The sequence below is a fragment of the Bifidobacterium phasiani genome, assembly GCF_019331775.1.
In the GTDB taxonomy this organism is placed as follows: domain Bacteria; phylum Actinomycetota; class Actinomycetes; order Actinomycetales; family Bifidobacteriaceae; genus Bifidobacterium; species Bifidobacterium phasiani.
This window is the reverse complement of record NZ_JAHBBD010000011.1, coordinates 1-57,671: the sequence shown is the minus strand read 5'-3', so window position 1 is coordinate 57,671 and position 57,671 is coordinate 1. Positions and strand designations below refer to the sequence as shown.

The window sequence follows — 57,671 nt, the reverse complement described above, 5'->3', positions numbered from 1 at the left end:
TGGCTGACTCCAAGGTGATACCCGATGAATAACGCAAATATCGATGTCCGGCACTGGATCGTTAGCCGGTGCAAGCGATCCACATATACAGTGTTGACGATTACGGCTCTTGCCATCTCATCCATAGCATATGCAATCACTCCTCCACCACATGAAGTCGCTGCACTATTAGCGGTAATTCAGATGTTGGTCGTCTTGGTAATTACTTATCATCCAACATCTTGTCTGCTTATTACACTGTTGTTGGAGATAATAGCTTCTCATCAGGCTGGCGGAAACATACTCGCCACATATGCGACAATATCGCTAGCGCTCGGACTAATCGCATATGAAAAACACATTATTAATACCGTCATATCCTATACGGGAACATACATAGTTGGAATCGGTATGGATTGCTGGCACACCAGTATCGACAACAGTCGCTACACCTTATTTACCTTTATCATAATTACATCCCTACCGGGTATTGTCGGATACGCAGCGAGATGGCAACATCATAAAATAGAAAATATTCACACTCAAGAAAAGCTTCGGCACCAAGCACATTTACTGCAGCATGATGAAACTATCGCCAACACCATTCACGACTCTGTCACAGGAGAACTTTCTCTGATAGCCCGTACAGCACAGCGGCAAATGCGTCTAGGTTTGAATAATGATAACCAGCCATGGACCGAAATCAACGAATGGGCAACCAATGCACTAACTGATATACACCGATTGATTGATTCACTTGACGGCGATGCATCATATAAAAGGTTGAAACACAATAACAATAACTTTATATACGATATACGCTCTATTGCAAGGCAAGGCAATGATGCTCTTGTCGCCGCCGGCATAAACGGCAGAGTAAACATACAAACATTCGTAGAAGCCGCCCAGATTCACGTCGATTCGGCTACAACGACTCTTGTTATAGAATTATTACGGGAAATATTCACCAACATTACTCGACATGCATCTTGTCAGTCAGAATATGAAATATCCATATTAATTAATTCAAATAACTGCACAATTACGCAAATCAATACCACCGAAGCCAACGATTCCCATAAACGACACAAAGGGCATGGATTACGATATTTTCAGCGATTGATTGAAAAGAATGGCGGAACGATGACATACGGCATCCACATTAGTACATGGACACTTTACGCCATCGTTCCGCTACGTCCATAAGGCAATGCAACTCACACGGAATCGGGACTCCACAATCCCGAAACGGCGACATATCCACTATGCGTCACAGAATTTTGAATACATGCAGAGACTTGCACTCTCCCGTACATATCAAAAGCGTCGTTGGAAATTTTTGCATCTTTTCCGACATCAATGATACGGACCTGTGAGTGTACATCGGGATTCTGATATGTTCGCTCAATCCAAGCCCATGCGGTACCACCGTCGGACTTGCTATTGAGCTTTACATAGCTGGGTGTGTAGTCTTGCTTCTGACGCTGCCCGGTTCTTCCGATGCCATGAACAGGACTTAGACTAAACGTCCAGCCACTGTCTCCGCTATTCCCGGCATATGCGGGAATAACAAATGCAAACGACAGTATCGAAACGGCCATCGCAACAACACCCACGACTTTGCGAATTATTCCTTTCATCGTTGACCTCATTGTCATATTTGTGTGGGTAATACTGACAATAAATCCTCAACCATATCGATCGATAATGTCGGTCTACAACATTTGTGCACCGCTTTTACTGTTTTTTGCCAACGCATCATATTTGGGTTCGAATCAGTCATACAGTTGGGATAACCGTTCTTCAAGAAATGATTGAGAACTCATGACAGTAAGGGGGAATCGTGGCATTGTTACGACGACAACTCGTCTCCTGTCTGACGGGCCCCCGATGGTTGGTCATCATCGCAATCACCATCGGTGTGCTTGTCGTCCAGTACCGTACGGCGTTCCGGCCGGTGTGGGTGCTGCCGGACATCAACCCGAACTTCTTCAACTACATGCTGTTGTTCAACTATTTCGGCCAAGGGTCCGTGCTGTATCTGATGCTGCTGCCATTCCTCGCCGCGCTGGCCGGCGGCAGCGTATACGCAGGAGAGCGGCTATCGGGCCGCCTGCCGATGCTGCTGGCGCGTCAATCGCGTGCGACGGTGCTACGCTTGTGCCTGGGTTCGGGATTCGTTGCCGGCGGTCTCGGCGGGTCACTGCCACTGATGACGAGCCTGGTCATCGCCGTCATCCGGGAACCACATATGGAGTTCGTGGACGGCGTCCAGAGATCGAGCGAATACTATCCGCTCATCACGTCGGATTCATGGGTCTACGGTCTGTACTGCCGCAACCAGATCCTGCTGTTGGTGCTCACTCTCCTGTATGTGTTCGTGCTTTCCGGCCTGTGCGCCGATCTGGCGGTATGCGCGTCGTTCTTCACCCGCCGCCGCTATCTGGAAGTGCCGATCCCGTTCATCGTCTCCTATCTGGTGTGGGTCGTCTCCGACGTCCCTGGACATGCGGGCTGGAGCTTCATCACGTTCCTGGAGCTGCGCGTCGCCAACGCACCGAACTGCGTGGCCGGAGCCGCCCTTACCCTGCCGGTTCTGGCGCTGGTTGTGGGCGGCGTGTATGCATGGGAGGCGCATCGTGACGTGTCGTAACGTGTTCGCCGTCCTCGCACGCGCGCACCCCCTGGTCTGGCTGGCGCTGGCCGTGTGCGCCGCCGTGGCGACGCTGTTCTCGTCGATGGCGCTGATGTCCGACGCCACGCGTGGTCTGGAATACGAGACCCTGATCAACGTGAACCTGTTCGGCTATCAGGTGGTGCCGCCCTACCTGCTGCTGTTGTGCTTCGGCTCGGTGCGGTATACGGCGCTGGAGCGTGTCAGAGCGGACCCTTCGCGCGCGCTGGGCGTCAATCTACGTTGGATGGCGCTGAGCGCCGTGCTCGCCGTCCTGCCGTTGCTGGCGACCTATGGGGTCGTGGAGTTCGTGGTCGAGCGCCGGCCTTGCGACCGCAATGCTCTGATCGTAGCCGCCGTGGCGGCGGTGCAGATGGTCATGGAGCTGGCCCTCATCGGTCTGACGGCGAATCTCGTCGTCAACTGCGGCGTGCCCTGGGGATACGCCGCACCGCCGTTCATGGTCATGTTCGGACTGTCGGGATGGTTGTTCTCGACATGGAACCAGTGGGTGGGCGAGGCGCTGTTCTTCTTCCTCGAACCGCTGGCCGACGCCGGTTCTCTGATCCGTGACAAGGCGCCCGCGTTTCTAGGGCTCGTCGCGACGCTGACGGTCGCCAACCTGGTCGCCTGCCAGCGCACGGACCACCGGGGGAGGTAGGAACATGCGTCCGTCATCGAGCCATACGTTCCACGCACTGCCCTACCATGCGGTGCTGCTGATTCCCTACCTGTTCGTCCTGGCATGGTATTTCAACCACGAGCCGGACACCGGGACGTTCCTCGGCATGTTCCGCGCACCCCGGTTCGCCGGCGAGTCCATGCTCGCCGACAACTCGACGGCGCTGTCGTTCATGGTGTTCGGCACGGCCCTGGCGCTCGAGCGCCCCACGGAGTACCTGCGCCGCGCCGATCCGATGTCCGCCATCAGGATGGGGCGCGACCGGCGGCGTCTGCTGCGCTATGGCGCGATCGTCGTGGCGTATTCCGCGGCGTTCACGCTCCCCCAGCTTGCGGCGACCTTCCTGCTGGTCAAGGTCGACGATATGGGCGCGATGCTGGCCGGTGCGTGCTGCGCCTGGTGGTCGTTGTCGGTCGCGCTGACGGTCACGAACATCGGCTGCATGGCCGGCAATCGCGCGGCGGGATATCTCGTGCCCCTGCTGATGGCGGCGGCGTGCGCCGGCATACCGGGCGTGCAGCGCATGTTCCTCGGAGTCGTGCCGGGAACGCAAGTGCCATGCTGGGTGCCGGCGCTCGCCCTGCTGACCTGCATCTCGGCCGCCATCAATGCGGCCCTGTATCACCATCTGGACATCATCTGAAGGAGTGGACATGAACGTACGCATCCATGCGCTGACCAAGGTCATTCGTCGCAAAACCGTGCTGGACCGCGTTGAGGCGGAGTTCGAGCCGGGCGTCATCTACGGCGTCACCGGCGCCAATGGGTCGGGTAAAACCATGCTGCTGCGGGCGATCTGTGGATTCATCAGACCGACCTCGGGGTACGTCTCAATCGATGACAGGCCCGTGGAGTTCAACCGCAGACTGCCCGAGCGCATCGGCATCATCATCGAGACACCCGGGTTCGCCAACCATCGGACCGCATGGCAGAATCTGACGGACCTCGCCGAAATCAACGGGGACTTCGACGAGGCCGAGACCATCCGGCTGCTCACGTTGTTCGAGCTGGTCGAACATCGTGACGACAAGGTGCGTTCATTCTCGATGGGCATGCGGCAGAAGCTCGCCATCGTCCAGGCTTTGATGGAACACCAGCGGATCATCCTGCTCGACGAGCCGACCAACGGCCTGGACCGTTACGCCGTGCATGCCTTCATGGAAGAGATGCGGCGCCAGCGCGAACAGGGCCGGACGATACTCATCGCCTCACATCACGAGATGGAGATCACCGAGATCGTCGACCGGATGTGCGTCATGGACCAGGGAAGACTGACCATGGACGGCTGATTGTGGACAGGCGCGGACGGATGGCCGCGAACGCCCCGAGGCCGACGACGGACCAACGGGCGAACGGCCGGAACATCCGCGTGAACGAACGTCTCCGAACGTCCGGAGTCGTCGGTAACAGTCCATCTAGCGACTCGACATAGCCAGGCTCATCAGCATGACGGCGGCGCTGGTGCCGAGGTTGAGGGATTCGGCCCTGCCGTAGATCGGTATCGAGACGATGCGGTCCACGCGTGCGAGGATGTCGGCGGGCAGGCCGCGCGCCTCGTTGCCGAACAGCACGGCGCGCGCCTCTCCCCCGGCGCCCGGCCCGGCCTCGCCGGCGAGCAGCGCGGGCAGGGACTCCGGCCTGCGGCCGGGCGTGCCGTACACGTCGGCGGCGACGATGCGCAGGCCGCGCCCGGCGCACCATGCCAGGAAGCCGTCGGTGCCCATCGTCAGCACCGGCAGGTGGAACAACGAGCCGGCCGTGGAGCGGATCACCTTGGGGTTGAGCATGTCGACGCATTCGTCGACGAACACGACGGCCCGGCATCCGGCCGCGTCGGCCGCACGGATCACCGTGCCGGCGTTGCCCGGGTCGCGCACCTGCCAGAACGCGGCGACCAGGTCCGGCGCGGCGCCGCCGGTCGCGTTCCCGTCCGCGGCGTCCCCGCCCGCCGTGCCGTCGTCCGAGAGCGCGCCGAAATCGCGCCGCATCGCCGCCACGTCGCCGACGGCGAGGATGCCCTGCGCGTCGCGGCTCATCCGGTCGAGCACCAAACGGTCGCACAGGTGGACGTAGATCCCCCGCTCCAGCGCCTGCGCCACGATCGGGGCGAACGTCGCCGGGACCGGCGCGTCGTCCGCGGACCGCCGCCCGGCGAAGCGGTCGGCGTCGCAGGCGACGTAGAGGTCGCGGATGACGCCCGGGGCGTACCGCACCGCCTCGCGCACGGACTGCGGCCCCTCGATGGCGAAGCGGCCGGCGCGCTCGCGCGCCTTGCGGTTCGACAGTTCGGCGACGCGGCGGACGCGCTCGGAGCGCGGGTTGTCAAGAAAGCTGCTGTTCATCGGCATACCTGCTACCCTACCGCCTGGCCGCCGCGCGCCGGCCGCGCCGGCCGGCCGCGTGTCGGCGGCCGGGACGGTCACATGCCGAGGAACGAGAACGTGCCGGCGAGCGCGGCGGACAGCAGCGCGACCACCGGAATGGCGAGGCATCCGGCCAGGTAGGCGCGGTCGCGCGGGTGGACCTCGCTGACGCGCGCGTGGCTGCGCGGACCGGTGCCGCCGAAGCCGCGCGCCTCCATCGCGGTGGCGAGCGTGGTGGACCGTCTGATCGACAGCACCAGCAACGCGAAGGTCTGCGGCAGGAACGCCTTGACCTTGTTCTCGTCGCCCAGGCCGCGGGAGCGCCGCGACGCGGTGAGCGCGGTCCAGTCGTCGCGCAGCACCGAGAACAGGCGCATGCCGGCCAGGCCGCCGTATACGAAGCGGTCCGGCAGGTGCAGGATCTGGCTGAACGCGTCGGCCAGGTCGGTCGCGTCGATGCCGAGCACCGTGATGATGGCCGGGATGCCGATGGCGAGGATCCTCAGCCCGGTGGCCACGGCGAGCTCGGCCGAGCGGTCGGTGACGTGGATCAGCCCCCACTGCCACCAGGTGTCGCCGCCCTGCTTGCCGTACAGCAGCACGGCCAGCAGCGAGCCGGGGGCGCCGATGAACACCGGCCAGGTGGACTTCACCACGCGCCACGGGGTCAGGCCGATCGCCATGAGGATGCCGAACTCCAGGGCCAGCGCCACGGTGGCGGAGACCCAGTCCAGGCTCAGCAGCAGCGGCAGCGAGACCAGGAACGCGCCGATCAGGCGGTAGGCGGGGTTGAGCGAGGCGAGGAACGGCGAGCGGCTGGAGGGCTTGGGGTCCTCCTCGCGCTCGTTGACCGGGCTGACGGCGATGCTGACGCCGGCCGACGCCGCACCCGCGGCGGCGCGCTCTCCGGCCGGCGCCGGCCCGGCGGCGCGCCGAGTGGAACCTCGTGAACCGGAACCCTCCGCGCCGTCGGCGGCGGGCGCGCAACCGGCCTCGGCGGCGCGTTCCGGGGCCGTGTCGCGCCATTCGCCGGCGCGGCCGGCGGGTGTCAGCTCGACCAGGCGCGCGCCGAGCGCGGTGACCAGGTCGCGGTCGTGCGTGACGACGATGATGCTCACGCCGTCGCCGCGCAGCCCGTGGATGAGCCGCACGATCTGCATCCACGTGCGCCGGTCCTGTCCGAAGGTGGGTTCGTCGAGGATGAGCACGCGGGGCGCGGCCGCCAGCGAGGCGGCGACGGTCAGACGGCGCTTCTCGCCGCCGGACAGCGTGTACGGGTTCTGCCTGGCGTACTGGATCAGCCGGAACCGCGTGAGCAGGTCGCGCGCGCGGCGTTCGGCCTCGGCCTCGTCGCAGCCGGTGCGCAACGGGCCGAGCATCACCTCCTCGAGCACGCTGCCGCGGGCGAACTGGTGCTCGGGGTTCTGGAACACGTAGGAGATGCGGGAGGCCAGCTCGGTGGACTTCCATGCGATCGGCGCGTCGCCCCCGGCGCCGGCCGACAGGCCTTCGGAGGCGACGACCCGCCCGGCGACCGGCTCGAGCAGGCCGGCGAGCGTGAGCGACAGGGTGGACTTCCCCGCGCCGTTCGCGCCGACCAGCGCGGTGATCTGCCCGGGGGCGAAGTCCAGGTCGATGTGCTCGGCGATGGCGACGCCGTCGCGGCCGATGGACAGGTCGCGGGCGGACAGAATGGTCTCGCCGGTGCCGACGGACGGATCGTAGGCCGGCTCGTCGTCGGTGTGGATGCGCACGATCGCGTCGCCGGGGCGGCGGTAGCGCTCGGGCAGCCAGATGCCTAGCCCGGCGAAGTCCAGCGTCGGGTCGCCGAACACCTCGTCGGGCGTGCCGTCGGCCACGATGACGGTCCGGCGGAAGCCGCTGCGGTCCACCTCCTCGTCCATGCCCCGCCGGGCGACGCGCGCGGCCTGCTGGTCGTCGGTCTCCAGGCCGAGCACGACGACGCGGTCGATCAGGTCGATCCACGGGCCGGCGCGGTGCTCGACCAGCACCATCGTCGAATGGTGCCGGTCGAGCACGGCGCGCACGGCGCCGACCACCTGCTCGACGCCGTCGGGGTCGAGGTTGGCGGTCGGCTCGTCGAGCAGCAGCACGCCCGGGCGCATGGCCAGCGCGCCGGCGAGCGCCAGACGCTGCATCTGGCCGCCGGACAGGTGCATCGTGGAGCGGTGCAGCTGGACGCCGTCCAGCCCCACCGCCTCCAGGCTCGCGCGCACGCGATCCCAGATCTCGCCGCGCGGCACGTCGAGGTTCTCCGGGCCGAAGGCGACGTTGTCGCCCAGGCGCTGGAAGATCGCCTGCGCGTCCGGGTCCTGCAGGACCAGGCCGATGCGCCCGCGGGCCTGCGTGACCGGGACGCCGTCCACCAGCACGCGCCCCTCGGTCACGCCGCCCTCGGCGTCGGTGGCGGTCCGGGTGCCGTCCTCGCCGACCGTCTCGCGCTCGATGCGGTCCTCGCCGCCGAGCAGGCCGGCGGCGCCCTCGAGGATCGTGGATTTGCCGATGCCCGAGGCGCCGAGCAGCAGCACGCGCTGGCCGGCCTCGATGCTCAGGTCCAGCCCGCGCACGGCGAAGTGCGTGCGCGAGGCGTGGCGGTACCCCCAGCCGTCGAATCGGAGCGTCGCGTTGTCGGGTGCGGGGGTCATGTCAGTGGATTCCGTCACGGAAAGCGTCTCCTGCGGTGGTGTTCGGTCGGTCGCGCCGGCTCATCGGGCCTGGCCGCGCACCTCGCGGCCGGAGGCGAACTTGTCGAGCGCGCCGGTCCTGGCGATGGCGATGTACAGGTACCACATGAGCACGCCGGCCACGATCGCGCCGGAGGCCACGGTCGTGACGACGTAGACCACGCCGTAGGTCTGGGCCACGTCGACGGCCTGCAGGTTGGTCAGGAAGGAGTAGCCCCAGCAGGCCACGCCGGACAGCGCGCCGGAGAGCACCGTCACCGGCAGGTTCCACTTGCGGTAGGCGAAGACGAGGAACGCGATCTCGGCGAACAGGCCCTGCACCAGGGCGATCAGGAAGGTCTCCACGCCTCCCCACATGTTGCCCATCAGGGCCTCCAGCACGCCGGCCACGACCTCGGCGTACAGCGCCGCGCCCGGCTTGCGCACGATGACGGCGGCCAGCGGGCCGGCGAACAGCCACAGCCCGTTGAAGACGCCGGCCAGGCCCGGGACGATCGCCTCGAGCGCGCCCCACGGCGCGCTGGTGACCAGGGCGACGACCCAGTAGATCAGGGCGCTCGCCACGCCGACGACCGAGGCGACGGCGATGTCGACGACGCGCCACTTGAGCATGGGCTTGGATTCGGAGATGGTAGCAGACATTGATGTGCCTTTCTCTGTCTCGCGCACCGACCTTCGGTGCCGCGTACTTCAAGGCACGGGAATAGAGCGACGTCCGTGCGCCGGCATTACCCGGTATACGTTCAATCGGTCGAGGAAACCCTCATCTCAGCCCCGTGGCCGCCCGGACGGCGCCACGGAGCCCCCGTGTCGGTTCCCGAGTGTAGGGCATGCCCCGGTCAACGGCCGCACGACGGCGCCGCCGCCCTCCGGCGGGGAGGGACGGCGGCGGCGAGTCGGAGGACCGGCGCCGGAGCCGCTTCGGGGCATGCGCCCGCGGGCGGGTGCGCGCCGCGGCGATCCGGCGGCCCGGGTCAGCGGGCGAGTTTGGCCAGCAGCAGCGCCTCGGTGACGATGTTCTTCCTCAGCCCCGGCAGCGAGATCGACTCGTTCGGGCTGTGCGCGTTGGCCTTCGGGTCCTCCGGGCCGGTGACCAGCACCTGCGCGTCCGGGAAGATGCGCTGCAGCTCGGGAATGAACGGGATCGACCCGCCCTCGCCCTTGTTCACCGGGGCGCAGCCGAAGGCCTCCTCCATCGCCTCGAGCGCGTCGCGCGTGGCCTCGGCGTTCGGGTCCATGGCCCAGCCCATGCCGTTCTCGCCCGGGGTGACGCTGACCTCGCAGCCGAACGGCGCGTGGGCGACCAGGTAGTCGGCGAGCGCCCGCTGCGCCCGCTCCGGCTCCTGGTTCGGCGCGGTGCGCAGCGACAGGCGGAACGTCGTCTCGTGGGCGATCACGTTGAACGACCCCTCGACCGGGTGGGCGTCGAAGCCGATGACGGTGACGCTCGGCTTGGTCCACATGCGCGCGGCGATCGAGCCGGTGCCGGCCAGGCGGTAGGAGGGCACGATGCCGGCGTCCTCGCGCACGGTGGCCTCGTCGAGGTCGCGCTGCAGGCCGCCCACCGGCTCCTCGGCGTCCACGCCCGGGACCCGCATGTCGCCGTTCTCGTCGTACATCGAGGCGATCAGCATCGCGGCGAGCGTGTTGGCGTCGAGGATCGGGCCGCCGTACTGGCCGGAGTGCACCGGGTGCTCCAGCACCTTGACGTGCACGTCGAGCGTGGTGTTGCCGCGCAGCGACGTGGTCAGCGAGGGGATGTCGGCGGACCAGTTGCCCGAATCCGCCACGACGATCACGTCGGCGGCGAACTCGTCGCGGTGCTCCTCGATGAACGGGATGAAGCTCGGCGAGCCCATCTCCTCCTCGCCCTCGATGAACACCTTGACGTTCACGCCCAGATCGTCGCCGAGCGCCTTGAGCGCGCCGGAGTGGATGGCGATGCCGCCGCCGTCGTCGGCGACGCCGCGGCCGAACATGCGCTCGCCGACCTCGGTGGCCACGAACGGCTCGGTGTCCCACACGGACGGGTCGGGCACCGGCTGCACGTCGTGGTGCGCGTACAGCAGCACGGTCGGGGCCTCGGGGTCGACGACGCGCGAGCCGATCACCTCCCAGGCGCCCGGCGTGCCGTCGGCGTTGTGCGCCTGGGCGACCTTCGCGTCGATGCCGACCAGGCGCAGCTCCTCGGCGACGAACTCGGCGGAGCGACGCATCCGCTCGCCGGTGATGCCCTCGGCGGAAATCGACTGCAGCGCGGTCTTGCGCACGAGCAGGTCGACGATGCGCTGCCAGTCCTCGTCCACGCGCGCACGAATCTCATCCACGTTCACGGCTGTCATGACACTCCTTGTCCATCCGATTTGCCTTGATATTGCAGGGTACCGCTGGCCCCCGGCGCGGCGCCGCGCGGCGTTGCGCGCCGCGGCCCGCCGGCCCGCCAGTGTCTTAACGTCACCGTAACCTGCAAGCATGACATGGAACCCGTTCAAGAAAGAAGAACAGGCCCAGGAGCCGGTCGAGCCGGCCAAGCCCGAGCAGAGCGTCGGCAAGGGCCATGCCACGCCGAAGCGCAAGGTCGCGCAGGCGCAGAACCTGCGCCCCCTGGTGCCCAAGGACCGCAAGGCCAGCGCCAAGGCCGCCAAGGAGCGCCAGCGCGAGAGGGAGAACGCCGAGTACGAGGCGATGCGCACCGGCGACATCAACCGCATGCCGAAGGCCGAGCGCCTTCCGTGGCGCATCTACATCCGCGACTACGTGGACGCCCGCTTCAACCTCGGCGAGTTCTTCATCCCGGTGGCCTTCATCGTGCTGATCCTGTCGATGGTGGTCACGATGGTGTACCCGCTGCTCTCGCTGCCGATGATGATCCTGCTGTACGTGTACCTGTTCGCGGTCATCATCGACGTCGTGGTGATGTGGCGCAAGCTCAAGAAGAAGCTGGTCGCCAAGTACGGCGAGCGCGCGGTGGCCAAGGGCTCGCGCTCGGCGACGTACGCGTGGAGCCGCGCCATCCAGCTGCGCCGCTGGCGCCTGCCCAAGCCGCGCTACCCCAAGCGCGGCCACTGGCCGGAGTGACGTCCGGCGCCGCCGTCGCCCGAGGGGTCGTCCATGCCGGCCGGCGCGCCGTCGTTCGGCGCTGGCCCGGCGGCCACGGGGGACGGCCGGCGGATCATCGCTGTCGTCGCGCCCGCGGACGGAACCGACCGTCCGCGGGCGCGATTTCGTATATTTAAGGAAAGACACACCCGCATTCCCGTGCGCTCGGGACGCGCGGGCACGGGCCGCGGGTGGGCGGACCGTGACATACAACCCAGGGAGGCAACGATGCCGGAAGCATTCGATATCGTCATCATCGGCGCGGGCCCGGGCGGCTACGCGACCGCGCTGCGAGCCGCGGAGCTCGGCAGATCCGTCGCGCTGGTGGAGCGCGACGCAACGCTCGGCGGCACCTGCCTGAACCGCGGGTGCATCCCGTCGAAGGCCCTGCTCGACGCCGCCCACGCGATCGACGGGGCGCGCCGCGCCGCCGGCTGCGGGGTCGGGGTCCGCTTCGAGGGCATCGACTACGGCGCCCTGCGCGAGCACCGCCGGCGAGCGGTGGGCACGATGGTGCAGGGGCTGGCGGCGCTGGTGGCGCACCGCGGCATCACGGTGTTCCGCGGCGAGGCCGCGCTTGCGGCGGACCGCACCGTCCATGTGGCGCCCTCCCCCGGTCTCGGCGCCGTGGAGCGCTACGTCAGGGCGGAGGTCGCCGAGCCGGCCGGCCCCGGCGTCGACCTGACCGCCGGCGACGTCGTCCTGGCCACCGGCTCGCGGCCGCGGCCGCTGCCCGGCGAGCCGTTCCGCGGCGCGCTCATCGACTCGACGCAGGCGCTGGAGCAGGACGTGTTCCCCGCCAGCGCCGTCATCGTCGGCTCCGGCGCGGTCGCGCTGGAGTTCGCCTCGCTGTGGAACCGGGCCGGCTGCCGTACGACGCTGCTGATCCGCCGGGACCGCGTGCTCTCCGGCTGGGACCGGCGCACGGCCGCCGCCCTGACGCGCGAGCTGCGGCGCGCGGGCGTCGAGATCGTGACGCGCAGCCATGTCGTGGCGGTCGAGACCGGCGAGAACCTCGGCGCGAACGTGCGCTACACCCGTGACGGCGACGAGGCCGAGCACACGGCGTCGGCGCAGCTGGTGCTGGCGGCCGTCGGCCGCGATCCGGTCACCGACGCCGGTTGGATCCGCGATGCGGGCGTCGAGGTGGACGACCGCGGTTTCGTGGCCGTCGACGCGTTCGGCCGCACCTCCGCGCCCGGGGTGTGGGCGGTGGGCGACATCACCGCGGGCCACGCGCTGGCGCACCGCGCGTTCGGGCAGGGCATCGTCGTCGCGGAGTCCATCGCCGGACTGGCGCCCCGGCCCGTCGACGAGGCGAGCGTGCCGCGGATCGTGTTCTCGCTGCCGCAGGCCGCCGCCGTGGGTCTGACGCTCGAGCAGGCCAGGGCGCGCGACGACGTGGCGGAGGCGCACGAGACCGTCTACCCGATGATGGGCAACGCCCGCATGCAGATGAGCGGGCAGGCCGGGTCGCTGACGGTGGTCTCCGGCGCGATGGCCGACCGCCCCGACGTGGAGCTGGTGCTGGGCGTGCACATGGTGGCGCCCGACGCCAGCGACCTGATCGCCGAGGCGCAGCAGCTGGTCGGCAACCGCGTGCCGTTGTCCGACGCGGCGCGGCTGATCCACCCGCATCCCACGTTCAGCGAGGTGCTGGGCGAGGCGCTGCTCAAGGCGGACGGCCGGCCGTTGCACACCCGGTGAGGCCGGCGCGCCGCGCACGATGTGCGTGACGCATCTCAACGTCCGGTCCGTCCCCGCGACGGGCCGGTGCATCGCCGCTGGGGCCGGCGCACCGCCACGGACGCGCACAATGTGCGCCGTGCATGCGCGCCGCCCTGGTCGCGCGCAACGTGCGCGGCGCATCATCCGCCGCCCTACACGCGCCGCCCGGCGCGGTCATGGGGCTGCTAGACTATTGGTCTTAGTGTGTCAACCCGTCAACTAGAAGCGAGGAGTCCGATGCCATCCAAGGATGAGAAGGCGCAGAAGAAGCCGGGCCTGATCCAGCAGGTCATCAAGATTTTCAAGTACACCTACGCCGACGACAAGGTGCTGCCCTGGCTGCTGGCCGGCGCGTGGCTGGCGCCGGTCGTGGTGTTCGTCGTCCTCGGCCTGGTGTTCCGCTGGTCCTGGCTGATGTGGATCCTCATGGTCGTGCTGGCCGTGATGCTCGGCGCGCTGTTCGCCACGATGGTGCTGACCAACCGCGCCGACCGCGTCGGCTACCAGCATCTCGAGGGCAAGCCGGGCGCCGCGGTGAGCGTGCTGAGCAACATGAACAAGGCCGGGTTCACGTTCCCCGAGGAGCCGGTGTGGTTCGACGCCAAGACCAAGGACGCGATCTGGCGCGGCACCGGGTTCAACGGCATCTACCTGCTCGGCGAGGGCGACTACGGCCGGGTGATGCGCGCGATGGACCGCCAGGAGCAGAGCATCAAGGGCGTCACCGCCGGCTCGTCGATCCCGGTGTACCGCATCTGCGTGGGCACCGGCCCCAAGCAGGTGCGTCTGAAGAACCTGCGCAACACCATCGTCAAGAAGAAGACGTACGAGCCCACCAACCACAAGAACGTCCTGATGGCCAGGATCCACCCGCGCCGCCGCTTCCTGCTCACCCAGCAGGAGCTGGACACCCTGAACGACCGCCTGCGCACGCTGCAGCGCAAGCAGGGCTTCGGCATCCCCAAGAGCATCGATCCGACGCATCCGCAGAAGATCAGCCGTCGCGCCATGCGCGGCCGCTGATCCCGCGGGTCGCAGGTCCCGTACGGCCGCATGGGCGCGGTCGTATACGGGCCGTCGCGCATACCGCATACATGGAAGGGCCGTGCATTCCGGAATCCCGGGATGCACGGCCCTTTACGTTCGTCGCATGCCGCTTCCGCCCGGCGAGCCGGACGGGGACCGCGACGGGCTCGGCGGGGTCAGTCGGAGACGCCGTCGTCCGCGGTGAAGCCTTCCAGCGAGCCTTCCCTGACCTGCACGCAGATGAAGGTGAGCGGCTCGTCGTCCGCGGCGAAGAAGCGGCGGCGGCCGGCCGGGGCGATGCGGATCCAGTCGCCGGCGGCGAGGTCCACGCTTTCGCCGTCGATCTCCAGCCTGCCCTTGCCCGCGAGGATGCCGTAGATCTCCTCGTTCTTCCGGTGATGGTGCACGAACGGGACGCTCGCGCCGGCCGGCAGGTTGTTGACGCTGATCTCCGCGCCGGTCAGGCCGAGCGTGTCGTGCAGCTCGGTGCGGGGCGCCGCGGCGACGCTGGTCTTGCTGTAATTGGCCATGATGAGCAACTCCTTCCTTTGTTGTATCAACCAATACAACATCATATATCATAAAACCCGCTGCATCGCATCAATAACGATATATCAGCAGGTCTTATTTGTATCACCGGATGTATCATCCGATTCAGGCGACCGAGACGTCCTCGTAGCCCTCGTCGGCGATTGCGGTGGTGATCTGCTCGTCGGTCACGGTCTCGGGGACGGTGACGACGGCGCGCTTGTCATCGAGGCTCACCGACACGTCGGTCGCGCCGGGCAGGTTCTCGAGCGCGCGGGTGACATGCTTGACGCAGTTGTTGCAGGTCATGCCCTCGACGCCGATGGTCTTCTTGATCATGGTTCCTCCTTGGTTGGTGGTTGGTTGGACAGTCAATGCCGGGGTCCCGGGCGCCGGCTCGAACTCGACGACCGGCACGTCCCGCTCCCCGTCGCGGCCGTTCTCCGCGGCGCGGTCGGCCTCCAGGGCCTCCTGCGTATGCTTCGGACGGAACAGGCGCAGGCGCAGCGCGTTGCCGACGACGAACACCGAGCTGAAGCTCATCGCGAGCGCCGCGACCATCGGGTTCATGCGCAGGCCGAACGAGGCGTACCAGCAGCCCGCGGCGATCGGGATGCCGATGACGTTGTAGAAGAACGCCCAGAACAGGTTCTGCTTGATGTTGCGGATCGTCGCCTTGCTCAGCTCGATGGCGGTGGCCACGTCGAGCAGGCTGCTGCGCATCAGCACGATGTCGGCGGACTCCATCGCCACGTCGGTGCCGGCGCCGATGGCCATCCCGACGTCCGCGCGCGCCAGCGCGGGCGCGTCGTTGATGCCGTCGCCCACCATCGCGACCTTGCCGCCGCGCTCCTGGATCGCACGCACCTCGGATTCCTTGTCCTGCGGCGGCACGCCCGCGACGACGCGGTCGACGCCGACCTGGCGGCCGATCGCCTCGGCGGTGCGCCGGTTGTCGCCGGTGAGCATGACGACCTCGAGGCCCATGCCCTTGAGTTCGTCGATGGCCGCGCGGCTGGTCGGCTTGACCGTGTCGGCCACGGCGACGACGCCGATCAGGCGGCCGTCCGCGGCGAAGAACAGCGGGGTCTTGCCCTGCGTGGCCAGTTCATCGCGCAGCGACGCCACGGCGTCGTCGGTGATGCCGGACTCCCGCATCATCGCCTCGTTGCCGGCGAGGCAGTCCATGCCGTCGACGGTGGCACGCACGCCACGGCCGGCGATCTGGGTGAAGCCGGTGACCGGCACGGTCGTAACCCCGCGCCGTTCGGCCTCCTCGACGATCGCGCGGGCCAGCGGATGCTCGGAGGGGCGCTCGACGGACGCGGCGATGCGCAGCAGCGTGTCGACGTCGACGTCGGCGCTATGGGCGATGTCGGTGACGCGCGGCTTGCCGGTCGTGATGGTGCCGGTCTTGTCGAGTACCACGGTGGTGACGCCGTGCGCGGTCTCCAACGCCTCGGCGGACTTGATGAGGATGCCGTTGGCGGCGCCGCGGCCGGTGCCCACCATGATGGCGGTCGGCGTGGCCAGACCCAGCGCGCACGGGCAGGACACGACGAGCACGGAGACGGCGATGGTCAGCGCGAATTCGACCGACTGGCCCACCAGCAGCCAGACCACGGCCGCGATGACGGCGATGGCGATGACCACGGGCACGAACACGCCCGCCACCTTGTCCGCGAGCTTGGCGATCGGCGCCTTGGAGCTGGTGGCCTCGTCGACCAAGCGGATGATCTGCGCGAGCGCGGTGTCGTCGCCGACCTTGTCGGCGCGCATCGTGAAGTAGCCGCTGCGGCTGGTCGTGGCGCCGACGACCGTGTCGCCGGCGTGCTTGTCGACGGGCACGGACTCGCCGGTGATCGCCGATTCGTCCACCGAGGCATCGCCGGAGAGCACCACGCCGTCGACGGGGATCGACTCGCCGGTGCGCACGACGAGCACGTCGCCCGGCTGCACCTGGTCGGCGGGGATGACGCTCTCCACGCCGTCGCGCAGAAGCGTGGCCTGCTTGGGCGCCAGGTCGAGCAGCCTGTCGATCGCCTCGGAGGTGCGGCCCTTGGCGCGCGCCTCGAAGAACTTGCCGAGGGTGATGAGCGTGAGGATCGTGCCGGCGCCCTCGAAGTACATGTCATGGGCGGCCTGCGAGGCGGCGGCCAGATCGCCGGCGCCGAGCGCGATCGCGATCTTGTACAGCGCGTAGACGCCGTAGACGACCGAGGCGCCCGCGCCGAGCGCGACCAGCGCGTCCATGTTCGGCGCGCCGTGCAGCAGGCTGCGCAAGCCGCCGATGAAGTACTGGCGGTTGAGGAACAGGATCGGCAGCAGCAACAGGACCTGCGTGAGCGCGTACACCATCGAGTTGCCGTCGCCGAGGAAGCATGCTGGCAGCGGCCAGCCCATCATGTGGCCCATCGCCAGGTAGAACAGCGGCACGGCGAACACGAACGACCATACGACGCGCCGGAGCATCGCGCGGTATTCGCGCCGCGCGCGCTCGGACGGCGTCTGCGCGGCGGGGCGCGCGGCGCCGGCGGACGCGGCGCGCGGCGTCTCGGGCGTCGCGCCGTATCCGGCCTTCTCGACCGCGTCGACGATTTGTCCACCGGTCACGGCCGCGTCGTCGTATTCGACGACCATGTCGTTCTTCAGCAGGTTGACCGTCACCCGGCTCACGCCCGGCAGGGCGCCCACCGCCTTCTCGACATGCGTCTGGCATGCCGCGCAGGTCATGCCCGTCACCTCATAGCGCTCCCGCGTCGCCATCATGCCCTCCCGTCCGCCGGGGTCTCACCGGCCGGTGTCATCATCGTGGTTGTGTTCGTCCCGTCCGCCACGTCTGGACTCGCCGCGTCCATCATGTCCGCCGCATCCGCAGCAGCCGTCCCGTCCGCCGCATCCGGCGGGTCCGCCGTGTCCGGCCCGCCTTGCCTGCCGGCCGTGCGCGCCGCGCCCGCGCAGCCCGTCGCATCCGCCGCGCCGCAACACGATGCCGGCGCCGCATGCCCGGCGGCTCCCCCGCCGGCGGGCGCGCCGCATGTCGGCGAGCCGCAGCGTCCGCCGCACGGACAGCGTCGCGGGTCGCAGTGGCATTCGCCTTCGCAACGGAACCGCGTCATGACGTCCTCCAGCGAGATCGAGGCCATCGCACGCTCCGCCGCCTCCTGGATCTCGTCGAAGCAGCTGCGCACCGCCGTCTGGATGCACATCCCCATGCTGCATTCCGGGTTGGTGTCCGCATCACGGTGCAGCAGCGGCCGCCCTCCCTCCACCGCGCGGTAGACGTCGAGCAGACTGATATCGCCGACCGGGCGCGTCAGCGTCGGCGTGGCCTGCCCGCGCGAGCAGTCCAGCAACCCCCCCTTGCGCAGCGCCGACATCAGCTGGCGGACGTAGGAGGGATGGGTGCTGACGCTGTCGGCGATCGCCGCGCTGGACAGATCGTCGCCCGCGTTGACGTGCACATACAGCAGGATATGGATGGCGTCGCTGAGCCGCGTGGGGTATGCCATCGACGATTCCTCCTCCCGTCCGTCGGATCGGACGGTTGTTATTCTATCACTAACAAGTCGTGCCGCAAGCCCCACCCGCCGGTTTGCCGCCTCCGCCGGCCACCAACCGGACCGTCGGCCGCCGCCGCGGTGCCCCGCCGTCCGACGCCTCCCGCCGCATCGTCATCGCCTCCCGCCGCGACGCCGCCATGTCGCCATCACGTCACCGCCGCGACGCCGCAGCCTCCCACCGCCCCGCCGGTTCGCCGGCACGAAACATTCTCGTAACCGAATCGGCGAACGGACGAAACCAGACCTTTTACACTTAGAACCCGTAACCATTTCATGAAAGGAGCGGTCCAGTGACTGCAATCAAGACCAAGGCCGATGCCGAGGCGCTGATCAACCAGGAGGGCGTGGAGTACGTCTCCGTGCGCTTCACCGACCTCATCGGCGTCCAGCAGCACTTCACGGTGCCCGCAAGCGAGTTCCTCAAGGATGCTTTCGACGAAGGCATGCCGTTCGACGGCTCCTCGGTCGAGGGCTTCCAGGCCATCAACGAGTCCGACATGAAGCTCATCCCGGACGTCGAGACCGCCTACATCGACCCGTTCCGCAAGCACAAGACCCTGAACGTCGCGTTCTCCATCGTCGACCCGCTGACCGACGAGCCGTACTCGCGCGACCCGCGCCAGGTCGCCGGCAAGGCCGAGGCCTACCTGAAGTCCACCGGCATCGCCGACGTCGCGTACTTCGCGCCGGAGGCCGAGTTCTTCATCTTCGACAAGGTGCGTTTCGAGAACTCGATGCAGCGCTCCTTCTACGAGGTCGACTCCGTCGAGGCGCCGTGGAACACCGGCACCGACGTCGAGGAGGACGGCACCCCGAACATCGGCTTCAAGAACCGCATCAAGCGCGGCTACTTCCCGGTCCCGCCGTGCGACCACACCCAGGACCTGCGCGACGACATGGTCGCCAACCTGCAGAAGGTCGGCCTGGTCCTCGAGCGCGCCCACCACGAGGTCGCGGGCGCCGGCCAGCAGGAGATCAACTACCGTTTCAACTCGCTGCAGCACGCCGGCGACGACCTGATGAAGTACAAGTACGTGGTGCACGAGACCGCGTTCCTCGCCGGCAAGGCCGCGACGTTCATGCCCAAGCCGATCGCGGGCGACAACGGCACCGGCATGCACTGCCACCAGTCGCTGTGGAAGGACGGCAAGCCGCTGTTCTACGACGAGAAGGGCTACGGCGGCCTGTCCGACCTCGCCCGCTGGTACATCGGCGGCCTGATCAAGCACTCCTCGTCGGTGCTGGCGTTCACCAACCCGTCGCTGAACTCCTACCACCGCCTGGTCCCGGGCTTCGAGGCGCCGGTCAACCTGGTGTACTCGGCCCGCAACCGCTCGGCCGCGATCCGCATCCCGCTCGCCGGCTCCTCGCCGGCCGCCAAGCGCATCGAGTTCCGCGCGCCGGATCCCTCGTCGAACCCGTTCCTCGCGTTCTCCGCGCAGCTCATGGCCGGCCTGGACGGCATCCTCAACCACATCGAGCCGCCGGAGCCGGTCGACAAGGACCTCTACGAGCTGCCGCCGGAGGAGCACGCCGGCATCAAGCAGGTTCCGGGCTCGCTCGCCGAGGCGCTCGACGCCCTTGAGGAGGACCACGACTTCCTGACCGCCGGCGACGTGTTCACCGACGACCTCATCGAGACGTGGGTCGACATCAAGCGCGGCGAGATCGACCAGGCCCGCCTGGTCCCGACCCCGCTGGAGTACGAGCTGTACTTCCACATCTGACCGTCCGGTTCGGCCTCGAACCATCGGCGTCATGCGCGGGAGCCCCGGTCCATTGGCCGGGGCTCCCGCCTTTTCGTATCACGGCTCCCGCCTTTCGCGTCACGATGGCGGACGGTTGGACCGCGCAGCCGCATGGCCGCCGTCGCCCCACCTCCGCCGAGCCGTGCCGTTTGATGGAGGCCCGCCGCCCCAGCCGACTTCGCCGCCCTCCGACAAGCGCAGACCCGAGCCGCACGGAATGGCCCTGGAGGGCTGCGACCTCACGCGCGCGACGTTCGCACAGACCCGAACCGCACAGGATGGCCGTCATCTATAGAGCCGTTTCAAATCCATATTCGTGAAAGACAAGATCGGCGTCTATGACCTCGTCATAGACGCCGGGCCGTCGGACGAAACCGCTTCTGCCATACAGGCGGATGGCCGGTTCGTTGGCATCCACGACGAACAACCGCAAATATTCCGCCCCGCGCCTCCGGGCGAGCGTCTTGGCGTGCCCGAGAGCCAGACCGCCGACTCCCAATCCGCGATAGCCCACGTCGACGCCCAACCGGTCCACGTACAGCGCCTTGCCCCGACCGTCCCGCCATTGCACGAATCCTTCGCCCGGATGCGAATCGCACAACGCGAAGGCGGCGGCGACATCCGCCCCGGCCGTCACGACGTACAGGCGTTCGTTCGCGATATCGTCCTCGAAGAACTCACGGGGATAGACATCGTCCCAAATGCGGATGCCCGTCTCGTCCATGTGGTCGACAATGCGCCCATAGACGTCCTTGATTCGGGGCAGGTCTTGCATCGCCGCCAACCGCAGGCTCATCGGTTCCCTCATCCGAACCAGCATATCGTCTGCCTGCAACCCACCGCCCGGCCCGGCCGATGCCGCCGAACCGCCCGGCATCATCCGGGCATGAGGAACATCGCTGTTGCGGCGGTTCGGCGAGCCAGTCCGTCGATCCGCCGCCCCGCCGACCGACATCCGGCGATACGACCGTCATAACGGTCAACCGTCCAGCCTCGGTTCCGTAGGCACTTGCGGCGGCATCCTGGACGCTCCAGTAGCCGCCGGACGCCATGGAGTCGGTTCCGTAGCACTTGCGGAGGCAGCGATGCCACGGAACCGACGCTGAGCCATCCCCAGCGTCGGGTAGAACGCAGGGCGCACGCTGTTTATCAACCAAACCCGACGCCGGGCATGATACCCGCCGTGCGACATCCGCCGCATATCGGACGCCAGACCGCCCGGCCGCGCGCTCACGCCGCCGCCGTCACCTGCTCCACGAACCAGCGCTCGTGCGAGACGACGACCAACGCGCCCGGATAGCCGGCGAGCACGCGGGCGAGCGCCTGCTTGGAGCCCAGGTCGAGATGGTTGGTCGGCTCGTCCATGACGATGAGCTGCGGCCGGTCGAGCAGCCCCAGGCACAGCAGCAACTTGCGCAGCTCGCCGGGCGACGGCGACTCCCCCGCCAGCAGCCGCTCCGGGTCGGCGTTGAGCTGGGCGAAGGCGCCGAGCACGCGGGCCCGCTGCCCGGGCTCCAGCCTACGCAGCCGGCTCAGCGCGCGCCGGGCGTCCCGGGGTCCGGTGTCCTGCGCGACGACCAGCGTCGGCACGTCGGCCGCGGCCCTGAGCAGCGCGCACACGACGGTCGACTTGCCCAGCCCGTTCGGCCCGACCAGGCCGACATGGTCGCGCGGGCCGAGGCTCAGCAGCGGGATCGCGACGCCGGGTTCGGCGACGCCGCCGGCCGGGATCGCCGCCGCCTCGACGCGCCACAGCGACCCGTCGGCATGCAGCGCCGACGCAGGGCACATGGTGCGGCACGGCGCCGCGGCCTCCTCGACCGCCCCGTCGCCGCCGAACCGGATGAGCCCCGGTCCGATGCGCACCAGCTCGCGGCGGTGGCTGGGCCCCGCGTCCAGCCAGATGTCGCCGTCGTAGCGCTTCGCGGCCACGCTCAGCGACGCGGCCTTCCGCTCGGCGGCGGCGACCCGTCCGTCGAGCTGCGCGTAGGCGCGGCTGACGCCGGAGTCCAGGCTCGTCGCCTTGGCCAGGTGCAGCCTGTAGCGCGCGTCGTTGTCCTTGGCGCCGATGCGCCGCCCGCCGCGCTCGCGCATCGCGTCGGCGCGCTGTACCTTGGCCAGGCGCGCCGACTGCGCCTCACGCAGGCGGGCGGCCTCGCGGCGCGCGGCGTTCAGCCGGTCCACGTCGCGCGCGTCGTTGGCGTCGCGCTGCGCCGCCGCCTGCGTGTAGCCGCCCTGGTAGGTGGTCACGACGCTGACGTTGCGGCCGTCGACGTGTCGGCGTTCGAACATCACGCATCGCCCGCAGGTCGCGTCGATGAGCTCGACGTCGTGCGAGATGAGCACGCCGATGCCGCGGAACCGCCGCATGGCCGCGACGATGGCCGCGCGCGTCGGCTCGTCGACGTGGTTGCTCGGCTCGTCGAGCACCAGCACGTCCGGCCGCGCGGCCATCGCGCACGCGATCTGCACGCGCTTGGCCTCGCCGCCGGACAGCGTATCGTAGCGGTACAGCCAGCCCTCGTCGATGCCGAGCGCCTGGCGGACGGCCATCGCCTCGGGCGACCAGTCGGCGGCCACGTCGTCGAGGTTGCCGGGGCGTTCGTCGGTGGACTGCGGGCAGTACGCCACGGCCAGCCCGTCGGGCGCCGGCGCGACGACGCCCCGGTCCGGGCGCAGCAGGCCCGCCGCCACGCGGGCCAGCGTCGATTTGCCGATGCCGTTGTCGCCCAGCACGGCGGTCCAGCCACGCGAAAGGCTCACGGAGACGTCCTCGAACAGCGGTTCGGGGGCGGAGGGGTAGGTGTAGGCGATATGGGACAGCGTCAGCATCGTGGGTTGCGTCATGGATGGTCCTTTCCGGCGCGCCGCTGCGAACGAATCGGTGGCATGCTGATGCCACGCCTATGGCGATATCATTACGGGGACTGTCATCGGGAGGATGCGGCGCCCGATGATGACGGGCATGGCCGATGATGATGTGCGGCGGCGCGCCACTATGCGCACGACCTCATGGCGGCACGCCGCCATGCTCCGCGACAGTCATCTATCGGCTGAGCAACTCCCGGAATCCTTTCACCCGACCTCCTTGGCATATGGGGAGGCCATCCGAATCTGTCGGCATCCATCCTACCAGCCACTGGGGGGCACGCCGTACGCGTCGGTCTTCCGCGCGTCGGTTTTGAGTCTCGGCATCCCAATCGCCCCGCACGCCCCTGTTGACTTTCGTCCTTCCGCAAGTGCGAAAAACGACGAGGCGCAATGTTCGCGGAAAAACGACGCCCGAAAGCGGGAATTCGACGGCGATTGACGGAACAGACGGTTGCGGCCACGAATCAACGTGGCCCGGAAACCGCCGCACGGCGATCAACGTCGATATCGATGCGGATCAGAGCACATGCTGCAAGAAGTCGCGGAAGCGAGGCTCGGTCGGATGGTCGACGATCTGCGGCCCTCCGTGTTCCACCACCACGCCCCCGTCCATGAACACGATCTGGTCGGCGACCTCTCGGGCGAATCCGATTTCGTGGGTCACGACGATCATCGTCATGCCGTCGGCCGCAAGCGACCGCATCACGTTCAGCACCTCGCCGACGAGCTCGGGGTCGAGCGCGGAAGTCGGCTCGTCGAACAGCATGATCTCCGGCTTCATCGCCAAGGCGCGGGCGATGGCCACACGCTGCTGCTGGCCACCGGAGAGCTGCGACGGATAGTAATCGAGCCGGTCGCCCATACCGACGCGTTCCAGTTCCGCGACGGCGAGCTCACGAGCCTGACGCCGATCCACATGACCGACGTGGATGGGAGCCTCCATCACATTCTCCAACGCGGTCATATGCGGGAACAGGTTGAACCGCTGGAACACCATGCCGAGCTTGGACCGCTGCACGGCCTTCTCCTTCTCGGTCAGCGTCTGCAGCATATCCCGGCCATGATGGTTCACATGACGGAATCCGACCAGCTCGCCATCCACCAGGATGGACCCGCCGGTCAATGTCTCCAGCTGGTTGATCAACCGCAGGAACGTGGACTTACCGGAGCCCGAAGGCCCGAGGATTACCGTCACCGTGCCGGGCATCACGGTCATGTCCACGCCTTTGAGCACGTGCAGTCCGCCGAACGCCTTATGCACCTGCCTCGCCTCAACGGCGGGGACCGGCATTCCGGCATCCGCATCATTCCCGCTCATCGTCACTCCCTCGCTCATGCGTTCAAACCCACCATCTTCGCCTCGTGCGCGGCTTGCGCGACGCGCGCCGCACCGGCGTCGTCCGCTCCTGCGACGGTTGCCGGACCACCCGCGTCGGGACGCACGGCAACGGCCGCCCGCGACTCGAATCCCTTGCCGAAATGCCGTTCCAGCCGCGATTGGATGATCATCAGAATCGAAGTGATGACCAGATACCAGATGCACGCCACGATAAGCAGCGGAATCGGCTTGTAGATACGGTTGGCGATGGCGTTGGTGGCGAACTGGAGTTCCAGCGTGAACGGTACGGCGAGCACCAGCGACGTGGTTTTGAGCATACCGATGGTCTCGTTGCCGGTGGGCGGGATGATGATGCGCATCGCCTGCGGCAGGATGATGCGCCGCATGATCAGCGCGCGGCTCATACCCAACGCTTTGGCGGCCTCCTCCTGTCCGGGGTCGACGGCCTCCAATCCGGCACGGACGATCTCGGACAGATATGCGGCCTCGTTGAGCGCCAGTCCCAGCCACGCGGCATTGAACGCGGTGATGACCGTGGATGTGTCGATATTCCAGAATTCGACCGAGGTGAATGGTATGCCCAGTGTGATCTTCGGGAACAGCACCGCGATCAGTCCCCAGAATACCAGCTGCGTATACACCGGGGTGCCGCGGAAGAACCAGATGAAGAACCAGCTGACGCCGCGTAGCACCGGATTCACGGATTTGCGCATGATGGCTAGGACGATCGACAGGATGATCGCCGCCACCATCGAGATGGCGGTGAGCAACAGCGTGTAGCCGATGCCTTCGATCACGTTCGGGCTGAACAGGTACTTCCAGACGATGGGCCAGTCGAACCGCGGGTTGGTGACCAGCGCCTGAACGACCATCGCGGCGATCAGCGCCACGATGACGCCGGCCACGACAGGCCCCGTTCTTCTGACCGGCAACGCATCGATGCGATTGGGTATGTTCGGCTGTCCGTCTGCGTCATGTCGTCTCACCGTCGAAGCTCCTCTCCTTGTCGCCGCAATACGTCACGGCTTCCGCGGTTCGCCGCGGCGCCGCCGCGATCCGCCGCATGCCGAACGGCCGGCACGGGACCGCCCCGGTTTCGGGACGGTCCCGTGCGCCGCGGATGCGACACCGTCGTCAGTTCAGATCGGTCGGATTGATCTCCGCCATGTCGACGGCGCCGGATTCCACACCCCAGTACTTGAGGATCTTCATGTAGGTGCCGTCGTCGATGAGCTTCTGAAACGCCTGCTGCAGCGCCTGATCGGTGGCGGTGTCGCCCTTCTTGACGACCGCCCCCTCCTTGGTCACGCCCTCATCGCTGCCGAGGGTCTGCAACTCGCCGTCGGTCTGGGAGACCGCATAGCCGGCGACCGGTGAATCGGCGTAGAACACCGCGGCCTTGCCGGTCACCACGTTGGTGGTCACATCGGTCTGCAGCTTGGAGGAGAGCACGTCGATCTCCTTCTTGCCGTCGGCCTTGCACTGCTCGTTCATCTCGGAGATGGCCTCCTCCTGGCTGGTGCCGGTCTGCACGGCGACCTTCACGCCGCACAGGTCGGAGGTGTCCACGCCGTCGGGATTGCCGTCGCGGGTCACCCAGGTGGAACCGGCCTTGTAGAAGGTCACGAAATCGACCGCGTCCAGACGTTCCGGGGTGACGGTGAACGACGAGACGCCGATGTCGTACTTGCTGCCCACGGACGGGATGATCGTGTCGAAGTTCGCGGTCTGTGGATCGGCCTCGAGTCCGAACACGTTGGCGAGCGCCTTGACAAGGTCCACATCGTAGCCGATCGGCGTCTTGCCGTCCTCGGCGAGGAATTCGGCGGGCGCGTACGAGGTGTCCATGCCGACGGTCAATTTGCCGTCCTTGGTCACGGATTCGGGCAGCAGGGCCGCAATCGCGTCGTCTTTTTCGACGCCGCTGACATCGTAGCCGGTCAGTTCCGCCGTGTCATCCGTCGGTGCGCCGTCGGAACCGGATTCGGCGGCGTTGCCGCAGGCGGCGAGCGGGATGATCATCGCCGCACCGAGGATCAGCACGGCGACGGGTTTGAGTGAGGTGTTTGCGGGCATGATTGCTCCTTCATGGTTGGTATGGCGGACATGTCGGGGGGTCGCACGCTCCAATGGCTCAGCCCCCGCGCCCGCACATGGTCTCGATATGGTGCCGGACCGCGTCGGTCGGATGTGCGTCAACGGATGGACGGTGCCGTCTCCGCTGGGGAAGACGGCACCACTTGGTGGGGGGGATCGTCGCGCGGCACGCCGAGCGACGACGTGTATTGCGCGCGAATCAGTCGGTGGGCACGTCGCCCGACTGGGTGTGGTCGAACTGCGGCTTGTTGTCGCCGTCGAAGACGTACACGCCGATGTTCGCGCTGCTCGGATCGTTGTTCTTGTTGAACGGTCCGATGCCGGTCACGCCCTGGTACTGGATGTCCTTGCCGTCCTTGAGCAGGGCGAGGCAGGCCTTGTAGGAGTCGCAGGCCTCGCCGCCGTCGGCGCCGGAGACCGCGGCCATGTTCTTCTGGATGGTCTCGCCGTCGGCGCTGCCGCCCTTCTGCGCGGCGAGCGCGGCCAGGATGATGCCGTCGTAGGTCTCGGCCGCGTAGGTGGTGGTGCCGCCCAGGTCGACGCCGGTGGATTCGAGCCTGGAGACGAAGTCGTCGGTCGGGCTGACGCCCGGGATGGTGCCCTTGGAGCCTTCGAGCAGGCCGGCGTCGAAGTCGCCGGAGTAGTCGGAGGTGTTGCCGTCGACGAGGTACAGCTTGTGGGTGTCCACGCCGGCGGAGGCCAGCGACTTGATCAGCGGGACGGTCTGGTCGAACGCGATGACGAGCACCGCGTCGGGGTTCGTGGCCTTGATGGCGGTGGCGATCGACGAGAAGTTCGTCTCGGTCGGGTCGAAGGCGTCGGAGCTTTCGCCGTAGACGACGTTCACGCCGGCGGCCTCGACGGTCTTGACGATCACGTCGCGCAGACCGGTGCCGTACTCGTCGTTGAACACCGCGATGGCGAGGTTCTGCACGCCGTCCTGGGCGATGAGGTTGCCCATGACCGCGCCCTGCACGCTGTCGGGCGCGACGGTGCGGAAGAAGTACGGGTCGAGGCCCGAGAAGTCGGTGGACGTGGCGCCCATCGACAGCATCGGGATCTTCTGCGAGGTGATGGTCTTGTACACGTTCTTGACGACCGAGCTCGAGGCGGGGCCGATGACGAACGAGGGGTCCTTCGACAGCACGGACTGGGTGGCGGAGCTGTTCTGGTCGGCGTGGTCGGCGTCGGAGGTGTCGGCGTCCACCGTGGTCACGTCCTTGCCGAGCACACCGCCGGCGTCGTTGATGTCCTGCACCGCGAGCTTGCCCGCGGCGATCTCCGGCGGCGCGAGGTACGCCAGGGAGCCGGTCTCCGGCCACAGCTCGCCGAGGACGAACTGGTCGGTCTTCGCGGACGTGCCGGCATCCCCCTTGTCGTCCGAGGCGCCGGACGAGCCGCAACCCGCCAGGGCGAGGACCGCGGCGGCGGTGAGGGCCGTCGCCATCGTGGTCATTCTCCTGATGTTCATGGTGTTTCTCCTTTCCACGGGGTTGCGCTCCCCGCAGGTCCCCTCTCGTCTCGGTCCTGAGGCCGCGCCGCCGGTGCGGCGCGCGGCCGGCGTCTAGCGTCCTTCCTCCTTCACCCGCTCCTCCAGGTCCCCCAGGTACAGGCTGATGACCTTCGGGTCGTCGAGCAGGTCGCGGCCGCGTCCGGAGTAGGCGTTGCGCCCCTGGTCGAGCACGTAGCCGCGGTCGCAGATCTGCAGGCACCGCCGCGCGTTCTGCTCGACGATGACGACCGACACCCCGGCCCGGTTGATCTGCCTGACCCGGATGAAGGTCTCGTCCTGCAGCTTCGGCGACAGGCCGGCGGACGGCTCGTCGAGCAGCAGCACGGAGGGCTGCATCATCAGCGCACGGCCCATCGCCACCATCTGGCGTTCGCCGCCCGACAGGGAGCCGGCCATCTGGTTGCGTCGCTCCCCCAGTCTGGGGAAGATCGAGCAGACGTAGTCGAAGCGTTCGGCGAATTTGCGCGGCTCCTGGTAGGCGCCCATATGCATGTTCTCCGCGATGGTCAGGCCGGGGAACACGTTCTCGGTCTGCGGCACGAAGCCGACACCGCGCGAGACGAGCCGGTCGGCGCGCAGGTTGGTGACGTCGTCGCCGTGAAGGACGAGCCTGCCCGAATGGATGCGCACCAGTCCGAACAGCGCCTTGAGCAGCGTGGATTTGCCGGCGCCGTTGGGGCCGATGATGCCGACGATCTCACCCTGGTGCAGGGTCAGCGAGGCGCCGTTGAGGATGTTGACGCCGGGCAGGTAGCCGGCCACGAGGTCCACGGCGTCGAGCAACGGCTCGCCCTCGGGCTCGCCCACATGAATCTCGGCGCGGGTGGGCGCATGGGGTTCGCCCGTGACGGGCGGCGCCGGGGGTTCGGTCATGGCCGCAGCGGCGGGCGGCGCCGGGGGGCTGCCCACGGTCGCCGCGTCCGGCGTGGTCTTGTTCCTCTCGCTCATCGCGCCTCCCTTCCGGCGGACGCGCCGCCCGTCTCCGTCATGCCGTCCGTCGCGGCGGCGCCATCCGCCGCCTCCAGACGGCCGAGCGCCGCGTCGTCGCCGAGGTCGATGTCGGCGCGGGCGCCGAGATAGGCGTCGATGACGGACGGATCCCGCATGACCTCCTTGGGCCGGCCCTCGGCGACGATGCGCCCCTCGGCCATCACGACGACCCAGTCGGCGATGTGGCGCACCATGGTGATGTCGTGCTCGACGAACAGCACGGTGGTGCCCTCCTCGCGCAGGGCGAGGATGTGGTCGAGCAGCGACTGCTTGAGCGCGGGGTTCACGCCGGCCATCGGCTCGTCGAGCATGACGAGCTGGGGGTCGCGCATCAGGGCGCGGGCCATCTCCAGCAGTTTGCGCTGGCCGCCGGAGAGGGAGCCGGCGAGGTCGTCCTTCTTCTTGATGAGCAGGAAGCGTTCGAGCAGCGCCTCGGCCTTCTCGATGTTGGCCTTCTCCCGGCGCCGCCAGGTGAACGGGAACAGGGCCCGGAACATCCCCTCGCCGGGCTGGTCCGGCGCGCCGAGCAGCATGTTGTCGAGCACGCTGAGCCGGCTCATCACCTTGGTCAGCTGGAAGGTGCGGACCATGCCCATGCGGGCCACCTGCTCGGGCCGCACGCGGCCCAGGTCGTGCCCGTCGAAGCGCCAGGTGCCGGTGTTAGGGGCGTCGAAGCCGGTGAGCAGGTTGAAGAACGTGGTCTTGCCGGCGCCGTTCGGCCCGATGAGCGCGGTGACGCCGTGGCGCTCGAGCTCGAAATGCCTCACGTCGACCGCGGTCATGCCGCCGAAGCGGCGGGTCACGCCGTCGGCGACGAGGATCGGGTCGGGTTTGGGCACGCCGGGGACGTTCTCGACGAACTTCAGGTCCTCCTCCACCTTGTCCCGATAGGCGGTGGAGATGAGCGTGCGCTCCTCCTGCGGGACCTTGGTGGCCCACCGGCTCAGCTCGTAGAACGGCTTGTCGTCCGGGCGGGCGCCCCGCCCCGCCGCGGTCCCGCCGCCGGCGCCGCCGTTCGCTCGTCCGTCGGTCCTGTGCATGTCACGCATGGAACGCCAGCTCCTTTCTGTCGCCGAGGATGCCCTGCGGCCGGAAGACGACCAGGCACATCAGCGCGACGCCGACGATGACCCAGCCGAGCGCCTCGATCTGATTGGACGAGACGAGCGTCTCGGGGATGGCGACGCGCATGGTCTCCTTGACGCCCGTCAGCAGCACCCACAGCACGCAGGAGCCGACGATCGGGCCGAGCACGGTGGCGGCGCCGCCGAGCAGCAGAATCGTCCACGCGTAGAACGTGACCTGACGGCCGAGCGAATCGGGTTGCACGGAGCGCGGCAGCACGAACAGGATGCCGGCGAGCGCGCCGAACACGCCGCCGAGGATCAGCGACTGCATCTTGCAGCGCATCACCGATTTGCCCAGCGAGCGGATCGCGTTCTCGTCCTCGCGGATGCCTTTGAGCATGCGGCCCCACGGCGAGTGGAACCAGCGCCAGCACAGCAGGGCGGCGATGAGCACGACGATCCAGGCGACGATGCGCAGCCACCACGAGTCGGCGATGTTGTCGCTGTATGTCCACAGCAGGAACGTGCTCGACTTGTCGGGCAACGGCGACAGCGATTCGAACTGCGTGGTGAAGTCCTGCGGGGAGATGCCCGCGGAGCCGCCGGTGACGTCGGTCATCGAGGTGGATCGTCCGATGATGCGGATGATCTCGGCGGCCGCCAGCGTGACCATCGACAGGTAGTCGGGGCTGAGTTTGAGTGTGGGGATGCCGAGCAGCACCGCGTAGACGACGGCGAGCAGGATCGCCATGAGCACGGAGCCGATCAGGTTCCAGCCCATCGACTGCGTGATGGCGAAGCCGTAGGCGCCGAGCAGCATGAAGCCCGCCTGTCCCATGTTGAACATGCCGGTCATGCCGAAGTGGATGTTCAGTCCCATCGCGGCGAGGGCGTAGGCCGCGGTGGTGGGGGCGATGAGTTCGCCCAGCGTGTTGGTGATGATGGTGAGGATATCCATGTCAGCCCACCCTTTGCTGCTTGCCGAAGATGCCCTGCGGCCGAATCAGCAGGACGATGATGAGGATGGCCAGCGCGCTGGCGTAGCGCATGTCGTCGGGGATGACCAGCGTGCTCATGTCGGCCATGACGCCGATGACCAGCGAGCCGACGAGCGCGCCGTTGGCGGTGCCGAGGCCGCCGAGCGTGACCGAGGAGAACATCAGCAGCAGCAGTGTGGCGCCGGTGTTCCACGAGATGCCGTTGAGGTAGATGCCCAGCAGCACGCCGGACAGCGCGGCGAGCGCGCAGGACAGGATCCAGACGATGCGTACGACCTGTTCGACATCGATGCCGGAGACCGCGGCGAGCGCGGCGTTGTCGGAGACCGCACGGGTGGCGCGGCCGAACCGGGTGTGGTAGAGGAACATGCTGACGCCGACGATCACGACGATGGCGATGAGCGCGGAGATGACGGTGGGCCAGTCGGTGGTGATCGGGCCGATGTCGAACGTGTCCGGGATCGAACGGGTGATGCCTTTGATGTCGCCGCCGAAGAGGAACTGGAAGATGTACTGCATGGCCATCGACAGGCCGATGGTCACGATCATCTGCTGCATGGTGCCGACGTGCCGGCGGCGCAGCGGCGCCCACAGCACCTCGTTCTGCAGCAGGCCGGTGAACGCGCCGACGGCGACGGCGAACACGGCGGACACGGGCAGCGGCCAGTGGAGCAGCTGCGTGCCGACGTAGCACGCCAGGCCACCGAGAGTGACCTGCTCGCCGTGCGAGAACGAACTCAGGCCGGTGGTGCCGTACACCAGGTTCATGCCGACGGACATCAGCCCCAGCATCAGGCCGAAGATGACGCCGGAGTACAGCTGCTGCCAGAATCTGGCGCCGATCGTGGAGCCGAACCCGGCGGCGGAGGAATCCGACGCGGCCTTCGAATCGGAATCGGCGCCGGTCGAGTTCGTTCCGTCGCCCTGCATGTCGGTTCCGGAGGCCGCGTCGTTCGTCGTCCGGTCGAATCGGACGACGGCCCGCTGCTTGTCGAAGCTGTTCTTTTCGATGGTCACGTCCATGCTGGATGCGGTCAGACCGTACTGTTCGGCCACGGATTCGTCGATGGCGACCGTGTACTCGCCGTCGGATTCCACCGCGAACGCCCATGTGCCGTCGTCGGCGGTGGTGGTCTGCGCCGATTCGGCGCCCGACAGCGTGACCGTGGCCCCGGCCACGGGTTGTTTGCCGGCGTCCTGCAGGATGCCGTTGACGCAGCCGTTCTGCGCCGTCGGATTGCAGACGGCCACGGCTTCGGCGGCCTGAGCCTGTACCGGAACAGCCATCGCGGCGATGCCCACGGCGACAATCATCAGGCATGGCATACGGCGCAGGAAACGCCATCTCGCGCGTGGGAATGACGCGGTTTGCTTCTCCATGTGAACACCTCCCCTCGTGTTGGGGCAATAACGTAGAAGGCGATCACACTGTTTCGGTTACGCTCGGATTTCTCTCAGATTTCTCCGGTAACGGCCATGTTACGGGGGTTCCGCCGAAGGAGTCGGAGCGTATCGAGCCGGTCCGGCCACGGACGGAAGGGTGTGCCGTCCACATGGGGACGCGTGGGTTGAATCGTGAAAACCATTACGGCGGCAGGCATCATCCACGGTCGACACGGTCCGTTGACATTGATGCGACGCCGCGGTTCGCGCCACCGGTTTCCCGAGGTCGAAGGAGTCCGGCGAGGGGCCGGGATTCGTGTCGGAAAATCCTGCGCATCCCGAACGTCCTCGTCGGCGTGTCCTCTCGCATCGGGGTCTCAGCGCATCAGCCGCTCGGCCAGCTCCCTGAACGTGGCGCCGAACCCGTCGTCGCGCAGCGCGCCGGAGGCGTCCAGCACCGCCGGCCGCCCGGCCTCGCCGGTCTCGCGCACCTCGGGGATCAGCGGCAGCTGCGCCAGCAGCGGCACATCGTGCCCCAGGGCGCGCGTCAGCTGCTCGGAGACCCGCGCGCCGCCGCCCGCGCCGAAGATCTCCAGACGCTCGCCGCGATGCTCGAACCAGCTCATGTTCTCGACCACGCCGCGCACCCTCATCGGCACCTGCAGCGCGACCAGCCCGGAGCGCACGGCCACGTCGGAGGCGCTGGGCTGCGGGGTGGTGACCACGACCATCTCGGCGTTCGGCAGCGCCTGGGCCACCGAGATCGCCATGTCGCCGGTGCCGGGCGCCAGGTCGAGCAGCAGCACGTCCGGCTCTCCCCACCACACGTCGGACAGGAACTGCTCCAGCGAGCGCTGCAGGCGCGGCCCGCGCCACAGGATCGCCCGGTCGGCACCGGCGAACATGCCGATCGAGATCAGCTTGACCCCCCAGGCGGTCACCGGCATCAGCATGCCGTTGAGGTTGGTGGGCTGGGTGTCGACGCCGAACAGCCCGGGCAGCGAGAACCCGTAGATGTCGGCGTCGATGGCGGCCGTGTCGTAGCCGAGCGCGGCGAACGTGGCGGCGAGGTTGGCCGTGACCGAGGACTTGCCGACGCCGCCCTTGCCCGAGGCGATCGCGAAGATGCGCGTTTTGACGTCCGGCTTGTTGAACGGGTTCCGCCGGCGTTCGGCCTTGAGCCCGGCGACCAGCTCGGCGAGCTTGTCGTCGTCCATCGTCGAAACCTCGATGTGCGGGACGAGCCGCGCGTCGGGGTAGGAGGCGACGGCCGCGTTGATCTTGCGGGTGATCGCCTCGGACAGCGGGCACCCCTCGACGGTGAGCTCGACGTGCACGGTCACGTCATACGCGCCCTCGCCGACGGGGACGGCCTCGATCGCGGGGATCATGCCCAGTTCGGTGACCGAGCGCCCGAGCTCGGGGTCGATGACCTTGCCCAGCCGTTCGTAGATCTCGGCTTCGATCCGTTCCATCGCTCCTCCTTGTTGTCGCACGCGTCCCACCCTAGCGGGTTATCGCACGCCATGCCAGAGCGCCGCGGCGGCGCCCCGGACGCGCGCGGGCCCGCACGGCGCGCCGCCGGTCAGTCGAACACGTAGCCGGTGACGATCGGCTCGCGCCCCTGCGTCACGTCCGTGAAGTACTCGTGCAGGCTGACGCCGAGCATGCTGCCGGCCACGTTGGCCACGTTCGTGAAGCCGTGCCCCTGCAGCACGCGGACCGCGTTGTAGCTGGTCTGCGCCGAGCGGCAGTTGAGGTAGACCGGCCGGTCGCGCGGCACCTCGTCGAGCCGGTCGCGCAGCTGGGTGAGCGGGATGTTGACGGCGCCCTTGAGGTGCGCCCTCGCGTAGGCGCCCGGCTCGCGCACGTCGATGATCGCGGCGCCGGACTCGACCAGCCCGCGCACCTGGTCGACGTGCACCTGCCGGTAGTCGCCGTTGAGCAGGTTGCCGGCCACCATCGCGGCGAGGTTCACCGGGTCCTTGGCGTTCGAGAACGGCGGCGCGTAGCACAGCTCGAGGTCGCGCAGGTCGTCGACGCTCGCGCCGAACTTGATGGCGGTGGCGACCACGTCGACGCGCTTGGCGGCGTCGCCGCGGCCGATGGCCTGGGCGCCGAGCACGCGCCCGGTCGGCACCTCGTAGATCAGCTTGAGGTGCAGCGGGCTGGCGTCGGGCATCAGGGAGACCTTGTCCATCGGGATCACGTAGGCGTAGTCGTACCGCAGCCCCTCGCGCTCGCACATCGCGGCGGTCATGCCGGTGCCCGCGGCGTTCAGGTCGAACACCCTGATGCAGTTCGAGCCGATGTAGCCGGTGTTGCGCACCGTGCGGCCGGCGATGCTGTCGGCGGCCTGGCGCGCCTGCTTCTGCGCGGGACCGGCCAGCTGCAGCGACATCGGCCGGTGGGTCAGCGCGTTCGTCACCTCGACGGCGTCGCCGATGGCGTAGATGTCCGGGTCGGTGGTGCGGTGGCTCGCGTCGGTGCGGATCGCGCCGCGCCCGCCGAGCTCCAGGCCGGCCTCGGCCGCGATCGCGGTGTTCGGGCGGATGCCGACCGCCATGACGACGGCCTCGCCCTCCACGACGCGCCCCGAGGCGAGGGTCATGGCGTTGCCGTCGAAGCGGGCCACCTGGTCGCCGACGATGAGCTCGACGCCGTGGTCGAGCATCTCCTTGTGCAGGATCTGCACCATGTCGCGGTCGAAGGTGGACAGGATCTGCGGCGCCGCCTCGACCAGCGCGACCCGGTAGCCGCCCTCGACCAGGTTCACGGCGACCTCGACGCCGATGAACCCGCCGCCGACCACCGACACGCGCCGCACGCCGCGTTCGGTCAGGAAGGTCTGCAGCCGGTCGATGTCGACGACGTTCTTGACGGTGAACACGTCCGCGCCCTCGATGCCGGGGATCGACGGCACGACGGCGTCGGCGCCCGGCGACAGGATCAGCCTGTCGTACGGCTCGTCGTACTCGCGGCCGGCGGCCAGGTCGCGCACACGCACGCGGTGGGCGGCGCGGTCGATGGCGACGACCTCGCTGTTGACGCGGGCGTCGACGCGGTAGCGCGCGGCGAAGGACCGCGGGGTCATCAGCAGCAGCCGGTCGGTGTCGTCGACCGTGCCGCTCAGGCGGAACGGCAGACTGCAGTTCGAGAACGAGACGTGCGGCCCGCGCTCCAGCATGACGATCTCGGCCCGCTCGTCGAGCCGGCGCAGCCGCGTCGCCGCGCTCGCGCCGCCGGCCACGCCGCCAACGATCACTATCTTCATCGCAACCTCCTTGGTAGCACCGGCATCGGTTACCGGTCATGGTGTCGGCCGCCGCGTCGCCCCGGGCTTCCGGCCCGGCACGGCGGCCGTCGTGCGAGGCCGGCCGGGCCGCGCTCTACAGGGCGGCGTCGGCGGCATCGGCGGCGTCAGGGTGTTCGGTCCCCTCCGTCGCACCGGCGTCGGGGCCGTCCACGGCCCCGCCCGCAGGACCGCCCGCGGCGTCGCCGTCGGCCTCCTCCGCAGACCCGCCCGCGGGGCCGTCCGCCGGATCGCCGTCGGGGCGGCCCGTCTCCAGCAGCCGGACGAACCCGGCCTCGTCGAGCATCGGCACGCCGAGCTGCTCGGCCTTGGCGGCCTTGGAGCCGGCGTTCGCGCCGACGACGACGTAGTCGGTCTTCCTGCTCACCGACCCCGCGGCCTTGCCGCCGCGAGCGAGGATCGCCTCCTTGGCCGAATCGCGGGAGTAGCCCTCCAGCGAACCGGTGACGACGACCGTCAGCCCCTCCAGGGTCTGCGGCAGGTCGTTGGTCTCGACCGTGGTGCCCACGCCGGCGGCGCGCCACGCCTCGAGGATCTCGCCGCGCCAGTCGCCGGGCTCGCGCGCCGCGGCGAACCAGCCGACCACCGATTCGGCGATCTCGGGCCCGATGCCGTCGATCTGCGAGAGCGCCTCGGCGTCGGCGTGCGCGATGGCCTCCAGCGAGCCGAAGGCGTTGGCGATCAGCCGCGCGGTGGGCGGGCCGAGCCGCCTGATCGACAGCGCGACCAGCACGCGCCACAGGTCGGCGTGCCGCGCCTTGTCGATCTCCTCGAGCATCTTGCGCGTGTTCTCCATCGGGCGGATGATGATCGGCTGCGCGCCCGTCTCTCCCGACCGCGAGCCCTTCGTCTCCGTGCGCACGACCACCGCGTCGGCGGGCACGTCGTACCCCGGGTACGCCGGGGCGTCCGGCCGCGCGGCGCCGGTCCGCGCGGCCGCATCCCCGCCGGCCGCCGCGGCGGACTCCCCCGCCGCGGCATCGCCCCGGCCGTCCGTGGTCCCCCCGGCCGCGAGCCGCTTCGCCGGCGCCGGCGCGGTCCAGAACGCCTCGGTCTGGTACCACAGCCCGGTGCCGCCGATGCGCTTGCGCGTCCTCTTGCGCCGGCCGTCCGCTCCCACGCTCTCGCGCACCTCGATGATCGGGATCTCGCGCCAGACGCGCACGTCGCGCAGCCGGTCCACGTCCAGCGAGAACAGCCCGGCCTCGCTGTCGAGCACGGGCGTCTGGACCGGCGGCAGTTCGAGCCCGGGCGCCGGCTCGTACGGCTCCGGCTCGCCGCCGGGCTCCACGACGACCTCGTGACGGGTGCCGCCGAGGTGCGGCGCGTACTGCTCGACCGAATCCGGCCGGTTCTCCTCGGGGTTGGTCAGCGCGATGGCGCTCTGTTCGCCGAGGTGCTCGATGTCGAAGGCCTTGCGCGAGGCGAGGTTGATGATCCGTTCGGTCAGCTGCGCCGGGCAGCGCTCCACATTCGGGCAGCGGATGTCCTTGTCGCCCTCCTTGGCGGGGGCCAGCCCGGCGCCGCACGACGGGCAGCGCTCCGGCATGACGAACTCGCGCAGCGTCCCCTCGCGGCCCTTGCGGCGCTCCAGGACCGGGCCGACCAGCTCGGGGATCACGTCGCCGGCCTTGCGCACCACGACCGTGTCGCCGATGAGGATGCCCTTGCGCTTGACCTCGAAGGGGTTGTGCAGCGTGGTGCGCGCCACCGTCGAGCCGGCCACGTGCACGGGCTTGAGGATCGCGACCGGCGTGACGCGGCCGGTGCGCCCGACCTGCACGGTGATGTCGAGCAGCTCGGTGTTCGCCTCCTCCGGCGGGTACTTGTAGGCCACGGCCCAGCGCGGCGCGCGCGACGTGGCGCCGAGCGAGCGCTGCAGCGCCAGGTCGTCGACCTTGACGACGATGCCGTCGAGCGCGTGCTCGATGTCGCCGCGGTGCTCGCCGTAGTAGTCGATCATCGCCAGGATCCCGTCGAAGTCGTCGACGGTGCGGTTGTGCGGCGAGACCGGCACGCCCCATTTGGCGTACAGCCCGTACGCCTGCGACTGGTCGGCGACCTCGTCGTGGGTGCCGGCCGGGTGCCCGGCCCCCCAGTCGAGCCGGCCGATGCCGTGCGCATAGAAGCTCAGCCGCCGGGTGGCGGTGATGCGCGGGTCCTTCTGGCGCAGCGACCCGGCGGCCGCGTTGCGCGGGTTGGCGAACGGCGCGCGGCCGGCGTCCTCGTTCTCGGCGTTGAGCGTCGCGAAGTCGTCCCAGCGCATGAACACCTCGCCGCGGATCTCGACGAACTCGGGGACGTCGCCGGCGTCGCCGCCCAGGTTGCGCGGGATCGAGGCGATCGTGCGCACGTTGAGCGTGATGTCCTCGCCGGTCACGCCGTCGCCGCGGGTCAGGCCCTGCTCGAGCACGCCGTTGCGGTAGATCAGGTTGAGCGCCAGGCCGTCGATCTTGACCTCGCAGCTCATCGGCAGCGGCCGGCCCTCGGGCCAGTCCAGGTCGCGGCGCACGCCGTCGTACCAGTCGCGCAGCTCCTCGATCGAGAACACGTCGTCCAGGCTCATCATCCGCGAGGGGTGGCGCACCGATGCGAACTCGTTGGAGAACGTGCCGCCGACGCGGTGCGTGGGCGACTGCGGGGTGTCCAGCGCGGGGAACGCGGCCTCCAGCGCCTCCAGGCAGCGCATGCGCGCGTCGTAGGCGGCGTCCGAGGAGACGGGCGCGTCGTCGATGTAGTAGGCGATCTGGTCCGACTCGACCCATGCGGCGACCTTGGCCCACAGCCGGGCCGCGCGTTCGGCGTCCAGCAGGTCCATGTCCAGGGTCCGCAGGCGCATCGCGTCGGCATCGGTGGGCTGCAGCGTGGCGATCCACTCGACCGTGCCGGGCGGCAGCGCGGCCGCCCCGGTCGGCACGGCCGCACGGGCGGGGCCGGCGCCCGCGTCGGCGGGGCCGGCGGCGTCGAAGTCCCAGGCAAGCTGCTGCGGTTCGGACGCGGATGCTGCTGACGCGCTGATGCTCATGTTCCTCACTCCCGGCGGGTTGGTGTCGTGGTCGTCTTTCGATTGTAGGGCCCGCGGGGCGCGGGGCCGGCGGCGCGCCGTCAGGAGTTCAGCGAGCGCAGGAACTGGGCCTGGATGACGTCGATGCCGTCGCCGTGGTCCTCGTCCATGCGCGCCGAGGCGACCGACAGCGTGCGCGCTGGCACGAACATGCCCTCGTCGACGCACACGCGGGCGGCCTTGCGCACGATGCCGGCGACCTCGGTGTGCGGCCAGACCGGCAGGCCGTGCTCGGCCAGCACCCGCTTGGCCCCGTCCACGTCGTCGGGCACGGCGATGCACTGCGACTCGGCGCGCGCGACGAGCTCGCGCAGCTCGGAGCCCAGCGCGCCGATCTGGCCGGGGGCGATGTGCTCGCTCATGATGTAGGAGGCGACGGCCACGTCGAACTCGTCGCGCATCCACTCCGCGTAGGCGAACCGGTAGTAGGCGAACGCGGCGTCGTCGCGGTCGAGGGCGACGCGCAGCGCGTTCAGGCAGGCCGCGCGCGCCGAGTCCCAGTCCTCGTTGCGCGCGAGCTGGACGGCGAGCTTCATGTGCGACAGCGGGTACGCCGGCGCGTAGGCGACCATCGCGTTGAGGTGCGGCAGCGCGGCGTCGACGCCCCTGAGCTGCGCGAGCACGTCGGCGAGCTCCATGTGGGCGTAGAACAGGTTGTCGGGGATCAGGGTCGTGCGCTCCCCCGGCGTGGCGAACAGCCGGTTGTACACCACGCGCTCGGCGTAGGAGTTGAAGTAGCGCGGCACGCCGTCGGATGCGCGGAACAGCCGCTCCACCTGCGCGATGGCCGCCTCGGCCGTGGCGATCGCCTGGTCGGCGCGCCCGGAGAACAGCAGGTCGCGCGCCTTGAGCCGCTCGGCGTCGAGGTCCCGGGACACGCCGAACTCGAAGTCGGGCGTGTCCTCGCCGTCGATCAGCGCGCTGGTGACCTGCGGGGCCAGCGCGGTCAGCTCCGGGTCGGCGATGCGTTCGACGATCGCCATCGCCTGCTGCGCCTTGGCCACGGTGGGCAGCGTCGCGTCGGCGGCGAGCCGGTGGAAGTCGGCGACGCCGCGCTGCAGCAGGTCGACGCGCTGGATCGACAGGTCGGCGGCGGCGTCCGCGCCGAGGATGCGCCGCACCGGGGCGTCGAACTCCTGGTCGGACAGTTCGGGCTCCTCCTGCGAGCCGCGCGGCGAGAAGCGGTCGTCGCGCAGGTCGAACTGGGCGTCGACGGGCCGCAGGCCGCCGTCGCCGTCGATGTCCAGCACCGCGTCGAACATCCGGTAGGTCTCCAGCGGGTGGTTGAGCCCGTCCTCGCGCAGCCGGGCGAGGAACTCGTCCCGGGTGAACGTGACCGTGACCATGTTGCGCACGGTCGGGTTGCGCCGCAGCGCCTCCATCGGGTCGTCGCCGGCGGCCCCGCCGCCCTGTGCGCCGATGCCGGCGGGTTCGGCGGCGCCGGCGGTCTCCTGGCCTTCGGGCTGCCCGGCGAACATCATCTCGTCGATGTCGATGCCGCGCATCAGGTCCGCGAACTGCTCGTCCACGCTCGCCCCGGCCGCACCCGTGCCGTCGCCGTCCCCGGCCGCCTCGCCGGCGTCGGCGGCGCGCGCGGCGTCGGCCGCGCCGTCCGCCGCGGCCGCGGCCATGTCGGCGGCGTCCTCGGACTGCAGCACGGGGCTGCGCGAGGGGTCGCCGTGGTAGTCGCCGTCCTTGGGGTCGGCCTTGGAGCCGCCCAGGCCGCCGTCGGCGTTGCGGATGCGTTCGAACACGTGCAGCGCCTGGCTCATCAGCTCGGCGATCGCCGAATCCTGCTCGGCGACGGCCTCCTCGAGGCCGATCGAGTCGATGTGCAGCGACACGCGGCGCACCCGGGCGTCGGCGCCGAAGCTCATCGCGGCCATCATCATGCCGACGCGCAGGTTGTAGTCGGCGCTCATCGCGGCGCGCTCGTGCTCGTCGAGCGCCGTCCAGCCGTGACGCTTCTCGTCGTAGCGGCTCGACGGCATCATCGCGGCGCCGGCCGTGGTGAACGCGATCGCCACGTTGCCCTGGTCCAGGTTCGAGCGGAACTCCGCGTCGAAGCGGTACGGCAGCCGCAGGCTGCGTATCAGCCGGGCCATCGCCTGGCGGTACACCCATTCGGAGCCGCCGGCGTCCGCGGCCGCGGACGGGCCGGCGCCGGGCGCGTGCGCGACGAGCGCCGGGTCGGGGTGCCGCTCGCCGATCGCGGCGGCGCAGCGGCGCGCCTTGTCGACCAGGCCGAGCACCGCGCCCACGCCGTCGTCGTGCAGCGGGTCGAACGCCTCGCGCGAGGGGGCGCCGTCGTGCTCGTCGCGCAGCGCGATGATGGCCGGGTCGTGCAGCAGCGCCATGTCGATCTGCGCCGCCTGCGCGCGCGTCACCGTGTCCTCGGTCGGCTGCAGGCCGAGCGCCGCGTTGTGCTCCAGGCAGGCGCTGACCGCGGCGAATCGGTTGAGGTTGCCCTCGATGCGCAGCGACTTGAGCGCCGAGGAGAACGCCAGCGAGGAGTCCCACGTGAAGAAGAAGCAGCCGGAGTACGTCGAGGTGTACAGGTGCAGCGGCTCGGCGCCGTGCACGGCCTCCAGCCCGGGGATCTGGTCGAGCGCGCCCGCCTCGCGCATCAGGTCGGCGAAGTGGTCCTCCAGCCCGGAGGCGCGCATGCCGTGGGCGCGGGCCTCCAGCGTGTCGCGGATGCTGCGGCGGATCGCGCCCATCGGCGCCTCGCGGTTGAGCCGGCGGAAGATGTTGCCCGAGCCGAACCCGATCAGCAGGCCGTGCATCTCGGGCAGCATGTAGGTGGCGAAGAACGCGATGGCCACCGCGTCGCGGTACTCCAGGTCGTAGCGCATCGATTCGGGCAGCGGCGCGCGCGTCTGCTCCAGCGTGTAGCGGTTGCCGGACTTGAGCCACGAGGCCAGCCAGGTCATGCGCCCGTTGCGGTCGCGGCCGACGACCCCGCCCTGGATGGCGCGCCGGCCCGCGGCACGCGCCGCGCCACGGCCTCCGGCGAGCGCCGCCGCCCGGACAGCCCACGCCCCCGGACGCGCGCCGAAGCGCTGGCCGTCGGGCAGCGCGACCTCGCCCTCCTTGGTGAACATGAACCGCGGCTCCTTGCCGTGGGTGTCGGCGCCGGCGTCGGTGTCGACGAACACGCGGCCCTTGCCGTCGGCGAGCGCGATCTGGCAGAAGCGGTGGCGGCCGACGAACACGCCCAGCGAGAACATGCCGCGTCCGGTGTCCGGCAGCTGCGCCCACCCGAGCCGCAGCCCCTCCGGCACCCCGTCGAGCCCCTCGATGATGCGCCGCTTGACGATCGGGCCGAGCACCATGGCGTTGCGCGACAGTTCGGCGACCATGTCGCCGTCGGACTCCAGCGCGGCGGCGAACGGATTGCCCGACTGCGCACGGGGCGCGGACCCGCCGCGCAATGCGCGCATCAGGTCGGCCAACGCTGCGATCCCGCGGCGCATCCGGCCGCGGTCTTCCGGTCGTGAGGTGAAGTCAGGCATGGTTGCCATTGTCCCAATCCAGCCCGACATGGGGCCGGCGATGAAGCCTATAGAATAATGGGATGACCTCTTCCGCACGCCATCGCCGCCGCCGCGTGGCCGCCGCCGCGGCCGTGGCGCTCGTCGTCGTGCTCCTTGAATGCGTGGCGTTCAACCTGCCGTTCTGGACCACGCTCGCCGCCAGCACCGACACCGCCTCCCGCTCGAACTCGCTGGGTCCGGGCCTCGAGCGACGCGAGGACGGCATGCTCGTGGTCGTCGACCCGACGCAGGCGTATCTCGACGTGCCGGCGGACGGCACGTCCTCGTACGCGCGGATCGACCCGGCGCCGCCCGAGGCGATCGAGCGGGCCGAGCGGGAGGCCGCGGATCCGGGCGGCGACGCGTCGGTGCTGCGCACCGTGCTGGTGCGCGCCGACGGCGACGGCGAGGCCGGACGCTCGACGTCGGTGTGCGTGGACGCGCCGCGTTCGCTGTACCTGCGGGTGGCGCGCGGCTCGGACGTGCGCCTGTGGATCGAGGAGCCGGCCGGGTCGGTGGTCCCGTTCGCGGCGGTGCGCGCGAACGTGCGGGTGCCCTTTCGCATCGACCCGGTCCGCGTGGCCGTCATGCTGGCCGTCGTGGCGCTGGTGGCGCTGTGGCGGCCGGGATCGCGTCTGTGGCGCATCACGCTGGACACCTCCAGCCGCAGGCAACGGCTGGCGTTCGCGGCGCTGCTGGCGCCGTTCGCCGTGGCCACCATCGCCGTCGCGGTCTGGCAGGCCACGACGGCGGGCGGTCCGCTGACGTTCCACAAGGACGGCGCCTACACCTACGACTTCGAGCAGTACGGGCGGATCGCCGACGCGCTGATCCACGGCCGCGTCTGGGTGGACCTGCCGGTCGACGAGGCGCTGGCGCAGGCCGCGGACCCGTACGACGTCGACGTGCGCAACCGCCTGCTGGCCGACGGGGTGACGCTGTACTGGGACTACGCGTACCACGACGGCCACTGGTACTCGTACTTCGGCGTGCTGCCGGCGGTCGTGCTGTTCGTGCCCTACCAGCTGCTCACCGGCAGGATGCTGCCGTCCGCCGCCGCCGAGTACCTGCTGATGTTCGGGTTCCTGGTGTCCATGAGCCTGCTGGTCATCCGGCTGGTGCGCCGGATGGCCCCGCGCGCCTCGCTGGCGGCGACCTCGATGGCCGTCGTCTTCGCGCTGCTGGCGTCGAACGCCCCGTACCTGTGGTTCCGCACCAACTTCTACTCCGTGCCCTGCGCCGCGTCGCTGCTGCTGACCTCGCTGGGGCTGTGGCTGTGGCTCGGCGCCTCGATGCCGCGGCGGCGGCCCGCGCCCGCGCACGCCGCGCCGCTCAAGCTCGGACATCTGGCCGGGGGCGCGCTGTGCATCGCCGCGAACTTCGGGTGCCGCCCGGCGTTCTGCCTGGTCGCGCTGCTGGCGGTCCCGCTGTTCCGGACACAGATCGCGGCGCTGTGCCGGGGCGTGGCCCGGCGGTCCGTCGGCGTGCGCGAGGCGCTGCGCATGCCGTTGGCGGTAATCCTGCCGGCCGTGGCGATCGTGCTGCCGCTGATGGCGTACAACGCGGCGCGCTTCGGCTCGCCGTTCGACTTCGGCAACCGCTACCAGTTCACGGTGACCGACATGACGGCGTTCGCCCCCTCGTGGCCGACGTTCCTGCAGCTCATCGGCTACTACCTGTTCCTGCCGCTGCGATTCACCGCCGAGTTCCCTTTCCTGGGGCTGTCGCCCACGCCGCTGCACGACTGGGCGTACGCCGAGGAGATGATCGGCGGGTTCTTCATGCTCTGCCCGCCGGCGCTGGCCGCGCTGGCGCTGCCGTTCCTGCGCCGGCGGATGCGCGCCTGCGGCTGCTGGCCGACGCTGATGGCCGGGTTGGCGCTGGCGCTGGCGCTGGTCGCCTTCGACGCATGGGCCGGCGGCCTGGGCTGGCGCTACATGATCGACTTCGGATGGCTGATCGCCCTGGCCGCGCTGCCGGCGCTGCTCATGTTCGTCGGCGACTGGTCGCGCGTCCCCCGGACCGGCGCCGCACGCGCCCATGCCTGGGCCGTCCTGGCGGCCGCCGCGGTCGCCCGGGTGACCGGGCTGGCGCCGAAGCGCCACGCCGCGCTGATCTGGTGCCGGCGCGCGCTGGCGCTCGCGCTGCTCGGCTTCGCCCTCGCCGTCACGGTGCTCGGCTTCTTCGTGCCGGGGCGCGACGACGCGCTGCTGAGCGGGAACGCGGCGCTGTACCACACCGTCGCCGCCTGGTTCCTGTGACCGGCGGACGAAACACCCCGGGAAATCCCCAGCATCCGGTGCTATGGTGCTACGCGAACCAGCGTCACCGCCGCATCCGCGCGGTGCCGGACCCCGCGGATTGGAGCGTGCGCCATGACCCCGAACCCCACCCCCGCCACCGCCAGGCTGCGTCTGCTGCGCTGGGGCGCGGCCGTCGTCTCCGTACTCGTCGTGGCGGCCTGCTGCGCGGCGATGCGCCCCGACGTCGCCGCGACGATCAGGTCCACCCGCGTCGAGCAGGTGAACGCGCAGATCGAGAACGTCTACACGGCCGACTACCAGGCGATGATGGACGAGCGGCTCGCCGCCGAGCGCGACGCCGGGGACCACGGTCTCGACGACATCTTCGTCAAGGAGAACCCGTACGGCACGAACACGACCTCGCTGTACGTGTACTTCACCACGGACGAACCGGCCGCCGTCAGCTACACGGTCGCCTCCGAGGGCTATCCGGACTTCCGGGCCGACGCCTGCCAGGGCGATGCCGCCGACGCCGACGGCTACGCCACCGCGCACGAGTTCCTCGTCCTGGGACTGATCCCCGACCAGGCCAACACGATCACGCTCACCGTCACCGGCAGGGACGGCACGCTCGAGGAGCGCGTCGTCGAACATGACGGCCCCTCGCTGCTGGGCACCGAGGAGGTCCGGCTCGACCGGCCCGTCACCGCGTCCGACGGCACCGACCTGGGCGGCGGCCTGTACGCGATCCTCGGCAACGACAGCGACGACCAGGACTTCATGTTCTACTACGACGCCGAGGGCGTGCTGCGCGGCGAGATCCCGATCCTGTTCTACCGCAGCCACCGCCTGCTGTTCGACGACGACGGGCTGATGTGGTTCTCCGCGTCCACCGAGACGATGGTGGGCATGAACCGGCTGGGCAGGCTCGAGAAGATCCTCGACCTGGGCGACCGGTTCATCCTGCACCACGACTACGCCTTCGACGCCGACCAGAACCTCGTGCTGCTGGCGACCGAGCTCGACCGCGAGGACTCCTGCGTGCAGGACCAGGTCATCAAGCTCGACACCGACACCGGCGAGGTCACGCGGCTGCTCGACCTGGGCGAGATGTTCCCCGACTACAAGATGTCCACCGACCATGCGGGCATCGACGAATCCGACCTGACCGCCACCGGGCGCTGGGACTGGATCCACCTCAACACGATCCAGATGCTGCCCGACGGCTCGGCGATCTTCTCGGCCCGCGAGACCTCCACCATCATCAAGGTCGACGACCTCGAGGGCACGCCGAGCCTGGAGTGGATGATCGGCGAGCCGAGCGTGTGGGACGGCACCGAGTACCAGGCCACGTTCCTGGACAAGGATGGCGACTTCCCCGACACCGGCGGCCAGCATTCGGTCACGTACGCGCCCGACGACTCGCTGCCCGACGGCCGGTACTACCTGTACATGTTCGACAACAACTATGGCTCGGCGCAGACCCGGCCCGACTTCGACTGGACCGTCATCGACGGCGTCTGCACGAAGTACAACGTCCATACCGAGGGCGCGGCCTCGCAGTTCCGCCGCTACCTGGTCGACGAGAACGCGGGCACCTACACCGAGGTCGCCTCCTTCGACGTGCCGTACTCCCCGCTGGTCAGCTCCGCGCAGCAGCTGGACGACGGGCGGATCCTCATCGATTCGGGCATGCAGGGCCTGTTCGGCGTCTACGACGGGGACGGCACGCTGGTGGCGCAGTACCGCATGGCGCTGAACACGAGCTACATCTACCGCGTCTACCGGTACGACTTCGAGGGGTTCTACTTCGCCTAGGCCGGCATCTGCACATACCGGCAACCTACGCTCGTTACAATGACGCCTATGGGTTTGTTTGATTCGTTGCTGGGCCGCAAGACGGCCGCCCCCGCGCCGTCCGCGCTGACCTTCACGCTCGCCGGGGCCGGCCATGTCTACGACGACGGCGACGTCGGGCTCGAGCCGACGTCGCTGACGATCGCCGAACGCCGCGTCGCCGTCATCGGGCTGAACGGCTCGGGCAAGACCACGCTGCTCAAGCTGCTGGACGGCGCGCTCGCCGCGACCGCCGGCACCGTGACCGTCTCGGGCGGCGACGAGACGCTGGATCCGTCGGACAGGCGCCAGCTCAAGCGCGTCGAACAGATCATCGGCCGCGTGCGCCGCGAGGAGATCCCCAACGGCTTCTACCAGGCGGAGACGATCGCCGCCGCCGTCGAGGCGCCGATGAGGAAACGCCGCGTGCCCGAATCGGAGCGCCAGGCGATCATCGGCAACCTGTTCGCGCATTTCGGGCTGTCCGGGGTCTCCCGGCAGCCGGCGTCGGCGCTGGATTCCGAGAAGCGGCACCTGCTGGCCGTGGTCGCGGCGCTGAGCCTGTCCCCCGCCGCGATCGTGGCCGACGAGCCGACCAAGGGGCTCGACGAGATCGGCACCGCGCACGTCGCCCAGGCGCTGTTCAGCTACAACAAGCAGGTGGTGTTCGCCACGCACGACACCGACATGATCGTGCGGCCCGAATATGCGATCGACCGCACGATCGTGCTGGACGACCACCGCGTCGTGTTCGACGGGTCGCCGGCCGACGCCGTGACGTTCTACGCCGAGCTGATCCGGCGCAAGTGCCAGGCCGCCAAGGGCGACTGAACGGCGAACGGCACGCCCATATGCGGATACGGGGACGGCATCGGGGAACGAGACCCCGCCGACGTCCTTCAGTAGGCACTTTCGGGCTTCGGTAGGCACCGTTATCGCGGTATGCGGAAGACCACGATGGCGCCATTCCGCCGTTCCGCCGCGGGCCGACCGCCGCCGAGGCGCCTACCGAAGCGATAATGTGCCTACCGGACGCCGACCGGGCGCAATATACGGCAAGCTACTGCGCGCAACCGGGCGGCGCATGGCGCGGGATGCGGCGTCACGCCTCCAGCATGTCGTCGACGGCGGCGAGCACGGCGCGCACGCCGCGTTCGAACTCCTCCGGCTCGGGCAGCAGCGACACCGCCAGATACCCGCTCGTCGGCATGTCGAAGAAATAGCCGGGCTGGCCGGTGAACCGGTAGGCGTCGATCAGCCGCAGCGTCAGCGCGTTCTCGTCGACGACCGACGGCACGCGCAGCAGCACGTTCCATCCGCCCTCGGCGCGCAGCACCGTGACCAGACCGGCGGGGTCGGCGTCGAGGATGCGTCGCAGGAGCGCGAGGTTGCCGCGCACGCGGTCGCGCACCCGCGCGGTCTGCGCCGGGGCGGCCTCCAGGAGCTCGGGGATGCGGTCGGCGATGATGTCGCCCATCGGCAGATAGTCGTCGGCGATGACGTCCAGCCGGCGCATCGCCTCGGCCACGTCGCCGTCCGGGCCGGACACCTGGATCCATCCGACCTTGGCGTGCGGGGCGGCGAGCATCTTCGAGAAGCCGTCCAGCGCGAAGGTGAGCACGCCCGGCTCGCCTGCCAGTCGCGCGTTGCCGTCGAACGGCTCGAGGGCATAGTCGTAGAACACCTCGTCGGCGATCAGCGCGACGCCGTGGTCGCGGCACATCGCCACGATTCGCTCGCGTTCGGAGGGCTTGACGTACGAACCGCTGGGATTGTTCGGGTTGATGAGCACCAGCGCGCGGATGCGCCCGCCGTCCGGGCCGTCGAGCAGTTCGCGCAGTTCGGCGGTGTCGATGTACCAGGAGCCGTCGTAGCGCAGCCGGTATTCGATCGTGTCCACGCATTCCAGCCGCGCGATCGATTCGATGAGCGGATAGCCGGGCTTCGGCGCGAGCACCGCATCGCCCGGGTCGCACAGCAGCTTCATCAGCCACGAATACGCCTGCGATGTGGAGCTGAGCAGATACAGGTCCGCCGGGTCGACGGGCTTCGGCGTCGGCCGGGATCCCGCGGCCGCCGGAGCCGCTTCGGACACGGCGATATCGGATGCGGCAGCTCCGGACGTGGCCGCTTCGTACATGACCGCTTCGGGTGCGGCCGCTCCGGATGCGGCCGCCTCGGATACGACGATATCGGATGCGACTGCTTCGGATGCGGCCGTCGTCGATGCGACCGCCGTATCCGAAGCGATTGCCCCCTCTCCGGCCGGGGCCGCGTGGGATTCATCGGCCGAGGGGACGCACCGCCCGCGCCCGCGCGCCGTCAGGAACGCGGCCAGCGCCTCGCGCGCGGCCCGCGGCCCGCGCGGATCGGCGGCGTATACGCCCGGCACCTGCGCCGGGGCAAGTCCATGGCGCGTGGGATTGGAGTCGTTGAGCCTGCCGAGGGCCACGCCCAGCTCGCGGGCGCGGGCCTCGGCCTGCGCGATCGGATTGGGTTCGCTGATGTCGACGCGGGATGAAAAACGCACGCTCCCATCATACCGACGCCCTGCGCGCGGACATATGCACGGGCCGCCGGATGCGCGGAGACCGTGCACCCCGGCTATCGGGATGCACGGCCCCTATGGCGGGCACGTCCCGCGCATACACGCGATGACCGTGAGACGTTCGGCGGCGACCATGCCATCGGTCGGCACGCCCCGCGCCTACGCGCTATGACGTCGGTCGCTCACTGCTTGGTGCTGGCGTAGTAGGCGGCGCCCACGATGCCGGCCTCGTTGCGCAGCTTGGCGGGGACGATCGGCGTCTTGATGTCGATGAACGGCAGGAACTTGTCGCTGTGACGGCTCACGCCGCCGCCGACGACGAACAGATCCGGGTTGAAGTACTTCTCCATCAGACCGTAGTACTTGGTCAGGCGCTTCGCCCACTTCTTGTAGCCCAGCTCCTCGCGCTCGCGCACCGAGGAGGCCGCGTACTTCTCCGCGTCGCCCTTGCCCTTGGGCAGTTCGATGTGGCCGAGCTCGCTGTTGGGGATGAGCACGCCGTTGTAGATCAGCGCGGTGCCGATGCCGGTGCCCAGCGTGGTGGCGATGACCAGGCCGTTCTGGCCCTGCGCGGCGCCGTACTGCTGCTCGGCCAGGCCGGCGGCGTCGGCGTCGTTCACGACGACGACCGGGCGGCCGCACGCCTCGGAGAACACGGCGGTCACGTCGACGCCGATCCAGGACTGGTCGAGGTTGGCCATGAAGTCCAGCGCCTTGCCCGGCTTGATCGGCGCCGGGAACGCGATGCCGACCGGGACGGTCTCGGGCACCTCGAAGTGCTCGAGCTCCTGGCGGACGATGTCGGCGACGGCCTGCGGGGTGGAGACCTCGGGGGTAAGAATCTTCAGACGCGGTTCAGCGAATTCGCCCTTTTCAAGATTGACAGGCGCGGCCTTGATGCCCGAGCCGCCGATATCAACGCCAAAAGCCTGTGCTGTTTCAATCATCTTTGACCTCTCTCAATAAGGTTGTTGGTTTTTGAACCGGTATTCGGCATTGTATCGCGGAATGCCCCCGATGCGCGCCCGAACACGCATATTCGGTGCGAACGTATGCATGATCAGTCGCGCCGAGCGCCCCCGGCGCGGCCGGTCGGCGCCCCGATACCAGGATGCTGCGCGATAATCGGAGTATGGCAGAACACACCCAACTCATCGACGCAATCAACATCCGCACCGCCGTACGCGCCTACGACCCCGATCCGATCGACGACGACACGGCCCGCCAGCTGGACATGACCATCGACGCGGTCAACACGCTCGCCGGCATCCGCATCCAGCTGGTGCGCGACCAGCCGGCCGTGTTCGCCGGGGCGAACGCCTCCGGGCATCTGAAGAACGCGGCCAACTACCTGGCGATCGTCGGTCCGAAGCAGGACGACGAGGCCCGGGAGCGCGCCGGGTTCTACGCCGAGCGCGTCGTGCTCGCCGCGACGCTGCGCGGCCTGGGCACCTGCTGGGTCGGCGGCAGCTGGGACGCGGCCGAGGCCGCGCGGCACTGCCGTGTGCCCCACGGCGACGAGCTGTACCTGGGCGTGGTGATCGGCCACCCGGAGAACCATCTGTCGCGCATGGCCGCCCCGTACGAGCAGCTCGTCGAGATCCAGCGCACGCACCGCGACGGCAAGACGTACGAGCAGTTCACCCGCGACATGGACGACGCGGCGCGCCAGGCGGCGCCCGCATGGTTCAGGGCCGGCGTCGAGGCCGCGATGAAGGCGCCGAGCGCGCTGAACCGCCAGCCGGTGCTGTTCTCCTACAACGCCGACGACGACACCGCGGCGGCGCGTCTCGACCCGCAGGTCGAGACGGGCTGCGGGCCGAACGACCTGGGCATCGCCAAGCTGCACTTCCAGATCGGCGCCGGTTCGGGCACCTGGGCGTGGGGCGACGGCGGCCTGTTCATCCATCGGTAGCCACCGGTGGCGCCACGGGCGCCCGGCCGCATATCGCAGGGCCGTGATGCCGCCGGAATCGCGATTCCGGCGGTTCCTCACCGGCTTCTCACTTCAACGGCGGCATCGGCGCCCAGTCGGGGTCGTGCAGCAGCCTGCGCGAATCCCACCAGCCCTTGGCGATCTGCACCAGGCCGGTGCGCACGTGCCCGCGGTCCACGGCCACCAGGCGGATGACCTCCTTGGCGGCGGTCGCCAGCGTGCCCAGCGCGAACGGCAGCGGCCGGTAGTCGCCGTGGACCATGAAGTAGCGCGCCATGTACCCGCGGTTGCGCATGATGTGGTACCGGTTCATGTCCGAGGTCGAGTTGAGCTGGCGCAGGCCGCCGATGTCCCAGTTGCCGATCTCGCGCGTGCGGCGCAGGATCACGTCGGGCACCACGATCGGGTTCGTCACCTTGCTGGCGAGGTAGCCGTACATCGTGTCGTCCCAGTAGATGAAGAACCTCGGGTCGGGCAGGCCGATCCGCTCGACGATGCGGCGGCTGAACAGCCCGCCCTCGAAGCACAGCGTGTTCATCACGCGGTAGCCGGCCGAGCCGAACGCGGCCGGGGCGATCGGGTTCGGGATGCCCAGCGGCACGATGAAGTGGTACTGCCAGTAGAACGGGCCGCCGTCGTAGTCGTAGCGGCTGCCCTGGATGACCTCGTGGCGTCCGGTCCACTTGGCGAGCTTGTCGATCGCGTCCGGGATGACCGCGACATCGTCGTCCATGACCCAGAACCACGCCGCGCCGAGGTCGTAGGCCACCTTGACGCCTGCGGAGAAGCCGCCCGCGCCGCCGAGGTTGTCGGACTGCGGCGCGTAGACGACGCGGCTCTCGTTGCCCAAGCGGTCGGCGACGGTCGTCCCCCACTGCCGCGTGACGTTCGCCTCGAACCCCTCGACCATGCCGCGGGTCTCGTCGCTGTGCTCGTTGTCGACGACGACGATGCGCCACGGCGCCTGCGTCAGGTGCAGGATCGAGTCGAACAGCGTGGCCAGCAGCTCCTGACGCCTGTAGGTGACGATGACGATGGCCAGCTTGTCGATGCCGGGGCGCGCGGGCGCCGCCTTGGCGGCCTTGGCGGCGTGCCGCGCCTGTCCGCGCTTCGCGGAGGTCTTCTTGTTCGCAGTCATAGGCTCCATTGTTGCACCTGCCCTCGCCACCGACGGGGGATGCGCCGGCGCGTCCGTCCGCACGTTGCGCTACGAATGGGAGACGCAAGTTTCAGGGAAGGTGCGATTCCTTACTGGCGGTGACGGCGGAGCCGGGATTCATAACGGCGGCCACCGAAGCCCGCGACCCGCCCACGGCGGCTGATCCGGTGCGAATCCGGGGCCAACGGTTACAGTCCGGATGGAAGAAACGAGGTGCTCGCATGAGCGTGTCTTCGCATGCCAACAACCACTCGACGTCGTCGTCCCATGCCACGGGCGTGGCCGATTCGGGCCGCTGGTCGACCCGGCGCATCGCCGTCTACGCGCTGTTCGTCGCCCTGTCGATGGCGGTGAGCTTCATCGAGTTCCCGCTGATCCCCGGCGTGCCGTGGCTCAAGTACGATCCGTCCGGCATCGTCAGCCTGGTGGCCGGCTTCGCCTACGGCCCCGCCGCCGCGGTCATCGTCAGCATGCTCGGCTTCGTGCCGCATCTGTTCGCCGACCCGTGGGGCACGCTGATGGCCGTGGGCGTCGCGCTGGCGATGAGCGTGCCCGCCGCGCTGGTCTACCGCCGGATGCGCACGCGCAAGGGCGCGCTGATCGGCATCGTCGTGGGCGCGGTCGTGGCGCTGGCGGTGGCGATCGTCGGCAACCTGCTGATTACGCCGATCTACGCCGCCATGAGCGTGCAGGAGGTCGCCGCGCTCATCGTGCCGGCCCTGCTGCCGTTCAACCTGGTGAAATTCGTCATCCACGGCGTGGTCACGTTCCTGATCTACAAGCCGATCTCGAACCTGCTGCACCGATGAGTCTGCCGGGTCCCCGCATAAGCGTCGCCGCGCTCGCCCATGTGCGCTTCAGCTACGACGGCGGCGCCTCGTGGGCGCTGGACGGCGTCGATCTGCGCGTCGCCGAGGGTGAGCGCGTATGCGTCGTCGGGGCCAACGGTTCGGGCAAATCGACGCTGGCCCGCATTCTCGCGGGTCTTGCGGCCCCGGACCGCGGATCGGTGACGCTGCTCGGCGAGCATGTGTTCGACGAGCGCTCGGGCGCCGATCCCGATGCCTACCGTCGCGCGCGGCGCGGCATCGGCGCGGTGTTCCAGAATCCGGAAGACCAGATCGTCACGACCGTGGTCGAGGACGACGTCGCGTTCGGTCCGGAGAACCTCGGCATCGCGCGCGACGGCATCGGCCGGCGCATCGCCGGGGCGCTGCACGCGGTCGGCATGGCGGGGTTCCGCGACGCCGATCCCACCGTGATGAGCGGCGGGCAGCAGCAGCGCGTCGCCATCGCCGGCACGCTGGCCATGGCGCCGTCGATGATCGTGCTCGACGAGCCGACCGCGATGCTCGACGCCGCGGCCCGCGGCGAGGTCATGCGCATCCTGGATGCGCTGCAGTCACGCGGCGTCGCGATCGTGCTGATCACCCACCACGACGACGAGACCGCGCACGCCGACCGCGTCATCCATATGGCCGACGGACGGATCATGGCCGTGGAAGACGCGGCCGGGTCGGCGCGCCCGAAGCCTGCGGCGCGCGGCAAGGCCGGCGCGGCGCCGGATGCCTCGGGACCGGCGGAACCGGCGGAATCGACGCGGTCCACGGACTCGGCGGAATCGGCGGATCCGGCAAGATCGACGACGCCGGAGAAGCCCGAGGTGCCGACCCGATCGGCGGCACCGATGGATCCGCCAGCCCCGACCGCATCGACGGCACCGATGACGCATGCGAAACCGGCGGCGTCATCGACATCGGCGGATGCAGCGGGCACGACCGACCAGGGCGCGGAGAGGCTGCCGGTGTCCGCGGCACCGGCGACATCGGGCGGCCCGACGGAACCGATGCGCGCGGATGCGGCCGCCGTCAAGGCGTTGTCCGACGCCGGACCGGCGGTCACGGCACCGGCGGCATCGGAGTCCGGCTCGGACTCGCCGGACGGACGGACGGCGCAGGAGCGGCCGGGGCCGGCCGTCGCGGTCGACCACGTGTCGTTCTCGTATCCCGGCGCGGCGGCCCCGGTGCTCGACGACGTCTCGTTCACGGTCCGGCGGGGCGAGACCGTCGCGATCATGGGGCGCAACGGCGCCGGCAAGTCGACGCTGGCCCGCCTGCTGTGCGCGCTGGAGCGGCCCGATGCCGGGTCGATCGCGATCTGCGGCGTCCCGACGGGCGGAAGGCGGCGCGAACGCCGCGAGCTGCGCCGTCATATCGGCTACGTGATGCAGCATCCCGAGCGGCAGCTGTTCGCCGACACCGTGGCGCAGGACGTCGCCTACGGCCCCACGAACCAGGGACTGCCGGCCGGGGAGGTGCGCGCGCGGGTCGATGAGGCGCTGCGTCTGCTGCGCATCGAGCACATCGCCGACCGCTCGCCGTTCGCGCTGTCGGGCGGACAGCAGCGGCTCGCCGCGATCGCCGGCGTGATCGCCTGCCACCCGGACGTGCTGGTGCTGGACGAGCCCACCGCCAGCCTCGACGCGGCGGCCACCGCGCGCATCCATGAGCTGATCCGCGCGCTGCGCCGCCGCGGCGTCACCGTGCTGATCATCACGCATGCGCCGGCGGAGGCCGAGGCCCTGGCCGACCGCGTGATCGCCGTCGGAGCTCCGGGCGATGCGCCGTACGGAAACGGCGTGTCGGCAACCGAACCGCTCGACGCCGACGATTCCGCGCCCGAGCCGTTCGATGCCGGCGGGTCGGCGGACGGTTCCCCCGACGCTGCGGTCGGCGATCCATCGGACGATGACGCGGTGGCTGCCCACTCCCCTCGTGCCGGCGAATCCGTGTCCGGCTCCCGTGATGCCGGCGGGTCGGCGGACGGTTCCCGCGGTGCCGCGGACGGCGCCCGCCGGCGCAGCCCGCTGTCGTCGCTCGATCCGCGCGTCACGATGGTGACGTTCCTGGCCCTGATGTTCACCGCCTTCGCGATCTCCAACGCCTGGCAGCTCGGGCTGGCGACGCTGCTGACCGTGGGCGTCGTCGCCGCCGGGCGGATCGACCCGCTGCGGCTGCTGGCGTCGGTCAGGCTGATTCTGGGCATGCTGGTCGTCATGGGGGCGCTCAACGTCTTCTTCGCGCGCGGCGGCGCGACGCTGGCCGAACTCGGGCCGATCGCGATCACGACGGGAGGGCTGGCGACGGCGGCGCTCTATATGCTGCGCTTCGCGCTGGTCATCCTGCTCGGTGCGGTGCTGCTGGCCACGACCACGCCCACCGCGCTGACCGACGCGGTCGGCTCGCTGCTCTCCCCGCTCAGGCGTCTGGGCGTGCATACGCAGGAGATCGCCCTGGTGCTCAGCCTGGCGATGCGGTTCCTGCCCACGCTGTCTCGCGAGGCCCATGCGATCATCGACGCGCAGGCCGCACGCGGCGGCGACGTCGAGACCGGGTCGCCGGCCAGGCGGATCCGCGCGCTGACGGCCATCGTGGTGCCGGTGTTCGCGGGGACACTGCGGCATGCCGACAACCTCGCGCTGGCGCTCGACGCGCGATGTTACGAGGAGGGCGCGCATCGCACCCACTGGCGCGAGATGCGCGTGCGGGGCCGCGATGCGATGCTGGTGGCGGTGACCGCGGCGTATCTGGCCATGCTGATCGCCCTCGCCTAGGTCCCCATCCCATCCCTCATCCTCATCCCCATTTCCCGCCTCGCTCCCACCCTGCGCACAATGTGCAATTGTTTACGCTGAGGAGCCGTTTCGGCCGCCTCAGCGTAAACAATTGCACATTGTGCGCAGGGATAAATTGGGAGGGATAACGGGCGAGGATGATGGGACGGGATGATAGATGGATAGATAAGGGATAGATGGATGGATAGATAGACAGACAGATGGAGGATGGGAGGCCGGATTATCCGATACGGGCTCATCCGGGCAGATTCAGCATAATCCGATTGACCCGGGTTCATCCGGGCCAATCCAGCTCGATCCGGCCGAGCCAGACCGATTCAGCTTAATCCAGCCAATCCAATCCAGCTCGATCCAGCTCGTTTCAGCCCGATTCAGCCCGTTTCAGCCCGATTCGGCTTAATTGGCCGATTCGATCCAGCCCAATCCACTCGGTCCAGCCCGATCCATCCCAATCCGACCAATCGGACCTATCCGCCCCAATCCCCCGGCTCCCTAGGGCAGAGCCCATGTCGCGAATCCGGTGACGACCGTGAAATCCAATCCCCCCGGCTCCCTAGGGCGGGGGTCAGGGCATTCCCCGATGGCGATGAAGGTAGCCCTGCCGTAGTCTGAAACCATGAGACTACTGGGCAACATCCTATGGATCATCCTCGGCGGCCTGGCCATCGCGATCGGCTGGGCGCTGGTCGGGCTGGTGCTGTGCATCACGGTCATCGGCATCCCGCTCGGCGCGCAGTGCTTCAAGATGGCGACGCTCACGCTCACGCCGTTCGGCAAGACCGTGACCTATGGCGGCGGCATCGGCTCCATGCTGGTCAACGTCGTCTGGGTGATTCTGGTCGGCTGGTGGATGGCGCTCGGCTACGTCGTCGCCGGCGTGCTCAACTGCATCACGGTCATCGGCATCCCGTTCGGCCTGCAGTCGTTCAAGATGGCCAAGCTCGCGCTGTGGCCGTTCGGCGCGCAGATCACCAACCTGTAGACGGCTCCACGGAACGGCGAACCCGCATCCTCGCAGATTCCGCCCGTGCCATGCCTGGCACCGATACGCCAAGGCGCAGCGGCGGATGCGTTCGCCGCCCGACCGCCCACCACCGCGCTTTGGCTGCGATGCACCGGTCGGATTGATGGCACCGCTGGTCACGTCTTCGCTATCGCCCACTTCCGCGCTTTGGCGGCGACGCGCCCGCGCGTATCCGGTTAGACCGGAATCCAGGACCGCATGTTCGGACCGGCCTTGCGATACGCCGCTCGTATCCGGACAGGCCGTCCTATTCGTTGTCCAAGCCGCCTGATCGCCCATACACTGGATTCATGAACAAGACACTGCGTAGCATAGCCGCTGCGTCGTGCCTGGCAGCCGCCCTATCGTTCGGCGGCTGCGCCAACGGCAACGCAGCCACGAATGAGATCCTCGACCGCCTCGACACCATGCAGCAGGAGCTCGACGAGCTGAAGACCGACATCAACGGCTCGTCTTCCGGCTCCGCCGATGCGGGCGGTTCCCCGTCGGACACCGGCACCGGCTCGGACACCGGCACCGGCTCGGATACCGGCACCGACCCCGCCACCGTCCCGACCGACGCGTCGGGCTTCGATACGGCGATCGCCGACCTGGAGACCCGGGTCGCCGAGGCCGTCGCCACCGCGGACGCCGTGGCGGTGCCGGCCAACGCGGCCGATCGCCCGCAGGCGTACTTCGACGCGACCAGACCGCTGGAAGCGCTGGACGACGAGGTCGACCGGCTGGACGACCAGGTCGAGAACGCGCATCGCGCCCACACGATCGACCGTGGCACCATGTGGTCGTTGGAGGACCGGCTCGACGCGGTGGACGACCAGCTCGACCATGCCAAGGACTCGCTCGAACGCCGCATGGGCGTCGACGACTAAGCCCGGAAACACCGCAAGGGTCGTCGCTAACTGAACCGCACCCCGATTGTTGGACTGGAGAAATTCAGATTCGATGATCGGAGGTGCGGTTCTTGCGTATGCGGGAGGATCGGAGGAAGCGTTATGATGACGGGTTTCGGCGAGAGGCGTTGAGGC

General features: G+C 68.9%; 43 protein-coding genes, 1 pseudogene and 2 riboswitches (1 of these 46 running past the window's edge). Of the genes and pseudogenes, 19 read left to right on the top strand and 25 right to left on the bottom strand.

The features are described 5' to 3' along the window. Together KIH73_RS06035 and KIH73_RS06030 are read left to right on the top strand one after the other, a co-directional pair. On the top strand, positions 1–18 hold the final stretch of the coding sequence (locus tag KIH73_RS06035; protein WP_219081565.1) for a response regulator. It extends 687 nt beyond the left edge of the window; 18 of the gene's 705 nt are visible here — the last part of the coding sequence; the start codon falls outside the window, past its left edge; its stop codon occupies positions 16–18. Between the two features lie 6 nt (positions 19–24). After that, positions 25–1,185 (top strand): sensor histidine kinase, encoded by a 1,161-nt coding sequence (locus tag KIH73_RS06030; RefSeq protein WP_219081563.1) that lies wholly within the window; start codon positions 25–27, stop codon positions 1,183–1,185. Positions 1,186–1,196: 11 nt separating this feature from the next. On the opposite strand, the gene KIH73_RS06025 is transcribed toward KIH73_RS06030, so the two are convergent. Next, positions 1,197–1,619 (bottom strand): cytochrome c family protein, encoded by a 423-nt coding sequence (locus KIH73_RS06025; protein WP_219081561.1) that lies wholly within the window; start codon positions 1,617–1,619, stop codon positions 1,197–1,199. A gap of 203 nt (positions 1,620–1,822) precedes the next feature. On the opposite strand from KIH73_RS06025, the gene KIH73_RS06020 reads away from it, so the two are divergent. The 4 genes from KIH73_RS06020 to KIH73_RS06005 are packed head-to-tail and all read left to right on the top strand — an operon-like array spanning position 1,823 to position 4,624. Further along, positions 1,823–2,632 (top strand): hypothetical protein, encoded by an 810-nt coding sequence (locus KIH73_RS06020; protein ID WP_219081560.1) that lies wholly within the window; start codon positions 1,823–1,825, stop codon positions 2,630–2,632. After that, positions 2,619–3,314, top strand: coding sequence for a hypothetical protein (locus KIH73_RS06015; protein WP_219081558.1), 696 nt, complete (start codon positions 2,619–2,621; stop codon positions 3,312–3,314). Before KIH73_RS06020 ends, KIH73_RS06015 begins: the two co-directional genes overlap by 14 nt. 4 nt (positions 3,315–3,318) lie before the next feature. Next, a complete protein-coding gene (locus tag KIH73_RS06010) occupies positions 3,319–3,978 on the top strand; it encodes a hypothetical protein (protein WP_219081556.1) in 660 nt (219 codons plus the stop codon). A 10-nt stretch (positions 3,979–3,988) separates the two neighbouring features. After that, complete coding sequence (locus KIH73_RS06005; RefSeq protein ID WP_219081554.1) at positions 3,989–4,624, top strand: ABC transporter ATP-binding protein; 636 nt, start codon at positions 3,989–3,991, stop codon at positions 4,622–4,624. 126 nt (positions 4,625–4,750) lie between these two features. Here the strand turns inward: KIH73_RS06005 and KIH73_RS06000 are convergent, their stop codons facing one another. The 4 genes from KIH73_RS06000 to KIH73_RS05985 all read right to left on the bottom strand — a co-directional run bounded on the left by KIH73_RS06000 (position 4,751) and on the right by KIH73_RS05985 (position 10,745). Next, the gene (locus KIH73_RS06000; protein WP_219081552.1) at positions 4,751–5,683 is read right to left on the bottom strand and encodes a TrmH family RNA methyltransferase; all 933 of its coding nucleotides are present in this window, start codon (positions 5,681–5,683) and stop codon (positions 4,751–4,753) included. A gap of 71 nt (positions 5,684–5,754) precedes the next feature. Next, complete coding sequence (locus tag KIH73_RS05995; RefSeq protein ID WP_219081607.1) at positions 5,755–8,364, bottom strand: ATP-binding cassette domain-containing protein; 2,610 nt, start codon at positions 8,362–8,364, stop codon at positions 5,755–5,757. A gap of 60 nt (positions 8,365–8,424) precedes the next feature. Next, positions 8,425–9,045 carry an ECF transporter S component gene (locus tag KIH73_RS05990; protein ID WP_219081550.1) on the bottom strand — a complete coding sequence of 207 codons (621 nt, stop codon included), beginning with the start codon at positions 9,043–9,045 and terminating at the stop codon, positions 8,425–8,427. A 54-nt stretch (positions 9,046–9,099) separates the two neighbouring features. Beyond that, positions 9,100–9,222, bottom strand: a riboswitch (TPP riboswitch). A 155-nt stretch (positions 9,223–9,377) separates the two neighbouring features. Then, complete coding sequence (locus KIH73_RS05985; RefSeq protein WP_219081549.1) at positions 9,378–10,745, bottom strand: dipeptidase; 1,368 nt, start codon at positions 10,743–10,745, stop codon at positions 9,378–9,380. Between the two features lie 130 nt (positions 10,746–10,875). Here KIH73_RS05985 and KIH73_RS05980 point away from each other — a divergent pair, with 130 nt between their 5' ends. From KIH73_RS05980 to KIH73_RS05970, 3 genes are all read left to right on the top strand, one after another. After that, positions 10,876–11,481 (top strand): DUF3043 domain-containing protein, encoded by a 606-nt coding sequence (locus tag KIH73_RS05980; protein WP_219081547.1) that lies wholly within the window; start codon positions 10,876–10,878, stop codon positions 11,479–11,481. Between the two features lie 249 nt (positions 11,482–11,730). Continuing rightward, the gene (locus KIH73_RS05975) at positions 11,731–13,209 is read left to right on the top strand and encodes an FAD-dependent oxidoreductase (protein ID WP_219081545.1); all 1,479 of its coding nucleotides are present in this window, start codon (positions 11,731–11,733) and stop codon (positions 13,207–13,209) included. Between the two features lie 258 nt (positions 13,210–13,467). Continuing rightward, entirely contained in the window at positions 13,468–14,253 is a 786-nt protein-coding gene (locus KIH73_RS05970) for a DUF4191 domain-containing protein (RefSeq protein ID WP_219081543.1), read from the top strand. Positions 14,254–14,432: 179 nt separating this feature from the next. Here KIH73_RS05970 and KIH73_RS05965 read toward each other — a convergent pair whose 3' ends face one another. The 3 genes from KIH73_RS05965 to KIH73_RS05955 all read right to left on the bottom strand — a co-directional run bounded on the left by KIH73_RS05965 (position 14,433) and on the right by KIH73_RS05955 (position 18,296). After that, positions 14,433–14,786, bottom strand: coding sequence for a cupin domain-containing protein (locus KIH73_RS05965; RefSeq protein ID WP_219081541.1), 354 nt, complete (start codon positions 14,784–14,786; stop codon positions 14,433–14,435). Positions 14,787–14,910: 124 nt separating this feature from the next. Next, entirely contained in the window at positions 14,911–17,550 is a 2,640-nt protein-coding gene (locus KIH73_RS05960; RefSeq protein WP_274608167.1) for a heavy metal translocating P-type ATPase, read from the bottom strand. Then, positions 17,550–18,296 (bottom strand): Rrf2 family transcriptional regulator, encoded by a 747-nt coding sequence (locus tag KIH73_RS05955; protein WP_219081537.1) that lies wholly within the window; start codon positions 18,294–18,296, stop codon positions 17,550–17,552. The genes KIH73_RS05960 and KIH73_RS05955 overlap by 1 nt, the downstream gene beginning before the upstream one ends. A 341-nt stretch (positions 18,297–18,637) precedes the next feature. Between KIH73_RS05955 and glnA the strand changes: the two genes are divergently transcribed. Beyond that, positions 18,638–20,074 carry a type I glutamate--ammonia ligase gene (gene glnA, locus KIH73_RS05950; protein WP_219081536.1) on the top strand — a complete coding sequence of 479 codons (1,437 nt, stop codon included), beginning with the start codon at positions 18,638–18,640 and terminating at the stop codon, positions 20,072–20,074. 310 nt (positions 20,075–20,384) lie between these two features. Here glnA and KIH73_RS05945 read toward each other — a convergent pair whose 3' ends face one another. Both KIH73_RS05945 and KIH73_RS05940 read right to left on the bottom strand, forming a co-directional pair. Beyond that, entirely contained in the window at positions 20,385–20,903 is a 519-nt protein-coding gene (locus KIH73_RS05945; RefSeq protein WP_219081534.1) for a GNAT family N-acetyltransferase, read from the bottom strand. 422 nt (positions 20,904–21,325) lie between these two features. After that, the gene (locus tag KIH73_RS05940) at positions 21,326–22,942 is read right to left on the bottom strand and encodes an ATP-binding cassette domain-containing protein (protein WP_236022616.1); all 1,617 of its coding nucleotides are present in this window, start codon (positions 22,940–22,942) and stop codon (positions 21,326–21,328) included. A gap of 118 nt (positions 22,943–23,060) precedes the next feature. Between KIH73_RS05940 and KIH73_RS05935 the strand changes: the two genes are divergently transcribed. Then, positions 23,061–23,405 (top strand): hypothetical protein, encoded by a 345-nt coding sequence (locus tag KIH73_RS05935; protein WP_219081532.1) that lies wholly within the window; start codon positions 23,061–23,063, stop codon positions 23,403–23,405. A 78-nt stretch (positions 23,406–23,483) separates the two neighbouring features. Here the strand turns inward: KIH73_RS05935 and KIH73_RS05930 are convergent, their stop codons facing one another. From KIH73_RS05930 to KIH73_RS05875, 12 genes and pseudogenes are all read right to left on the bottom strand, one after another. Then, positions 23,484–24,284, bottom strand: coding sequence for an amino acid ABC transporter ATP-binding protein (locus tag KIH73_RS05930; protein WP_219081530.1), 801 nt, complete (start codon positions 24,282–24,284; stop codon positions 23,484–23,486). A 14-nt stretch (positions 24,285–24,298) separates the two neighbouring features. Beyond that, positions 24,299–25,291 carry an amino acid ABC transporter permease gene (locus tag KIH73_RS05925; RefSeq protein WP_219081528.1) on the bottom strand — a complete coding sequence of 331 codons (993 nt, stop codon included), beginning with the start codon at positions 25,289–25,291 and terminating at the stop codon, positions 24,299–24,301. Positions 25,292–25,439: 148 nt separating this feature from the next. Further along, on the bottom strand, positions 25,440–26,381 hold the full coding sequence (locus KIH73_RS05920) for an ABC transporter substrate-binding protein (protein WP_219081527.1): 942 nt from the start codon (positions 26,379–26,381) through the stop codon (positions 25,440–25,442). 220 nt (positions 26,382–26,601) lie between these two features. Beyond that, positions 26,602–27,873, bottom strand: coding sequence for an ABC transporter substrate-binding protein (locus tag KIH73_RS05915; protein WP_219081525.1), 1,272 nt, complete (start codon positions 27,871–27,873; stop codon positions 26,602–26,604). Positions 27,874–27,966: 93 nt separating this feature from the next. Next, on the bottom strand, positions 27,967–28,788 hold the full coding sequence (locus tag KIH73_RS05910) for an ABC transporter ATP-binding protein (RefSeq protein WP_219081603.1): 822 nt from the start codon (positions 28,786–28,788) through the stop codon (positions 27,967–27,969). Between the two features lie 71 nt (positions 28,789–28,859). Next, complete coding sequence (locus tag KIH73_RS05905) at positions 28,860–29,954, bottom strand: ABC transporter ATP-binding protein (protein ID WP_236022615.1); 1,095 nt, start codon at positions 29,952–29,954, stop codon at positions 28,860–28,862. Continuing rightward, positions 29,947–30,930, bottom strand: coding sequence for a branched-chain amino acid ABC transporter permease (locus KIH73_RS05900; RefSeq protein ID WP_219081522.1), 984 nt, complete (start codon positions 30,928–30,930; stop codon positions 29,947–29,949). Before KIH73_RS05900 ends, KIH73_RS05905 begins: the two co-directional genes overlap by 8 nt. Before the next feature lies 1 nt (position 30,931). After that, on the bottom strand, positions 30,932–32,296 hold the full coding sequence (locus tag KIH73_RS05895) for an ABC transporter permease subunit (protein WP_219081521.1): 1,365 nt from the start codon (positions 32,294–32,296) through the stop codon (positions 30,932–30,934). A 434-nt stretch (positions 32,297–32,730) separates the two neighbouring features. Then, the gene (locus KIH73_RS05890) at positions 32,731–33,828 is read right to left on the bottom strand and encodes an Mrp/NBP35 family ATP-binding protein (RefSeq protein WP_219081519.1); all 1,098 of its coding nucleotides are present in this window, start codon (positions 33,826–33,828) and stop codon (positions 32,731–32,733) included. A 110-nt stretch (positions 33,829–33,938) separates the two neighbouring features. Further along, a complete protein-coding gene (locus KIH73_RS05885; RefSeq protein ID WP_219081516.1) occupies positions 33,939–35,627 on the bottom strand; it encodes an FAD-dependent oxidoreductase in 1,689 nt (562 codons plus the stop codon). Positions 35,628–35,910: 283 nt separating this feature from the next. Next, positions 35,911–38,691, bottom strand: a pseudogene (ligA, locus tag KIH73_RS05880) (NAD-dependent DNA ligase LigA); the annotation flags it as partial. An 80-nt stretch (positions 38,692–38,771) separates the two neighbouring features. Further along, entirely contained in the window at positions 38,772–42,206 is a 3,435-nt protein-coding gene (locus KIH73_RS05875) for a tetratricopeptide repeat protein (protein WP_420830222.1), read from the bottom strand. Between the two features lie 101 nt (positions 42,207–42,307). Here KIH73_RS05875 and KIH73_RS05870 point away from each other — a divergent pair, with 101 nt between their 5' ends. From KIH73_RS05870 to KIH73_RS05860, 3 genes are all read left to right on the top strand, one after another. After that, complete coding sequence (locus KIH73_RS05870) at positions 42,308–44,527, top strand: hypothetical protein (RefSeq protein WP_219081512.1); 2,220 nt, start codon at positions 42,308–42,310, stop codon at positions 44,525–44,527. Between the two features lie 114 nt (positions 44,528–44,641). Next, positions 44,642–46,327, top strand: a complete 1,686-nt coding sequence (locus KIH73_RS05865) for an aryl-sulfate sulfotransferase (RefSeq protein ID WP_219081510.1) — start codon at positions 44,642–44,644, stop codon at positions 46,325–46,327. Between the two features lie 48 nt (positions 46,328–46,375). Next, positions 46,376–47,176, top strand: coding sequence for an ATP-binding cassette domain-containing protein (locus tag KIH73_RS05860; RefSeq protein ID WP_219081508.1), 801 nt, complete (start codon positions 46,376–46,378; stop codon positions 47,174–47,176). A 271-nt stretch (positions 47,177–47,447) separates the two neighbouring features. On the opposite strand, the gene KIH73_RS05855 is transcribed toward KIH73_RS05860, so the two are convergent. Both KIH73_RS05855 and ppgK read right to left on the bottom strand, forming a co-directional pair. After that, on the bottom strand, positions 47,448–48,797 hold the full coding sequence (locus tag KIH73_RS05855; protein WP_420830221.1) for a pyridoxal phosphate-dependent aminotransferase: 1,350 nt from the start codon (positions 48,795–48,797) through the stop codon (positions 47,448–47,450). A 278-nt stretch (positions 48,798–49,075) separates the two neighbouring features. After that, entirely contained in the window at positions 49,076–49,840 is a 765-nt protein-coding gene (ppgK, locus tag KIH73_RS05845; RefSeq protein ID WP_219081506.1) for a polyphosphate--glucose phosphotransferase, read from the bottom strand. A gap of 185 nt (positions 49,841–50,025) precedes the next feature. Between ppgK and KIH73_RS05840 the strand changes: the two genes are divergently transcribed. After that, a complete protein-coding gene (locus KIH73_RS05840; RefSeq protein ID WP_219081504.1) occupies positions 50,026–50,808 on the top strand; it encodes a nitroreductase family protein in 783 nt (260 codons plus the stop codon). Positions 50,809–50,896: 88 nt separating this feature from the next. On the opposite strand, the gene KIH73_RS05835 is transcribed toward KIH73_RS05840, so the two are convergent. Continuing rightward, positions 50,897–51,967 (bottom strand): glycosyltransferase family 2 protein, encoded by a 1,071-nt coding sequence (locus tag KIH73_RS05835; protein ID WP_219081502.1) that lies wholly within the window; start codon positions 51,965–51,967, stop codon positions 50,897–50,899. Between the two features lie 83 nt (positions 51,968–52,050). Next, a riboswitch (FMN riboswitch) is annotated at positions 52,051–52,203 on the top strand. Positions 52,204–52,209: 6 nt separating this feature from the next. Here KIH73_RS05835 and KIH73_RS05830 point away from each other — a divergent pair. The 4 genes from KIH73_RS05830 (at position 52,210) to KIH73_RS05810 (ending at position 57,515) form a co-directional block, all read left to right on the top strand. Then, on the top strand, positions 52,210–52,797 hold the full coding sequence (locus tag KIH73_RS05830) for an ECF transporter S component (protein ID WP_219081500.1): 588 nt from the start codon (positions 52,210–52,212) through the stop codon (positions 52,795–52,797). Beyond that, complete coding sequence (locus tag KIH73_RS05820) at positions 52,794–55,601, top strand: energy-coupling factor transporter ATPase (RefSeq protein WP_236022613.1); 2,808 nt, start codon at positions 52,794–52,796, stop codon at positions 55,599–55,601. The genes KIH73_RS05830 and KIH73_RS05820 overlap by 4 nt, the downstream gene beginning before the upstream one ends. A gap of 637 nt (positions 55,602–56,238) precedes the next feature. Continuing rightward, positions 56,239–56,604 carry a YccF domain-containing protein gene (locus KIH73_RS05815; protein WP_219081498.1) on the top strand — a complete coding sequence of 122 codons (366 nt, stop codon included), beginning with the start codon at positions 56,239–56,241 and terminating at the stop codon, positions 56,602–56,604. A 332-nt stretch (positions 56,605–56,936) separates the two neighbouring features. Beyond that, positions 56,937–57,515, top strand: a complete 579-nt coding sequence (locus KIH73_RS05810) for a hypothetical protein (RefSeq protein WP_219081496.1) — start codon at positions 56,937–56,939, stop codon at positions 57,513–57,515. The last annotated feature ends 156 nt before the right edge of the window (positions 57,516–57,671 follow it).

Excerpts from the sequence above, each read along its gene's own strand:
- KIH73_RS05990 (WP_219081550.1), bottom strand. The coding sequence starts at position 9,045 with ATGTCTGCTACCATCTCCGAATCCAAGCCCATGCTCAAGTGGCGCGTC.
- KIH73_RS05885 (WP_219081516.1), bottom strand. The coding sequence starts at position 35,627 with ATGAAGATAGTGATCGTTGGCGGCGTGGCCGGCGGCGCGAGCGCGGCG.
- KIH73_RS06000 (WP_219081552.1), bottom strand. The coding sequence starts at position 5,683 with ATGCCGATGAACAGCAGCTTTCTTGACAACCCGCGCTCCGAGCGCGTC.
- KIH73_RS06010 (WP_219081556.1), top strand. The coding sequence starts at position 3,319 with ATGCGTCCGTCATCGAGCCATACGTTCCACGCACTGCCCTACCATGCG.
- KIH73_RS05980 (WP_219081547.1), top strand. The coding sequence starts at position 10,876 with ATGACATGGAACCCGTTCAAGAAAGAAGAACAGGCCCAGGAGCCGGTC.
- KIH73_RS05900 (WP_219081522.1), bottom strand. The coding sequence starts at position 30,930 with ATGGATATCCTCACCATCATCACCAACACGCTGGGCGAACTCATCGCC.
- KIH73_RS05955 (WP_219081537.1), bottom strand. The coding sequence starts at position 18,296 with ATGGCATACCCCACGCGGCTCAGCGACGCCATCCATATCCTGCTGTAT.
- KIH73_RS05930 (WP_219081530.1), bottom strand. The coding sequence starts at position 24,284 with ATGAGCGGGAATGATGCGGATGCCGGAATGCCGGTCCCCGCCGTTGAG.
- ppgK (WP_219081506.1), bottom strand. The coding sequence starts at position 49,840 with ATGATTGAAACAGCACAGGCTTTTGGCGTTGATATCGGCGGCTCGGGC.
- KIH73_RS05995 (WP_219081607.1), bottom strand. The coding sequence starts at position 8,364 with ATGACCCCCGCACCCGACAACGCGACGCTCCGATTCGACGGCTGGGGG.
- KIH73_RS05810 (WP_219081496.1), top strand. The coding sequence starts at position 56,937 with ATGAACAAGACACTGCGTAGCATAGCCGCTGCGTCGTGCCTGGCAGCC.
- KIH73_RS05860 (WP_219081508.1), top strand. The coding sequence starts at position 46,376 with ATGGGTTTGTTTGATTCGTTGCTGGGCCGCAAGACGGCCGCCCCCGCG.
- KIH73_RS05985 (WP_219081549.1), bottom strand. The coding sequence starts at position 10,745 with ATGACAGCCGTGAACGTGGATGAGATTCGTGCGCGCGTGGACGAGGAC.
- KIH73_RS05820 (WP_236022613.1), top strand. The coding sequence starts at position 52,794 with ATGAGTCTGCCGGGTCCCCGCATAAGCGTCGCCGCGCTCGCCCATGTG.
- KIH73_RS05865 (WP_219081510.1), top strand. The coding sequence starts at position 44,642 with ATGACCCCGAACCCCACCCCCGCCACCGCCAGGCTGCGTCTGCTGCGC.
- KIH73_RS05875 (WP_420830222.1), bottom strand. The coding sequence starts at position 42,206 with ATGCGCCGCGGGATCGCAGCGTTGGCCGACCTGATGCGCGCATTGCGC.
- KIH73_RS05890 (WP_219081519.1), bottom strand. The coding sequence starts at position 33,828 with ATGGAACGGATCGAAGCCGAGATCTACGAACGGCTGGGCAAGGTCATC.
- KIH73_RS05970 (WP_219081543.1), top strand. The coding sequence starts at position 13,468 with ATGCCATCCAAGGATGAGAAGGCGCAGAAGAAGCCGGGCCTGATCCAG.
- KIH73_RS05835 (WP_219081502.1), bottom strand. The coding sequence starts at position 51,967 with ATGACTGCGAACAAGAAGACCTCCGCGAAGCGCGGACAGGCGCGGCAC.
- KIH73_RS05915 (WP_219081525.1), bottom strand. The coding sequence starts at position 27,873 with ATGAACATCAGGAGAATGACCACGATGGCGACGGCCCTCACCGCCGCC.
- KIH73_RS06005 (WP_219081554.1), top strand. The coding sequence starts at position 3,989 with ATGAACGTACGCATCCATGCGCTGACCAAGGTCATTCGTCGCAAAACC.
- KIH73_RS05975 (WP_219081545.1), top strand. The coding sequence starts at position 11,731 with ATGCCGGAAGCATTCGATATCGTCATCATCGGCGCGGGCCCGGGCGGC.
- KIH73_RS05920 (WP_219081527.1), bottom strand. The coding sequence starts at position 26,381 with ATGCCCGCAAACACCTCACTCAAACCCGTCGCCGTGCTGATCCTCGGT.
- KIH73_RS05940 (WP_236022616.1), bottom strand. The coding sequence starts at position 22,942 with ATGACGCAACCCACGATGCTGACGCTGTCCCATATCGCCTACACCTAC.
- KIH73_RS05905 (WP_236022615.1), bottom strand. The coding sequence starts at position 29,954 with ATGCGTGACATGCACAGGACCGACGGACGAGCGAACGGCGGCGCCGGC.
- KIH73_RS05895 (WP_219081521.1), bottom strand. The coding sequence starts at position 32,296 with ATGCCATGCCTGATGATTGTCGCCGTGGGCATCGCCGCGATGGCTGTT.
- KIH73_RS06025 (WP_219081561.1), bottom strand. The coding sequence starts at position 1,619 with ATGAAAGGAATAATTCGCAAAGTCGTGGGTGTTGTTGCGATGGCCGTT.
- KIH73_RS05965 (WP_219081541.1), bottom strand. The coding sequence starts at position 14,786 with ATGGCCAATTACAGCAAGACCAGCGTCGCCGCGGCGCCCCGCACCGAG.
- KIH73_RS05935 (WP_219081532.1), top strand. The coding sequence starts at position 23,061 with ATGGCCGATGATGATGTGCGGCGGCGCGCCACTATGCGCACGACCTCA.
- KIH73_RS06030 (WP_219081563.1), top strand. The coding sequence starts at position 25 with ATGAATAACGCAAATATCGATGTCCGGCACTGGATCGTTAGCCGGTGC.
- KIH73_RS05830 (WP_219081500.1), top strand. The coding sequence starts at position 52,210 with ATGAGCGTGTCTTCGCATGCCAACAACCACTCGACGTCGTCGTCCCAT.
- KIH73_RS05840 (WP_219081504.1), top strand. The coding sequence starts at position 50,026 with ATGGCAGAACACACCCAACTCATCGACGCAATCAACATCCGCACCGCC.
- KIH73_RS05960 (WP_274608167.1), bottom strand. The coding sequence starts at position 17,550 with ATGGCGACGCGGGAGCGCTATGAGGTGACGGGCATGACCTGCGCGGCA.
- KIH73_RS05870 (WP_219081512.1), top strand. The coding sequence starts at position 42,308 with ATGACCTCTTCCGCACGCCATCGCCGCCGCCGCGTGGCCGCCGCCGCG.
- KIH73_RS05910 (WP_219081603.1), bottom strand. The coding sequence starts at position 28,788 with ATGACCGAACCCCCGGCGCCGCCCGTCACGGGCGAACCCCATGCGCCC.
- KIH73_RS05815 (WP_219081498.1), top strand. The coding sequence starts at position 56,239 with ATGAGACTACTGGGCAACATCCTATGGATCATCCTCGGCGGCCTGGCC.
- KIH73_RS05945 (WP_219081534.1), bottom strand. The coding sequence starts at position 20,903 with ATGAGGGAACCGATGAGCCTGCGGTTGGCGGCGATGCAAGACCTGCCC.